59 protein-coding genes, 1 pseudogene and 1 riboswitch are annotated in these 56550 nt (G+C 44.1%); of the genes and pseudogenes, 14 read left to right on the top strand and 46 right to left on the bottom strand.

Annotated elements, in window-relative coordinates; genetic code table 11:
* Window positions 1-799 precede the first annotated feature (799 nt).
* Together ACQCVE_RS17770 and ACQCVE_RS17765 are read right to left on the bottom strand one after the other, a co-directional pair.
* Entirely contained in the window at window positions 800-1561 is a 762-nt protein-coding gene (locus ACQCVE_RS17770) for a sugar phosphate isomerase/epimerase family protein (RefSeq protein ID WP_426842521.1), read from the bottom strand.
* Window positions 1562-1721: 160 nt separating this feature from the next.
* Window positions 1722-2597, bottom strand: coding sequence for an SMP-30/gluconolactonase/LRE family protein (locus tag ACQCVE_RS17765; RefSeq protein ID WP_426842522.1), 876 nt, complete (start codon window positions 2595-2597; stop codon window positions 1722-1724).
* Between the two features lie 157 nt (window positions 2598-2754).
* Between ACQCVE_RS17765 and ACQCVE_RS17760 the strand changes: the two genes are divergently transcribed.
* Window positions 2755-3954 (top strand): PP2C family protein-serine/threonine phosphatase, encoded by a 1200-nt coding sequence (locus tag ACQCVE_RS17760; RefSeq protein ID WP_426842523.1) that lies wholly within the window; start codon window positions 2755-2757, stop codon window positions 3952-3954.
* A 75-nt stretch (window positions 3955-4029) separates the two neighbouring features.
* Here the strand turns inward: ACQCVE_RS17760 and ACQCVE_RS17755 are convergent, their stop codons facing one another.
* Together ACQCVE_RS17755 and ACQCVE_RS17750 are read right to left on the bottom strand one after the other, a co-directional pair.
* Window positions 4030-4887 carry a CheR family methyltransferase gene (locus tag ACQCVE_RS17755; protein WP_426842524.1) on the bottom strand — a complete coding sequence of 286 codons (858 nt, stop codon included), beginning with the start codon at window positions 4885-4887 and terminating at the stop codon, window positions 4030-4032.
* Between the two features lie 15 nt (window positions 4888-4902).
* Window positions 4903-7557, bottom strand: a complete 2655-nt coding sequence (locus ACQCVE_RS17750) for an ATP-binding protein (protein WP_426842525.1) — start codon at window positions 7555-7557, stop codon at window positions 4903-4905.
* Window positions 7558-8101: 544 nt separating this feature from the next.
* On the opposite strand from ACQCVE_RS17750, the gene ACQCVE_RS17745 reads away from it, so the two are divergent.
* From ACQCVE_RS17745 to ACQCVE_RS17735, 3 genes are all read left to right on the top strand, one after another.
* A complete protein-coding gene (locus ACQCVE_RS17745) occupies window positions 8102-9469 on the top strand; it encodes a L,D-transpeptidase family protein (protein WP_426842526.1) in 1368 nt (455 codons plus the stop codon).
* 213 nt (window positions 9470-9682) lie between these two features.
* Window positions 9683-10909, top strand: coding sequence for an ammonium transporter (locus ACQCVE_RS17740; protein WP_426863553.1), 1227 nt, complete (start codon window positions 9683-9685; stop codon window positions 10907-10909).
* A gap of 20 nt (window positions 10910-10929) precedes the next feature.
* Window positions 10930-11292, top strand: coding sequence for a P-II family nitrogen regulator (locus tag ACQCVE_RS17735; protein WP_426842528.1), 363 nt, complete (start codon window positions 10930-10932; stop codon window positions 11290-11292).
* A gap of 59 nt (window positions 11293-11351) precedes the next feature.
* On the opposite strand, the gene gvpU is transcribed toward ACQCVE_RS17735, so the two are convergent.
* From gvpU to ACQCVE_RS17665, 14 genes are all read right to left on the bottom strand, one after another.
* Complete coding sequence (gvpU, locus tag ACQCVE_RS17730) at window positions 11352-11732, bottom strand: gas vesicle accessory protein GvpU (RefSeq protein ID WP_426842529.1); 381 nt, start codon at window positions 11730-11732, stop codon at window positions 11352-11354.
* A 27-nt stretch (window positions 11733-11759) separates the two neighbouring features.
* Entirely contained in the window at window positions 11760-12542 is a 783-nt protein-coding gene (locus tag ACQCVE_RS17725; RefSeq protein ID WP_426863552.1) for a YtxH domain-containing protein, read from the bottom strand.
* 37 nt (window positions 12543-12579) lie between these two features.
* Window positions 12580-12888 carry a gas vesicle protein GvpJ gene (gene gvpJ, locus ACQCVE_RS17720; protein WP_426843332.1) on the bottom strand — a complete coding sequence of 103 codons (309 nt, stop codon included), beginning with the start codon at window positions 12886-12888 and terminating at the stop codon, window positions 12580-12582.
* Between the two features lie 41 nt (window positions 12889-12929).
* A complete protein-coding gene (locus ACQCVE_RS17715; RefSeq protein ID WP_426842531.1) occupies window positions 12930-13238 on the bottom strand; it encodes a gas vesicle protein K in 309 nt (102 codons plus the stop codon).
* Complete coding sequence (locus ACQCVE_RS17710) at window positions 13213-13473, bottom strand: gas vesicle protein (RefSeq protein ID WP_426842532.1); 261 nt, start codon at window positions 13471-13473, stop codon at window positions 13213-13215. The genes ACQCVE_RS17715 and ACQCVE_RS17710 overlap by 26 nt, the downstream gene beginning before the upstream one ends.
* Window positions 13451-14293, bottom strand: a complete 843-nt coding sequence (locus ACQCVE_RS17705; protein ID WP_426842533.1) for a GvpL/GvpF family gas vesicle protein — start codon at window positions 14291-14293, stop codon at window positions 13451-13453. The genes ACQCVE_RS17710 and ACQCVE_RS17705 overlap by 23 nt, the downstream gene beginning before the upstream one ends.
* 9 nt (window positions 14294-14302) lie before the next feature.
* The gene (locus ACQCVE_RS17700) at window positions 14303-14560 is read right to left on the bottom strand and encodes a gas vesicle protein GvpG (protein WP_426842534.1); all 258 of its coding nucleotides are present in this window, start codon (window positions 14558-14560) and stop codon (window positions 14303-14305) included.
* Entirely contained in the window at window positions 14557-15321 is a 765-nt protein-coding gene (locus ACQCVE_RS17695; RefSeq protein ID WP_426842535.1) for a GvpL/GvpF family gas vesicle protein, read from the bottom strand. Before ACQCVE_RS17695 ends, ACQCVE_RS17700 begins: the two co-directional genes overlap by 4 nt.
* Window positions 15322-15332: 11 nt before the next feature.
* Window positions 15333-16247 (bottom strand): gas vesicle protein GvpN, encoded by a 915-nt coding sequence (gene gvpN, locus ACQCVE_RS17690; RefSeq protein WP_426842536.1) that lies wholly within the window; start codon window positions 16245-16247, stop codon window positions 15333-15335.
* A 27-nt stretch (window positions 16248-16274) separates the two neighbouring features.
* Complete coding sequence (gene gvpO, locus ACQCVE_RS17685) at window positions 16275-16541, bottom strand: gas vesicle protein GvpO (protein ID WP_426842537.1); 267 nt, start codon at window positions 16539-16541, stop codon at window positions 16275-16277.
* A gap of 75 nt (window positions 16542-16616) precedes the next feature.
* Window positions 16617-16880, bottom strand: a complete 264-nt coding sequence (gvpA, locus tag ACQCVE_RS17680) for a gas vesicle structural protein GvpA (protein ID WP_426842538.1) — start codon at window positions 16878-16880, stop codon at window positions 16617-16619.
* Between the two features lie 22 nt (window positions 16881-16902).
* A complete protein-coding gene (gvpQ, locus tag ACQCVE_RS17675; RefSeq protein ID WP_426842539.1) occupies window positions 16903-17481 on the bottom strand; it encodes a gas vesicle protein GvpQ in 579 nt (192 codons plus the stop codon).
* Between the two features lie 311 nt (window positions 17482-17792).
* Window positions 17793-18650, bottom strand: a complete 858-nt coding sequence (locus tag ACQCVE_RS17670; protein WP_426863551.1) for a LysR family transcriptional regulator — start codon at window positions 18648-18650, stop codon at window positions 17793-17795.
* Window positions 18647-19018 carry a winged helix-turn-helix transcriptional regulator gene (locus ACQCVE_RS17665; RefSeq protein ID WP_426863550.1) on the bottom strand — a complete coding sequence of 124 codons (372 nt, stop codon included), beginning with the start codon at window positions 19016-19018 and terminating at the stop codon, window positions 18647-18649. The genes ACQCVE_RS17670 and ACQCVE_RS17665 overlap by 4 nt, the downstream gene beginning before the upstream one ends.
* 129 nt (window positions 19019-19147) lie before the next feature.
* Here ACQCVE_RS17665 and ACQCVE_RS17660 point away from each other — a divergent pair, with 129 nt between their 5' ends.
* Window positions 19148-20125, top strand: coding sequence for a zinc-binding dehydrogenase (locus ACQCVE_RS17660; protein WP_426842542.1), 978 nt, complete (start codon window positions 19148-19150; stop codon window positions 20123-20125).
* Window positions 20126-20492: 367 nt separating this feature from the next.
* Here ACQCVE_RS17660 and ACQCVE_RS17655 read toward each other — a convergent pair whose 3' ends face one another.
* Window positions 20493-20639, bottom strand: a complete 147-nt coding sequence (locus tag ACQCVE_RS17655; protein WP_426863549.1) for a hypothetical protein — start codon at window positions 20637-20639, stop codon at window positions 20493-20495.
* A 188-nt stretch (window positions 20640-20827) separates the two neighbouring features.
* Between ACQCVE_RS17655 and ACQCVE_RS17650 the strand changes: the two genes are divergently transcribed.
* Together ACQCVE_RS17650 and ACQCVE_RS17645 are read left to right on the top strand one after the other, a co-directional pair.
* Complete coding sequence (locus ACQCVE_RS17650) at window positions 20828-21358, top strand: DUF420 domain-containing protein (protein WP_426842543.1); 531 nt, start codon at window positions 20828-20830, stop codon at window positions 21356-21358.
* 402 nt (window positions 21359-21760) lie between these two features.
* The gene (locus ACQCVE_RS17645; protein ID WP_426842544.1) at window positions 21761-22591 is read left to right on the top strand and encodes an undecaprenyl-diphosphate phosphatase; all 831 of its coding nucleotides are present in this window, start codon (window positions 21761-21763) and stop codon (window positions 22589-22591) included.
* Window positions 22592-22685: 94 nt separating this feature from the next.
* Here the strand turns inward: ACQCVE_RS17645 and ACQCVE_RS17640 are convergent, their stop codons facing one another.
* The 14 genes and pseudogenes from ACQCVE_RS17640 to gnd form a co-directional block, all read right to left on the bottom strand.
* Entirely contained in the window at window positions 22686-23270 is a 585-nt protein-coding gene (locus ACQCVE_RS17640; RefSeq protein WP_426842545.1) for a nucleotidyltransferase family protein, read from the bottom strand.
* Window positions 23263-24432 carry an AI-2E family transporter gene (locus ACQCVE_RS17635; RefSeq protein WP_426863548.1) on the bottom strand — a complete coding sequence of 390 codons (1170 nt, stop codon included), beginning with the start codon at window positions 24430-24432 and terminating at the stop codon, window positions 23263-23265. The genes ACQCVE_RS17640 and ACQCVE_RS17635 overlap by 8 nt, the downstream gene beginning before the upstream one ends.
* A gap of 87 nt (window positions 24433-24519) precedes the next feature.
* A complete protein-coding gene (locus ACQCVE_RS17630) occupies window positions 24520-24996 on the bottom strand; it encodes a hypothetical protein (protein WP_426842547.1) in 477 nt (158 codons plus the stop codon).
* A gap of 264 nt (window positions 24997-25260) precedes the next feature.
* Window positions 25261-25778, bottom strand: a pseudogene (locus tag ACQCVE_RS17625) (alpha-amylase domain-containing protein); the annotation flags it as partial.
* A 218-nt stretch (window positions 25779-25996) separates the two neighbouring features.
* Window positions 25997-27517: an osmoprotectant update ABC transporter permease/substrate-binding subunit OpuFB gene (opuFB, locus tag ACQCVE_RS17620; protein ID WP_426842548.1), complete on the bottom strand. Its 1521-nt coding sequence runs from the start codon at window positions 27515-27517 to the stop codon at window positions 25997-25999.
* Window positions 27514-28479: an ABC transporter ATP-binding protein gene (locus tag ACQCVE_RS17615; RefSeq protein WP_426842549.1), complete on the bottom strand. Its 966-nt coding sequence runs from the start codon at window positions 28477-28479 to the stop codon at window positions 27514-27516. Before ACQCVE_RS17615 ends, opuFB begins: the two co-directional genes overlap by 4 nt.
* A gap of 347 nt (window positions 28480-28826) precedes the next feature.
* A complete protein-coding gene (locus tag ACQCVE_RS17610) occupies window positions 28827-29846 on the bottom strand; it encodes a ThiF family adenylyltransferase (protein ID WP_426842550.1) in 1020 nt (339 codons plus the stop codon).
* Complete coding sequence (locus ACQCVE_RS17605) at window positions 29839-30609, bottom strand: thiazole synthase (protein WP_426842551.1); 771 nt, start codon at window positions 30607-30609, stop codon at window positions 29839-29841. The genes ACQCVE_RS17610 and ACQCVE_RS17605 overlap by 8 nt, the downstream gene beginning before the upstream one ends.
* Window position 30610: 1 nt before the next feature.
* The gene (gene thiS, locus ACQCVE_RS17600; RefSeq protein WP_426842552.1) at window positions 30611-30814 is read right to left on the bottom strand and encodes a sulfur carrier protein ThiS; all 204 of its coding nucleotides are present in this window, start codon (window positions 30812-30814) and stop codon (window positions 30611-30613) included.
* A 4-nt stretch (window positions 30815-30818) separates the two neighbouring features.
* Window positions 30819-31904: a glycine oxidase ThiO gene (gene thiO, locus ACQCVE_RS17595; protein WP_426842553.1), complete on the bottom strand. Its 1086-nt coding sequence runs from the start codon at window positions 31902-31904 to the stop codon at window positions 30819-30821.
* Between the two features lie 14 nt (window positions 31905-31918).
* On the bottom strand, window positions 31919-32515 hold the full coding sequence (locus tag ACQCVE_RS17590) for a thiamine phosphate synthase (protein WP_426842554.1): 597 nt from the start codon (window positions 32513-32515) through the stop codon (window positions 31919-31921).
* A 155-nt stretch (window positions 32516-32670) separates the two neighbouring features.
* A riboswitch (TPP riboswitch) is annotated at window positions 32671-32779 on the bottom strand.
* Window positions 32780-32828: 49 nt separating this feature from the next.
* Entirely contained in the window at window positions 32829-33161 is a 333-nt protein-coding gene (locus tag ACQCVE_RS17585; protein ID WP_426863547.1) for a CHY zinc finger protein, read from the bottom strand.
* A 296-nt stretch (window positions 33162-33457) separates the two neighbouring features.
* Window positions 33458-33748 (bottom strand): hypothetical protein, encoded by a 291-nt coding sequence (locus ACQCVE_RS17580; RefSeq protein WP_426842555.1) that lies wholly within the window; start codon window positions 33746-33748, stop codon window positions 33458-33460.
* A 207-nt stretch (window positions 33749-33955) separates the two neighbouring features.
* Window positions 33956-34858, bottom strand: a complete 903-nt coding sequence (gnd, locus tag ACQCVE_RS17575; protein WP_426842556.1) for a phosphogluconate dehydrogenase (NAD(+)-dependent, decarboxylating) — start codon at window positions 34856-34858, stop codon at window positions 33956-33958.
* A 234-nt stretch (window positions 34859-35092) separates the two neighbouring features.
* Here gnd and ACQCVE_RS17570 point away from each other — a divergent pair, with 234 nt between their 5' ends.
* From ACQCVE_RS17570 to ACQCVE_RS17560, 3 genes are all read left to right on the top strand, one after another.
* Window positions 35093-36283 (top strand): glycosyl hydrolase family 18 protein, encoded by a 1191-nt coding sequence (locus ACQCVE_RS17570; RefSeq protein ID WP_426842557.1) that lies wholly within the window; start codon window positions 35093-35095, stop codon window positions 36281-36283.
* A 14-nt stretch (window positions 36284-36297) separates the two neighbouring features.
* Window positions 36298-36846: a DUF3231 family protein gene (locus ACQCVE_RS17565; RefSeq protein WP_426842558.1), complete on the top strand. Its 549-nt coding sequence runs from the start codon at window positions 36298-36300 to the stop codon at window positions 36844-36846.
* A gap of 435 nt (window positions 36847-37281) precedes the next feature.
* Complete coding sequence (locus ACQCVE_RS17560) at window positions 37282-37569, top strand: DUF3817 domain-containing protein (RefSeq protein WP_426842559.1); 288 nt, start codon at window positions 37282-37284, stop codon at window positions 37567-37569.
* Between the two features lie 43 nt (window positions 37570-37612).
* Here the strand turns inward: ACQCVE_RS17560 and sspJ are convergent, their stop codons facing one another.
* Both sspJ and ACQCVE_RS17550 read right to left on the bottom strand, forming a co-directional pair.
* Window positions 37613-37771 carry a small acid-soluble spore protein SspJ gene (gene sspJ, locus ACQCVE_RS17555; protein WP_426842560.1) on the bottom strand — a complete coding sequence of 53 codons (159 nt, stop codon included), beginning with the start codon at window positions 37769-37771 and terminating at the stop codon, window positions 37613-37615.
* Between the two features lie 321 nt (window positions 37772-38092).
* Window positions 38093-38839 carry an alpha/beta hydrolase gene (locus ACQCVE_RS17550; RefSeq protein WP_426863546.1) on the bottom strand — a complete coding sequence of 249 codons (747 nt, stop codon included), beginning with the start codon at window positions 38837-38839 and terminating at the stop codon, window positions 38093-38095.
* 141 nt (window positions 38840-38980) lie between these two features.
* On the opposite strand from ACQCVE_RS17550, the gene ACQCVE_RS17545 reads away from it, so the two are divergent.
* Complete coding sequence (locus tag ACQCVE_RS17545) at window positions 38981-39640, top strand: type 1 glutamine amidotransferase domain-containing protein (protein ID WP_426842562.1); 660 nt, start codon at window positions 38981-38983, stop codon at window positions 39638-39640.
* A gap of 999 nt (window positions 39641-40639) precedes the next feature.
* On the opposite strand, the gene ACQCVE_RS17540 is transcribed toward ACQCVE_RS17545, so the two are convergent.
* Window positions 40640-40981, bottom strand: a complete 342-nt coding sequence (locus ACQCVE_RS17540; protein ID WP_426842563.1) for a DUF3243 domain-containing protein — start codon at window positions 40979-40981, stop codon at window positions 40640-40642.
* A 199-nt stretch (window positions 40982-41180) separates the two neighbouring features.
* Entirely contained in the window at window positions 41181-42572 is a 1392-nt protein-coding gene (locus tag ACQCVE_RS17535; RefSeq protein WP_426843333.1) for an L-cystine transporter, read from the bottom strand.
* A 212-nt stretch (window positions 42573-42784) separates the two neighbouring features.
* Between ACQCVE_RS17535 and ACQCVE_RS17530 the strand changes: the two genes are divergently transcribed.
* Complete coding sequence (locus tag ACQCVE_RS17530; protein ID WP_426842564.1) at window positions 42785-43600, top strand: protein-glutamine gamma-glutamyltransferase; 816 nt, start codon at window positions 42785-42787, stop codon at window positions 43598-43600.
* A gap of 2 nt (window positions 43601-43602) precedes the next feature.
* On the opposite strand, the gene ACQCVE_RS17525 is transcribed toward ACQCVE_RS17530, so the two are convergent.
* From ACQCVE_RS17525 to ACQCVE_RS17485, 9 genes are all read right to left on the bottom strand, one after another.
* Window positions 43603-43857, bottom strand: a complete 255-nt coding sequence (locus ACQCVE_RS17525) for a hypothetical protein (RefSeq protein WP_426842565.1) — start codon at window positions 43855-43857, stop codon at window positions 43603-43605.
* Window positions 43858-43923: 66 nt separating this feature from the next.
* Window positions 43924-44325, bottom strand: coding sequence for a secondary thiamine-phosphate synthase enzyme YjbQ (locus ACQCVE_RS17520; protein WP_426842566.1), 402 nt, complete (start codon window positions 44323-44325; stop codon window positions 43924-43926).
* A gap of 194 nt (window positions 44326-44519) precedes the next feature.
* Window positions 44520-47399 carry an ATP-binding protein gene (locus ACQCVE_RS17515; protein WP_426863545.1) on the bottom strand — a complete coding sequence of 960 codons (2880 nt, stop codon included), beginning with the start codon at window positions 47397-47399 and terminating at the stop codon, window positions 44520-44522.
* Window positions 47389-47763: a response regulator gene (locus tag ACQCVE_RS17510; protein WP_426863544.1), complete on the bottom strand. Its 375-nt coding sequence runs from the start codon at window positions 47761-47763 to the stop codon at window positions 47389-47391. Before ACQCVE_RS17510 ends, ACQCVE_RS17515 begins: the two co-directional genes overlap by 11 nt.
* A 74-nt stretch (window positions 47764-47837) precedes the next feature.
* On the bottom strand, window positions 47838-49460 hold the full coding sequence (locus ACQCVE_RS17505) for a response regulator (protein ID WP_426863543.1): 1623 nt from the start codon (window positions 49458-49460) through the stop codon (window positions 47838-47840).
* Window positions 49461-49635: 175 nt separating this feature from the next.
* Window positions 49636-51303 carry a glycoside hydrolase family 13 protein gene (locus tag ACQCVE_RS17500; RefSeq protein ID WP_426863542.1) on the bottom strand — a complete coding sequence of 556 codons (1668 nt, stop codon included), beginning with the start codon at window positions 51301-51303 and terminating at the stop codon, window positions 49636-49638.
* Window positions 51304-51536: 233 nt separating this feature from the next.
* The gene (locus ACQCVE_RS17495; RefSeq protein ID WP_426842571.1) at window positions 51537-52772 is read right to left on the bottom strand and encodes a dicarboxylate/amino acid:cation symporter; all 1236 of its coding nucleotides are present in this window, start codon (window positions 52770-52772) and stop codon (window positions 51537-51539) included.
* Window positions 52773-52864: 92 nt separating this feature from the next.
* Complete coding sequence (locus ACQCVE_RS17490; RefSeq protein ID WP_426863541.1) at window positions 52865-54193, bottom strand: hemolysin family protein; 1329 nt, start codon at window positions 54191-54193, stop codon at window positions 52865-52867.
* A 17-nt stretch (window positions 54194-54210) separates the two neighbouring features.
* Window positions 54211-54897 carry a zinc metallopeptidase gene (locus ACQCVE_RS17485; protein WP_426863540.1) on the bottom strand — a complete coding sequence of 229 codons (687 nt, stop codon included), beginning with the start codon at window positions 54895-54897 and terminating at the stop codon, window positions 54211-54213.
* Window positions 54898-55036: 139 nt separating this feature from the next.
* Here ACQCVE_RS17485 and ACQCVE_RS17480 point away from each other — a divergent pair, with 139 nt between their 5' ends.
* Complete coding sequence (locus ACQCVE_RS17480) at window positions 55037-55294, top strand: protein mistic (protein WP_426863539.1); 258 nt, start codon at window positions 55037-55039, stop codon at window positions 55292-55294.
* On the top strand, window positions 55291-56277 hold the full coding sequence (locus ACQCVE_RS17475) for a potassium channel family protein (protein ID WP_426863538.1): 987 nt from the start codon (window positions 55291-55293) through the stop codon (window positions 56275-56277). Before ACQCVE_RS17480 ends, ACQCVE_RS17475 begins: the two co-directional genes overlap by 4 nt.
* The last annotated feature ends 273 nt before the right edge of the window (window positions 56278-56550 follow it).

The following is a 56550-nucleotide window of genomic DNA, read 5'->3' as shown; positions in this document are numbered from 1 at the left end:
AGATCGAAAGTACATGTATGACGGGCAAGAGAACTAAGTTCTCTCCCTTTATAAATTAATACCCTATCCAATTTATAAACTTGAAAACATTGTAATGAACTTTTACACAGAAAAATGGACTTGACCCCTGGCAGGAGGCCGGGTTATGCTTTTACCGACGGGTTTTTCTGGTTTATTGTCCGTACTTTTATTTTATTGTCCGTATTCTGGTTTTATTGTCCGTACTTTTATTTTATTGTCCGTATTCTAGTTTTATTGTCCGTACTTTTAATATAAAGACTTTTCGACAAAAAATTTACGGTACTCGGCTCTGGCAGGAGGCCGGGTTATGCTTTTACCGACTGGTTTTTCTGTTTTATTGTCCGTGCTTTTATTTTATTGTCCGTACTTTCGTTTTATTGTCCGTATTCTAGTTTTATTGTCCGTACTTTTAATATAAAGACTTTTTGACAAAAAATTTACGGTACTCGGCCCTGGCAGGAGGCCGGGTTATGCTTTTACCGACGGGTTTTTCTGGTTTATTGTCCGTACTCTGGTTTTATTGTCCGTACTCTGGTTTTATTGTCTGTATTCTGGTTTTATTGTCCGTATTCTATTTTTATTGTCCGTACTTCAGTTTTATTGTCCGTACTTTTGATATAAAGACTTTTCGACAAAAAATTTACGGTACTCGGCTCTTTAAGTAGATGATTAAAAGGGTCGGAGCATCGCCCCGACCCTAAGATTTTCCGCCTCTTCACCTTCTTCGAACTCCTTAAGCCAGGTGTGATCAGCGCCCCCTGTCAAATAGGTGCTCTTATTATGCTTCTACCAGCAGATCCTTTAAGTAGTTATAGCTGATCTCAATACTTTCCAGAGGCGGCCTCTTGCAGACATCCTGCTCTACTACAAGCCATTCTGCTTTTGTCTGCAGCGCTTTTTCCGTAATGGACTTGATATCGATGACGCCAGTCCCAAGCTCTGCAAAAGCCTTGTCCGCACTCTTTTCCATGTCTTTCATATGAACGAGCGGCAAGCGGTTTTTGTAGCGCTCCATCCATTCCAAAGGATTCTTCCCGGCATGTGTCAGCCAGTACACATCCAGCTCGGTCTGAACCCATTCGGGATTGGTCTCTTCTAATACTATCCCAAGACCTGTTTTGCCGTCTTCGTAATCCATCAGCTCAAATTCATGGTGATGGTAGCTTAAGGTCAGACCGGCATTATGGACTTTTTCCCCGATTGTATTCAGTTTTTTTGCCAGTTCGTGGTATTCGGCTTCTTTTTCCATCCGTTCGTACGGATATGCAATGATCAGATGCTTGCTTCCCAGAATCTGCTGTGTCTCGATGTGTTTTTCCAGGTTTGCCTCCATTTCTTTTAAAACGAAATGGCTGCCTGAGGCGCGAAGATTGATTTCATCAAGGTATTTACGGAGTTCTACTGGGTTCACGCCATGGTACCCGGCGAATTCCACTCCATTAAAACCAATCTCAGCTGTTCTTTTAAGCGTTTTCAAAAAATCATTTGAGCATTCATCTCTTAAGGTGTACAGTTGTACAGAAACAGGAATTTGATTCATTCCACGAGCCCCCTCTATCAATTTACTCTCTCATTCTAGCATAATTCTGGAAGCTTCACCCTTTACCTTGGAAAGACCTAAAAAAGCCACTCAGCAAAAGGAGGGCGGAATTCCCGCCTTCCCTGAATTGAGTGTCTTTTGCAGGCAGAAAAGAAATGGTTTACCCCTTATATCTGAAGGTTTTTCTTCCCTTTGTATTGGTTTTCACTTTAAAGATCGAGCCGGCCAGCGGCTGCTTTGCGAGCTCTTCATCCTCCAGGTTCTCGCGGCCGGTTGTTATATACAATTCATCAAGATCTGTCCCGCCGAATGTGCAGCATGTAACCTGTGTCACCGGCAAATGAACTTCTTCAAGCTTATTCCCTGTTTCGGGATTCCATCTCGATACTCTCGACCCATTATAATGAGCGATCCAAAGCATATTCTCTTCATCAATTGTCATCCCATCAGGATGCCCTTCTTCTTCCGGAACTTCAATAACCACCCTTTTGTTAGAAAGAGTTCCAGTTTCCAGATTGTAGTCATAGGACACAACCTTCTGTGTAGGTGTATCAATATAATAGAACGTTTCACCGCTTTTGCTCCAGGCAAGCCCGTTTGATATTCCTGCTTCTTCTATCAGCTTTTGCACCTGATGGTCCTCGCCAATGCTGTATAGGGCACCTTTATTACCCTGTCCTTCTTTTTGCATGGTGCCGGCAACAAATCTTCCTCTCGGGTCGCACTTTCCATCGTTAAAACGGTTATCCGGCTTGTCTTCCTCCGGGTTGATAATAAAGGTTTTTTCTCCCGAGTTCGGATCAATAAAATAGAGGCCTTCTTCTAATGCGGCAATAAAACCGCCTTTTTCAGCAATGGAAATAGCTCCAATTTTCTGTCCGATTTTCACTAATTGATCGTTTTTGGTTTCCGGGTTAAATATATGTATTGCTTCACCGTGAATATCCACCCAGTATAAGAGATTCTCACGGTCATCCCATACAGGTCCTTCAGCCAGAATTGCTTTTGCATCATACACCAGTTCAGCCTGCCCCATTCTAAACCCTCCCTTTCCTCTTATATTTTTTCATTCCCTATAAGCTGTGAAAATATGCTTGCTGGTGAAATTTCAGTCATTCCATAAACACCTTGACTCCCGCTTTTGATCATCTTTTAGTATACTATTAGTATTAAATCTAAGTATGGAGCCGGAAATGAAAATACTAATTGTAGATGATCACCCAGTTAATCTTTTTGTAGTAGAGAAAATCCTGAAAAATGCAGGGTACGAAGACAATGTATCTCTTCCATCTGCCCGGGCATTATTTGACTATTTGAAAATAGACTCACCCGGTTCTGCTCCTCCGAAAGCTGATCTGATCCTGCTCGACATTATGATGCCGGATATGGACGGCATCGAAACATGCAGAAGAATCCAGCAGGTTGAGCAGTTGAAAGAAATCCCCATTATATTTGTCACCGCCCTGGAAGACTCGAACAAGCTGGCAGAAGCTCTTGATGTAGGGGGACATGACTACATTACGAAGCCGATTAATAAGGTGGAGCTTCTTGCCAGAATCCGGGTGGCTTTAAGGTTAAAACAGGAGAAGGACTGGCATGCGGAACAGGAGCAAAAGCTCTCGCACGAACTGGATTTAGCCATGCAGATTCAAAAAAGCCTCTTAAATCCACCGCTTAATGAAAAAAACATCCAAATCCATGTTTCTCACCTGCCTTCAAATAAATTGGCAGGAGATATGTATTATTGGCATCGTTTCAGCGACCACAAATATGGTGTAATCCTGCTTGACATGATGGGACATGGTATCTCTTCGTCTCTAATCTGCATGTACATTTCGTCTGTACTGAGGGATTCCATCAAGCAGCTGGCCGATCCTGTCCTGGTGATTGAGGAACTAAACCGGTACATGGCACTTCTGGCCAATCAGACAAAGGAACATAATTATTATTTTACAGCCATCTACCTTGTGATTGATACAGAATCAAAGACTGTGGAATACGTGAATGCCGGTCATCCGCCCGGCTATGCCTTAGTTGACAGCTCTGAAGTGATCTCTTTGGATAAAGGATGCTGCGCGGTCGGTTTTTTTGAAGAAATTCAAATTACAAGTACAGTTTTATCCTATGATGAGGATATCCAGCTTCTGCTGTTCACAGATGGGGTTTATGAGAATTCCGGCAAAGATGAAGCGGCCGTGCTTGAAAAACTGAAATTCATGGCCAGTCAGAAATGGTCTGGAACTGGCCATTCCCCTATCCACATGCTTGGTTTCCAGGATCAGGAACGCCCTCAGAAGGATGACATGTGCCTGTTAATGATTCAAGGGAGCAGCGATCGTACACCCGGGCCTTCATTGCCCAATGTTAATAAAGGGGAAATGTCCTTCATCTAAAAACAAAAACCCAGGAATGCTCTGCAGAGAGCGTTCCTGGGTTTTTCATTTGTATGCTTAGCTGCCAGAAGCCTGTTATTTTATTTTCCGGTAGATTTTTTCAGCAGGATCAAATTCCTGATAATCGTAAGCTACTTCTGTAAATTTAAGTGATTCTTTATCACCGAGCCCTATGAATCCACCCTCGCACAAGCTTTCATGGAAGAGTCGGTGGACCTGATTTTGCAGGGTTCCTGTAAAGTATATCAGTACGTTCCGGCAAATGATGACATGAAACTCGTTAAACGATTGATCCGTCACCAGATTGTGCTGGGCAAAACTGATATTCTTCATCAGCTCGGGGCGAAAATAGGCAAATCGCTCGTCCGCAGAGTAGAATTCTGAAAATGAGCGGGTTCCCCCTGATAAGAGGTAGTTCTTAGTATAATTTTGCATTTTGGTTAACGCGAACTTTCCTTTTTTCGCCTGATCCAATACCCGTTCATTCATATCTGTCGCATAAATATGGGTTCGTTCAGAAAGGCCTTCTTCTTCAAGGAGGATGGCCATAGAATACACTTCTTCTCCTGTGGAACAGCCGGCATGCCAGATTCTGACTGCAGGCAGTTCACGCAGCCGCGGAACGACTTTTTCCCTGAAAGAACGGAAGAAGCTAGGATTCCGGAACATCTCCGTCACATTGATGGAAAAATCGTTTAACAGGGTATTTAGCATTTCAGGTTCATGGATCGCCCTGTCCAACAGGCTCGAAATGCGGTTGATTTGTTCCATTCTCATCCGGTTTTGAATTCTTCTTCCAATCGAGGATCTCATATAGCCTCTAAAGTCATATCCTGAAAGCCTGTAGATGCCTTCGAGCAGCAAGTCCATTTCTATTTCTTCACGCAAACCCGATGAGGACTCTTCCAGATAATTTAGATCTTTCTCTTCCATTTGCTTCAACCTCTTTTACTTTGTTAGCCAGACCCTCATAGCAGAAAGAAGCTGCTCAATTTTAAGCGGTTTGCTGATATAATCCGAGGCTCCTGCTTCAAGACATTTTTCCCTGTCGTTTTTCATCGCCTTTGCTGTAAGGGCAATAATCGGCACATCCGTCATGCTATACTCCTGGCGAATCATTTTCATTGTCTCATAGCCATCCATTACCGGCATCATGATATCCATCAAGATTAAATCGACCGATTCTTGCCCGGTTTCGAGAAGCTCCAGGCACTTCAGGCCGTTTTCAGCTGTGATGACGTTCATGCCCTCACTCTTTAGGGCTGCTTCAAGAACATAAATATTCCGATAATCATCATCCACAATCAAAACGTTCTTTCCTGCAAATACATCTTCATTTTCTGGAGTATTCGGTGCCGGCATTTCCTGGACTGCAATGGTTTCGGCTCCGACAGCCGCTTCATATTGAGACCGCTGTTCCTCAGATATTTCTGCCAGATCCGGATGGGCAGGAAACGTGAGAGTAAATATACTGCCTTTTCCTTCTTCACTTTCCAGGGTAATCCCTCCGCCAAGAAGCTTGGCGAGTTCACGGCAGATGGAAAGACCGAGCCCCGTGCCTCCATACTTTCTGACAGTCGCACCATCGCCCTGCTGGAATGCCTCAAAAATTACGTCCTGCTTCTCAGGGGGGATTCCAATTCCTGTGTCTTTTACGGCAATCAGGATCTGACCTTCTCCATTTTGATTGATCGAAACCGTAATACCGCCTTCGGTTGTAAATTTAAACGCGTTGGACAGAAGATTTTTAATAATTTGATTCAAGCGCTTTTCGTCCGTATAAACCAAGTCCGGCACGTCGGTGGAATACTCAATATTCAAATACAGTCCTTTTTGGGCTGCTATGTGATCAAAGTTCCGTTCGATATACTCTGGAATTCCTGCCGCATTCACTTCACTGAAATGAATTTCCAGCTTGCCAGACTCAACTTTGGATAAATCCAGAATTTCATCAATCAGGTTAAGCAGGTCCTGGCCTGAAGAGTGAATGATCTCTGCAAATTCCTGCTCTTCAGAAGCAAGTTTTTTCCCTGTATTCTCAGCAAGCATCTCAGAGAGGATCAGGATACTGTTGAGCGGTGTTCTAAGCTCGTGGGACATATTGGCCAGGAACTCGGATTTGTATTTAGAGCCAGCGATCAGCTGCTTCGCCTGTGCTTCGAGCTCTTCTTTTGCCTGTTCAAGCTCTTTGGATTTATCCTCAGCATCTTCGCTTCTCGATTCAAGCTGTTCGTTGATCATCTGCAGCTCCTCTGACTGCATTTGAAGTTCCTCTGATTGAGTCTGCAATTCTTCCGATTGAGTTTGAAGCTCTTCAGTCATGGCCTGGGATTCAGCGAGAAGACGTTTGATTTCCATTTGGCCGAGTACACTGTTGACCGTCAGCCCCATTGACTCGACGAGTGCTTCGAGCAGCTGAATGTGCTTCGGCAAGTATTCAGAAACACTTGCAAGTTCAATGACCGCTACTGCATCCCCTTTGTATAATACTGGAGCAATTAACAGACTGTTTGGCTTGATCTGCCCCAAAGAGGATGAAATTGGCTGATAGTCTTTGCCGATTTCATTGACAGCCATTACTTTTCTATCCAGTGCTGCCTGTCCGGCAAGACCTTCTCCAAGACCGAATGAAGTCTTTCCCAGCTCTTCGTCAAATGCATATCCAGCCTTTTTAACAAACACTTTGCGATCTTTCACGTAAAAGACACCCATTGCCGAACCTGTCATTTCTGCAATATTTTTAAGGAATGTTTCTCCCAAAGGCTCGAGAGAAGAGATCCCTTGATTGTCTGTATTCACTTTATTAATGCCTGTCTGAATCCAGCTTCGTTCTTCCATAACATCCAGAAGACCGTTTGTAGCTACCGCTAAATCCTTGATCTCATCGTTTGTCTTTACCTTCAGACGAGTGGATAGGCTGCCTCCGACTGTCATTGCTTTAATATTGTTGATTACCTGCTGCACGGTGGAAACAACGGATCTGGAAATGGCCAATCCAGTAACAATTGAAATAATAATTGTCACTAGCATAAGGCCGTACATCGTCAGCCGGAGTCCCTGGTTCTGGGCATCCAATTGCTCTGCCCTTTGTTTCGTTAAGCTGAGTTCCGTGCTCCGAAATGATTCAAATTGACCGCGGACCGCCTGAATCTCACCGGAATCGGGACTTTGTTCATAAATTGAGGTGATTTCCTCTTCCTTTCCTTGTTTTTTTAAAGTTATGAGGAGTTCACCTCTTTCTGAAATCCATTCATTGATATTCCCTTTTATCGTTTCCAGCTTTTCCTGCTGGGAAGGGTTATCGCTCAAAAGCACGCCAAGATCCTTGAAGTTTTCTTCTAATTCATCATTGGCAGTCTCAAAGGAATTTGCATAGTCCTCATCCCCTGTTAAGACAAAACCTCTTTGGCCGGTCTGCATTTCAAGCAAATTTGTTTCTGCCTGACCCGTCAGGTTAAAAATCTGCAAATCGTGATTTATAATAAAATTTCTCTGTTTCTGCATTTGGGATATCTGGCTGTTTATCAGCAAAATCGACCCAATTAAACAAATAAGAATGACTGCATAGCCGAATAGGATTTTATTCCTAATTCCGATTTTCATGATTTTCATTCGTCCCCTTCGATAATCTCTTTAAAATTATATACCAATTCCGTCAAACTGCCTATCCTGAAAGCACACTTCCCAATTTTAAAAAACAGGGGAAATTCCACCTGCTCCTGAAGCCTGAGGGTTCCCTTTCACGCAGTCCTTCCCGGCTTGTCATACGCCTGTTAATCATCCTGCCCCCCTTGCATCCCTCTTTAAATCGTGATATAGTACTAGGGCGATGAGCTGAGTTGCATAAGACGGGGGACGCACCTTTAAGGTACAAACGATGTGGCGTTTGGTCCCCCGCCGCAATACGCAGAGGCACCTGATTATTCAGGTGCCTTTTTTATTTCCACTTTTCACGACAGTCGCAATGCCCCATTAAATCCCCCTTGCCGTCTCTTTAATGAACTCGGCACCTTTTTATCCCCTTCAATTAAACACAGCGTTTGCAAAATTTATAGTAAGCTTAATTTCCTTACAAGGTTCTACAATTTTCTATTTTTTCCTGAATTATAATATATTGGTAGTTTCAGATAATCCAAGGGGGAGAAATATGAAAAAGCTCATGTGTCTGATTGTGCTGGCGTTCAGTCTGGTATTGGCAGGGAATGTTCCTGCTGCTTCTGCTGCAGGGGATCAATTGATTATTATAAACAAATCGATTAACAAGCTTGCCTTCTTTGATCACGGCAAACTCATACGGACATTCCGCATTGCTACAGGACGGAACGACAGCCTGACACCGGAAGGGACGTTTAAAATTGTTTCAAAGATTGTGAACCGGCCTTATTATACAAATAGCATCCCCGGAGGCGATCCCCGCAACCCACTCGGTGACAGATGGCTTGGGCTTGACGCAAGAGGTACATACGGGACTACCTATGCCATCCACGGCAATAACAATGAAAGCTCAATCGGAAAATACGTAAGCTCCGGCTGTGTAAGGATGCACAACAGCGATGTAAGGTGGCTATACCCGCAAGTGGAGAAAATGACAAAGGTGATCATTTTGAAATCCGGAGATTCCTTCGAAACGATTGCCCGGAAAAAAGGGTATTCATTAAAATCCCAGTACTCCGCCTATTCAGCAGCCGGCAATCAAGGAAAAAAATTGATGCAGGCCACCGCTAAATACAAAAGCATTATCAGCAGCGGAAGCATAACGAGAATGCATACTCTATATGATGGGGTAACCTCAGAGCTGAGGGCAACAGAAAAAGCCATCGGAAAAGTTCCGGGCAAAAGCAAAAGAAACGATCTTTTGAAAAAATATGTGACACCTGCCAAAATCACGATTGCAGGCAGTATGTACGAAATGTCCCAGCATAGATTGATGCTTTCAATAAAACAAAGCATCTCTTCCGGGCAGATTTCAAAGGCTCAGTCACAGCTTGCCGCACTGGACAGGCTTCAAGCTAAAACCATTCAGTTCAAAAAATCCGGAAGCTACCCGCGCCTGCCTGCCTCGATCTCTGCAAGCCTCGAAGGCCAGGAAGCTGATTTATACGGGATGATTCTTCAAATCAGAACTAGAGATTACAATAAAGCCATAGCTGGATCAAGCATCACTTCTCTTGACAGGCAATACGGAACATTGGTTTCAGCGATTTCCGCAACGGAAAGAGAAATCGGCCAGGTGCCTGGAGCCTCTATTCGCCAGGCTAAGCTAACACAGTATATCAAACCTGCTAAAATATCCCGTGAACGAACGATGAACCAGGTATCTATGCACCGTCTGCTCAATTATATGGATCGGAGCATAAAATCCGGAGCCACTTCAAGAGCAAGACAGAAGATCGCGGCATACGAACAGCTAAGAACACAATCAGCCGCCATTCAAAAAGCACATGGCTACCCATTCCTTCAAAATCTTGAAGATGGATTGAACAAGCGATTTGCAGATTTAAAAACGAAACTCTAAGAGATTTTATCCGATGCTGGTCTTCTCAGAAGATCAGCATTTTTTATGTTAGATTTTCTAACAAAATGTATCTGCTTACATATAAAAATATTGATTTATTTGAAAATTCTTATTGATATTATTTGTTCTTTCACATATGATACTTTATATAACAACCAATGTCATATAAGCTAACATGAAGAAAAACAATGAATATTGAAGGAGGAATTAGCAATGCAGATGGGCGACTCGTTACTTATGTTCGTAGCAACCTTGCTGGTGTGGATTATGACTCCGGGTATTGCCTTATTTTACGGAGGAATGGTCCGGAGCAAAAATGTTCTCAGTACTGCGATGTACAGTTTAAGTTCCATTGCCATCATTTCAGTCCTTTGGATTATTGCAGGCTATTCACTGGCTTTTTCAACAACAGGAAACGCGTTTATTGGAGGGCTTGACTGGATTGGCCTTCAGGGGGTCACCTTTGAGCCTAATCCTGATTACAGCGCCACAATTCCCCACAGCTTATATATGATGTTTCAGCTGACGTTCGCCGTTCTAACATGTGCGATTATATCAGGAGCTTTCGCAGAGCGAATGAGGTTTTCAGCTTTTGTGCTGTTCAGTGTTTTATGGACTTTTCTCGTATATGCTCCCGTAGCCCACTGGGTTTGGGGCGTAGGGGGATGGCTCAGGGAACTTGGTGCTTTGGACTTTGCGGGAGGGAATGTTGTTCATATTTCATCCGGTGTAGCCGGACTGGTGCTGGCGGTTGTCATCGGTACGAGAAAAAGCAAAAATTCTGTTTCCCCGCATAATCTCCCGCTAACTCTGCTTGGAGGCATGCTGATTTGGTTTGGGTGGTTCGGGTTCAATGTCGGGAGTGCCCTTACATTGAATGATGTCGCAATGACCGCTTTCATTAACACCAATACAGCTGCTGCTACAGGTATTATTGGGTGGATCCTCGTTGAATGGCTTATTAATAAAAAACCAACTATGCTCGGGGCTATTTCCGGGGCAATAGCCGGACTTGTTGCCATTACCCCTGCTTGCGGATTTGTTACACCGGCAGCATCGATCGTCATTGGACTCATCGGAGGAGCCGTTTGCTTCTGGGGAGTATTCTTTCTAAAAGAAAAGCTTGGCTATGATGATGCATTGGATGCATTCGGATTGCACGGAATCGGCGGTACATGGGGAGGAATTGCAACCGGTTTGTTCGCGACAACTTCCGTAAACACTGCCGGGGCTGACGGACTCTTCTATGGAAACGCTGTGCTATTGCTAAAGCAGCTGATAGCCATTGGTACCACTTACGTGTTCGTAGGAGCCGCAACCTTCATTCTTATAAAAGCGGTAAGTTTTATTGTCAGCATCCGAGCAAGCGAAGAAGAGGAATCCATGGGACTCGACCTTACATTGCACGGTGAAAAAGCATACCAGGAGTCTAACCTTTAAAAAGCAGGGGGGCAGCATAAATGAGTGAAAAATTAACGAAAATAGAAATCATATCCCGTCCGGACCGATTTGAAGAGTTCAAGCAGGAAATGGGTAAAATAGGCGTCAGCGGGATAACTGTTTCAACTGTGAGAGGATGCGGGCTTCAAAAGGGCTTTACGGAGTTTTACCGGGGGGCTAAAAGAGAAATCAATATGTACGAACGATTGAAGATCGAAATTGTTGTCTGCAAAGTTCCAGTCCAGGATGTAGTGGATCTGGCCTGCAGGATTCTTAAGACCGGCAAACCGGGAGACGGGAAAATTTTCACCTATGAATTATCAAATGCCTACAAAATCAGAACAGGTGATGAAGGCTGCGAGGCGCTGCAAAACAAAGATTAATAATACCGATAAGTAAAAGAAGACCAACCGGGACTCCCGATTGGTCTTCTTTTACTGTATCATGCATCTTCTGAAATCTTGCCGAGGAAAAACCCATCGGTCTGATCCAGTTTTCCTCTCCATAAAAATTCACTTTTTGAAGGAGTAGGCTTGCTGTCTCCACAGTAAATTTTCGTATCCTTTAAATGGATGTACAGGACATCCTCTGCGCTTTCAACATCTTGGCTGCTCGCGTCCATCAGCTTGCCGCTGATGGCTTTTGAAAGCTCACTGCCTCCCTCAAACTTTTCACTCATGTTTCCGAAGTACTCTTTTGCTGAGATGAGGGTCCCGGTAATGAGAGATCCTTTCATGTTTAGCGTAATATCCAGTGAAAAATTATGTTTGTTTGCTGCATGTACAAACATTTCTAATATGCTGTCCTTTGAACTGGCACTCATATCAGGCCCTCCTTGGCTTCCAGATTGTTATTTTGAAGATTGCATCGTATCATCTTCACTCTTGATAACAGTTCCGCTGCCATTGTCTGCTTCTTTTTTAGCCGAAGACGCTGTTTTTCTCGCCTTTGCTGTCCTGGTTCGTGCAGCAGTCTGGGCTGGAGCCGGTTTGGGCTTTTCGGTATCCAATTGTACGGAAGCTGCTGCTTCATTTTCTGCCGGGCTATTAGAAGACGGCTCATTTTCTGTCCCTTCATCATCTGCTTGCTGAGATTGAGAAGATGATGCAGCGCTTTTGGATTCTTCCAGACCCGCTTCATTTTTGCCGGAAGAGGACTCTTCCTGAGCTATACTGTTTGCTTGCTGATCAGAGGAATTTCCACTGCCTGTTTCCTGGCTTTCTGTTTCTGCCTTTGCTTGTTCCTGGTTATTTTCTTGATTCTTTTGATTATCAGATTTAGGCTTCTCATCTCTTTTTACAATGTACAGAGTGGATTTTTTGATTTTTTCAGCAGCTTCCTGAGTTTTGGAAGTTCCTTTATCTTTAAGGGAGTTCAGTTTTTCCTTAGTACTTCCTCCAAATTGCTTGCAGCTGTCCATAACAGAAGCAGATTGCTTTCCGATGGAGTCTCTAACTTCCTTTCCGGATTTTGGAGCTAAAAGCAAGGTTGCTCCAACTCCTGCCAGCACGCCTGCAATAGAGCCTGTTAGAAAGTTTTTGTCAATGGATGGCCGTTTCATTCTGGACTGCTTCTTTCCCTCATTGTTCCCGCTGGCATTCGTACCTGATTGGTTCTGATTATTTTTTTCCATTTTCATTCCTCCTAAGATTCTAATCGTACAGTTTTTGTTATACGAGTCTTTGATTCTCCATTTTTTCTTCAAGCAGCTTGATCCGGTCATTGAGACGTTTGTTTTCTTCCTCGAGCGCCTCGCTGTTTCCGGCTGCCGCTTTTGAGCTTAAATAAGGGTCGTTTTCCCACCAGTCCATGCCAATTTCTTTTGCCTTATCTACTGATGCAACAATCAGCCTGATTTTGATGGTCAGGAGTTCAACATCCGCTAACCCGATTTTAATATCACCGGCTATCACGACTCCTTTATCCAAAACCTTTTCAAGGACATCTACAATAGAACTGGACTGGCTGTTATGCTGGATTTCATTCACCTTTATTCCTCCTCGATTCTTTGGCGGTCCCTTTAGATCAGATTCCCGAGAGGGCCAAGGTCAATATTCAAGTCTTCATCCTTTAAATCAAAGATGTCTTTCATCTCTTCCATCTTGATTTCCAGATTTGCAAGCGCTACTCCTAGATCCTCGATTTGCTGATCCGTTAGAGTGCCGCCGTCTACACGTCGGATGGCGTGCCGTTCAACTAGCTGCCTTAGAAGTTCAATGACTGTTAAGACCAGCTGGGCAAGCCCCTGCTCGGCAGAATCCGGATCAAGATTAATCCTGCCATTGCTGCTTTGCAGCCCTGTTTTAGCGTCTGCGGGATTCTGTGACATGTACAAGCTCCTCTCTTTCCCGATCCATCTCGGTTGATGAAAGGGTTTGGTTTCCACTTGCTTCAACAAGGGTCTCTACTGCTGAAATCAAGACCCTAAGATCTAGATATATTAAATCAATTCCTGCTATTGAGATAATGAGATCCCCTCTCAGCACAACCCCTTTGTCCAGAATGACATCCAGAATATCCAGAAGGGATACATCGCTATTTTCAATTTGCCGGGGCTGATCCATTTTTTATCTCCTCATCTGCTGTCAGACTTGCGAAATGGTACGGAGGCCAGGGACCAGTGGGTTCGAATTTCCATCCCGCTTCGAGATTCGATTCTGCTGCCTCCTGGATTTTCTCTCTGAAAAGAGCGATTTGATCTTTTGGAAGCAGATAAACACTGTTCCAGCACATCTGTTCATCTCTCCCGGTGACGTCCTGGCTCCAAGTCTTCTTGACGGTGCTGTCAGCAGAAAATGGAATCAGTTCTTCGTGAATTTGTTCGCAGATTCTATTTTTTTCAAGTTCCATTTCCCGGTCAACAAGCTGTTCCAGTTTTCTTTTTTCAAAGTATTGTCTGCCTGGAGGAAGCTGGGCCATTTCCTCTTTCTTAGCAAGAACAGTCGGATTGCTATCTCCAAATGTTTCTCTCATTTCCTTATCATTGCTGTATATCTTAACATTCCACTCTTCTTTGCCTTCCAGGTAGCTGAATAAGTCAGCCATTCGGTCCTGATATTGCACAACAGTTTCTTCCAGGCTTTCCATGGAAGAATAGATCGTACAGAATTTAGTCGGAATCAGTGTATATTCCTTCTCAAGCATCATCAGGATTTCATGGTGATGAAAGGCTTTTTCATGAAGCCATTCCACTTCATTCACTTTTTCTTTAATTTGATCCTCCGAATATTCAGCCGGATCAAGTTCACATACAACAGCGTTAACTTTACCGAACTGTGCAGAGAAGCTGTCGCTGGTTTGATCAAACCCTTTAAAGGAGGGCAAAGTCCTTTCAGCCGCTTCTTCTGCAGGTATGAGCCCGTAAAGATAAATCAGGTTCCTCATTTAAATCCCTCACTTCTCCTGGTTCAGCATCTCTTCGTACTCTTTCATTTCAAGGCGCTTTGCCGTTTCGTACCGAAGCAGAAGCTGCTCTTCCTGTTCCTTATATGCCTGCTCTTCAATTTCATCCAGTTCATACATCATTTGAAGCTGGATCAGCTTTTGCTGAATCGTCGGAATATCAAACAATTCCTTATCCGCCTCTTCTTTGATCTTCTCTCCGACCTTTACCACGAGATTCAATGGTGCGGTAAAGAGCTTATGAATCATGACGTTTCTTCAACCTTCAGCTGGATGTTGATGAAATTGTAAGCAGGCCATGGTCCTGAATAATGGAAATCAACCTTGTTTCCCCAACTTTCGTGGATTTCATTAACTTTGCTGTCAAATAACTCCTCATATTTACGGTCTACAAGAAAAGCCCCATTTAACAGCATTTTTTCGCCGATTGGTTTATTTTGATTGGCTGCTTCAGAAACCTGCTGTAGCGGCTCGAATACTTCTTTGTTAACTTGCCTTTGCAGTTTTCCAAAAAACTCCTGAGCCATTCCTCCAAGCTTGATCCGGTCGTAGTAGCCTGCCTCTTCAGACTTTCCTTTGACGGATTCTTTCATTTTCAGAATATCACTTCGCCCGGAAAGTTCTTTGTTAATCCATTCTTCCTTTGCTACTACTTTTAAACCAAGCTCCATTTTTCCTTTTATCTCTGGAAAAAGCTTAGCAAACTGTGGATAAAGATTTTTCAGCAGCATTTGCACGTCCTCTTTTGTTTTGAAAATGTTTCCAAAGCTAATTGGAATAACCGTGTCATTCTGCTTCATTACTGAGGAGACGACCTGCTGATGTGCCATCACGTTCTCTTTGTTTGGATGATAAATTTTCATTGGCACTTCCGCCGCTGCAATAGCGGAATCTTCATAATGGATTGTAAAAATCGGATAATCCTGGCCTTCCAGTACTACAGTTCCAAATGCAGGCTCTGTTTCAGCTGTTTGAATTCCGCAAAAGATATAGATTCCAGTTTCACTCATAATGGTCACCCCTATATTTTCTTGCATTCCGCCTGAATGATTTGGAGAATTTTAGAATCACTCTCGTTTTCAAGCGATTTTCTTAATTGGTACCAGACAATATCCTGGCAAAGCTGCCGGAATGTCTCGTTTTTACCGTCTATTTTAATCTTCTGATCATTTGATAACTGGGCAATCATAATGGATGCCCGAAGACTCGGACCTTCTTTGCCTTCTTTTCTGGATAAATCCCGCAGGTTATTGATAAAACGCGAAATGCTTTTCGCTTCATCAGACGAGACCCCTGATTTTCTTGCAATAATGTTCGCTTCCGCCTCTGGTTCAATAAACGAGAGCGGCATCGTGATCAGCCGGTCCAGGAGCGCTTCCTGAGTTTGATAGACCCCTGCATATTCATCTGGATTGCTTGTGAAAATCACTGTAAATTCCGGGTGGACCTTAACGAAAGGCTCTGTATGCTTCGTTCCATACAGCGGAAGAACCTTTTCTTCCAATATCGATAAAAATAAATTATTCGTTGACGGCTTCGAACGCGTAAACTCGTCGTAGACAAGGGTATAGCCATTTTGGACGGCTTCCAGGAGCCTCCCGTTTTTCCACATTTCTGTTACGTTTTCTTCTTTTTTGTAGACCGTGCGGATATAATTATCCACTACCTTTGAGCTCGTATACCCTGTGAAGGAGCCAATTAAGTCCGCGTTGGAAAGCTCGTGATTTCCATGCATCAGCATCACAGGCCGCTTCCTGCTCTTAGCCAGATTAAGGGCAAGGGTTGTTTTCCCGACTCCTGATGGCCCTGTGAAATGAACTGGATAACCGGCTTTCATATAGGAAGCAGACCGCTGCAGAATTTCATGGAAGGCCTCTTCATAAAATGAGTCCTGTCTCTTACCCGGTGCTGGTTTTGATTCTTTTAATACGGTCATTCATTCTGCCCCCAATCCTGCTGTTTCCTATTCCGCTTCATCCATCATGGCGCTTCTCGGCCTTAAACTTTTACGGGTATATGAGGTCACATCATATTCTGAATCCAATGTCACATCATACACCCCGAGCATTTCATCTTTTGCATACTTTCTCATATACTCGCGTTCTTCCACGACTTCCACAACAGCTTTGCATCCTTCTTCAACAGGTTCAATGGAAGTTATTTTATGAGGGGGAGCTATATGCTCTGAGAAGAATTCATTTAATGATTGAATAATTTCTTTAATCTTCATAAGATTCACCGCCGCTCTTCTATTTAAAAGGAACCGCCGGGGCTTATGCACCCGGCTGGCTTCCTTCAGGCTTTATTAAATGCTGAATTGCTTATCTCGTTCGTTTGTCTGCTGAGGAAGTGCATTATCCTCTTCAGCGTCATCTCGGAGAAGACCTACTGCGTTTGCATATCTTAACCATGTATCCACACTTGCGATTACGACTCTCGCTTCAATTGTAATCAGTTCAATCCCGACTAATGAAACGCGGGCGAACACATCAATTACGACCCCTTTGTCAAGAATACGGTCAACTACTTCTGCCAGACTGGAACTATCCGTACTTTTTTGAACAGCCATGTTATCTTTCTCCCTTCATTGTTTAAGAGTTTGAGATGGAGCTAATCGTTTTTATATTACTCGCTGACTTGATTTCACTGGGCTTCTTTACGTTCGCTGCACTTTTGACCTGAGAGACGCTTTTAAGCTGATTGACACCTTTTAAATGCCTGGCGCTTCTCATTTTTCCATTGTCATCCGGCTTGATTTTCTCCTGAAAATCTTCTCCGGCTTCCTTGAAATTTTTCAGCTTGGAACGAACCTTCAGAAGTGCTTCCTGAACTTTATCTCTCATTTCTTCAGCTTTGGAGTGAACATTTTCTGCGTTTTCTTCTTTCGCTGTTTCAAGCTTACCCGCAGCCTCTTTTACTTTGGATTGCATTTTTTTCTGGGCATGGTCCTTTAACTCATCCGCCAGCCTTTGCTTGACGTCACCCTCAAGCTCATCTGCTTCTTCTTTTACTTCTTCTTTCACATCATTCTTTTTATCTTCCGTTTTGTGCCTTGCAGCATCAGGAATAACTTTCTTTCGAATACCAGGAATAAACAATAGGCTCATTCCCGCCGCAGCTAAACTGCCGTATCCGATTTTCTTATAGCGGTCATTCTGATCAGAGCTCATTGATTGCGTCCTCCTTTCTAAACTGAAAGGCGGGTTTTGCCGCTTTCAATTCCGTTCTATTGTCGGTGTTACCCGCTGTTGAATGTCTATCAAACTGGGTATTCTTTCTGAAGGCGGGCCTAAAAGCCCAGCATTCAAAAAAAAAGATATATCTGTAATGAATGTTTGCCGTAACAAACGGGTTTATCGAGGGTTCATTAAAAATGTTTCAATTTTATTACATTTAAGATTTTCAGGTATTTGCTTGTCTTCTCCGTCTGCTCAACCTAAAAAAACCCCTTGAAAACGAGTGGTCTCCAAGAGGTTTTACATCACCTTACAAGCTGGTTAATGATTTGCTGATAGAACGGATCCTGTTTATTTTTGCTTTTATAGCCTATGTAAATGTCATTTGATACGGACAGGTGGCGATAGACAATCTTACTTTTATTCTGTTTTACCGATTCTTGAATCAGATAATCGGGCAGCAGGCTGATGCCGATCTTTTTCTCCACTGCAGTAAGGATGGCTCTTAAGTCTGAAATAACGTAATAAGGGTCCATTTCAGGCCGATTTTTAAAATGCTCTCTCCACATTCTTCTTATAATCGGGAGCTCCATACCATAGCTGATCCAATTTTGCTCAAGCAGCCATTCCTCTATTGCGGAGTCAGCAGGAGGAACTTCCATGCTGAATGGAACGGTAATAAAGAATTCCTCTCTTTCAGCCAGTTTGTACTCAATACCCGGTTTGCTGAGACGCTGTGTTGTGACAATCAGATCTGTCCGGTTTTGGTCCAGCATATCGAAGAGGCCCTGCGAATCACCCTGATAATGGATAACCTTTAAGTCACAAGCCTTAAGGCGCTCCAGAATCCTTGAAGAGAAATAGTCAATCGGCGAGCCTATTATGATGGAAGGAGAGGTCTTTAACGTATGGCGAATTTCAAGTGTCGTCTTTTCAAGTGTCTCAATTAACGGAGCAAGCCTAGTGTATAATTCCTTTCCGCGGTTAGTAGGGACGATTTTTCTAGTCGTCCTTGTAAACAGCGGTTCTCCCACTTCGGCTTCAAGGGCTGCAAGATGCTGACTCATGGCAGGCTGAGTGAGAATCCGCGATTTTGCAGCTTCCGATACGGATTGATGCTTATAGATGCTGATAAAACTCCGGTACCATTCAAAATCAATCACCTGACAGCAGCCCCGCTTCCGATCCAGCATTCTTTTCTCTCGATTTGATGGGCATCTGCGGACTGATCTCCCCAAACGCACATCTCATTAAGGGTTCGCTGCAGCTTCTTTCTCAATTCTGCTGTTGAATACTCTACCCTGGCCGGAGCAATTGAATAGGCTTTCCCGATAATCAGGCCATGCTCCTCAAGCTCCTTTAGCTGCTGTGCCAAAACCTTTTGGGTGATTCCAGGAATCGCTCTTTGCAGCTCTGAGAATCGTTTCGTGCTTCTATTCAAATTCCAGAGAATCAGGACTTTCCATTTTCCTCCGATCAAATCAATGACCAGGTTGATCGCACATGGATATTCATTTTCAAGCTGTTTCATACTGTCCCTCCTGAAGCAGTTTCCATTCGGTAACTACCGTACATAAAAGTGCCTTCTTGTACAAATTCTTTTTATAGATCTATTATATACATAGCCATTACTAATACGAAAATGAAGGAGTGGAAATCATTGAAAGCATTACTTCTTGAAGAAAAAGGAAAATGGGATCAAATGAGAGTCGGAGAAGCCGAAACCCCGGTACCGCAAAAAGGAGAAATCCTTATCAGGGTCCGCGCAGTCAGTCTTAATCCTGTAGATTATAAAACCGCATCGAACGGAAACCCTGATTGGAGCTACCCTCACATACTCGGCTTAGATGTCGCAGGTACTGTAGAGGCACTTGGAGACGGAGTTTCCGGGTGGTCAAAAGGCGACCGGGTCGTGTATCACGGGGATATGACAAAAGGCGGCGGTTTTGCAGAATTCGCTGTAACAACCGCACACACGGTTTCCCGAATTCCGGATGACATATCATTTGAAGATGCTGCAGCTCTTCCTACTGCCGGTTATACAGCATACGAGGCTTTATTCCGAAAGCTTCCGCTGTACACATTTAATAACATCCTTATTCAAGGCGGAGCAGGAGGAGTAGGAGGCTTTGGCATTCAGCTTGCAAAACAGGCTGGCTTAGAAGTAATTACAACTGCGTCCGCTGCCAACCATGACTACGTGAAGTCATTAGGAGCGGATCATGTCATTGATTACCGCTCGGAAAATGTAACAAAAAGAGTGCTTGAACTTACAAACGGCAGAGGAGTAGACGCCGTTCTTGATACAGTTAGCCGCCAAACTGCTACAGAAGCTTTGGAATACCTTGCCTATCGGGGACAGCTTGCCCACATAGCAGGAGCACCTGACACGTCCGGATTAAAACCTTTCACCAAAGTCCTATCCTTCCATGAGATTGCTCTGGGCGCCATCCATAAAGCAGATTTTGAATCCCAAAAGGATTTAGCTGCAATGGGCGATGAAATGCTTGCCCTGCTGAAGGATGGGAAAATCAATTCTCTCCTCGCAGAAAAAATTACGCTTGAAGAAATTCCCGATGCACTGGTCCGACTATCTGAACGTCATGTGAAAGGAAAAATTGCTGCGATCGTTTCTTAATAAAGGAAACCGGGAGATAGCCCGGGGAGGAAACCGGCTTTGCCTAGATGGGAGCAATGTGCTGAACGGCACCCTGCTCCCATTTTTAGTTGGCAGATTTATGAGGAGTTCGTACGTTCGCAGGTAGGTACTGAAGACCCTTTGGCTGTCTCATTTTGCTGGGATCAATCTCTTCTTGCCTCCGGTGGTTCTACAGGTGATAAGAGATTGATCGAATTTTGTCGAAAAGTCGATATGGAAAAGTCGATATGTAGGTAAAAATGGTTGATCTAATTAAATTTCGGTCGATTTGTGTTCGTTTTCGGTCGATATAATACAGTTTCGATCGATTTATCTTCGTTTTCGGTCGATATCCTGATACTATGCGTTAAAGAAGCAGGAGAAACACATCAAAATCAGGCCGAACCTTGCACCTCAGGTCCAAAATGTTCTGCTGAACGGCCGTTCCAGGCATAAAAACTTGAATCAAAAAGAATTTTAGAGGGTCCACTGTGATGCGCCCCCTTCCATTCATCCTCATCTCCTACTATTCACTATTTCAAGCTGCCGCATTTCACCACCAACCAACCAATTTTCAGACCGGCTGTTCAATCTTTTGTAATAATATGAAAGAAAATTGCCGTTTTTTGCACTCTGTATTTTACTCTGGTGTTGAAAAAATCTATAATAGCTTATTGAGAGCCACTTAAAAGGAGTTAGACTATGAATATAAAAGAACGGAATTATACACCCATTATTGTAACATTGACCATTGCTATAAACGCCCTTGTCGCTGTTTTGTACTTTATGCCAAAGGGAAATGACCTGAGTCACATTGACTTAACCTTTCTTCCATTTTTTAATGCCGTCATGAATAGCTTTACCTTTGTTTTTCTGCTGGCCGCTTTGTATTCGATCATTAAGCAGAAAAATGTGAAACGGCACAGGAATTATATTTTCGGCGCGTTTTCAACGACTGCCTTGTTCCTGATATCCTATGTAACCTATCACGCCCTGGCACCGAATACTCCGTTTGGAGGCGAGGGGATCATCCGTCCAATTTATTATTTCATCCTGATTTCCCACATTCTGCTTTCAGTTGTCATTGTTCCGCTTGCACTTTTAACACTTGCAAGGGGGTTAAATATGAAGGTGGAAAAGCATCGAAAAATCGCCCGGTGGACGATGCCTCTCTGGCTTTATGTCAGTCTGACCGGCGTTGTTGTTTATCTGATGATTTCTCCGTACTACTGAGTGAAAGTCTCCGATCAGGGAGCATTCATTACAATCTGGCAATCTCCTTCAATTTATACTTTGCTTAGATCCAGAAGTCCACGTATTGGATAAAAAGCATGGAAACAGGCTCAGGGCAAACTGCTCTGAGCTTTTCATATATTGGGAGCTGCTTGGCATCCGTCATCCCATGTTATCTGCCCTTCCTTTTAGAATTCCCGGCTGTTGAAATCTCCCTAATAATTGGGCTCCTCAAATGAAACGATCTGTGGTATTTTTGTAAAGACGCTGTTTTTAAGTCATTGCTGGTTCGCAGGCTCTTCAATGCTCAGCCTGAATTGTTGAGCTCACAGCCTCTCAATACAGCAGTGCCCGCAAACACAGTTTGATGAAAAGATTGAAAAGTAGAGGTTGAGACATTATATGAATTTCTGGGATTTATTTGCTGCCGTTATACTCGGCATAGTCGAAGGTTTAACTGAGTTTGCACCTGTATCTTCAACCGGACACATGATTGCGGTGGATGATTTATGGCTCCGGTCATCTGAGCTCTATGGACAGCAAGTGGCCAATACATTTAAAGTGGTAATCCAGCTTGGGTCCATCCTAGCCGTTGTCGTCATCTTCAGACAGAAGTTTATGGACATGCTTGGAATGAAGACAAAGAGCTCATCCGAAAAAGCACCGGGTACTCCTAAGCTTTCATTAATAACCGTTATCATCGGCGTTCTTCCGGCTGCTGTGCTCGGTCTGGCCTTTGAAGACTATATTGATGAATACCTGTTCTCGGTAAATACTGTAGTTATCGGATTGATTGGTGGAGCCTTTCTGATGATAGCTGCGGATCTCATGCAACCGAAGGTCAAAACTGATTCTGTTGACAAAATGACGTACCGGCAGGCACTTTTGATGGGGCTTTTCCAGTGCATCGGTTTGTGGCCGGGATTTTCACGTTCAGGATCTACCATTTCCGGTGGAGTTCTGCTTGGTATTAGCCACCGGGCAGCATCGGATTTTACTTTCATTATGGCTGTTCCTGTGATGGCCGGAGCAAGCGGACTGTCCCTGCTTAAAAACTGGGAATATTTTACGATGGATGCTCTCCCGTTTTTCATCGTCGGATTTATTACAGCTTTCATTTTTGCCCTGATTTCAATTCAATTCTTTTTGAAAATGATTAACCGGGTGAAGCTGATTCCATTTGCAATCTACCGGATTGTAATTGCGATTATCATCATTTTTATGATTATGTAGGTTTGATGCAGGAGGACTGGCTAACGGCAGTCCCCTTTTTTGAATCCAGGTATACATAAAAAACCTTCATAGGGGCAGCCTATGAAGGTTTTTTTTACCAGTCTATGATTTTCAGCCCCGGCCACTTACTTTTCCATTTATATGCCTTTGCTTCATATACTTCTTTTGAAACAAGCAGCTTGTTCGGTCTTACAGTCATCGTAAACAAATCTTCCAGCCCGTATGGAGCATATATTTCATAATTCGATTTGTTTTTTTTGACCCCTATCGCAGAAGCTGTTGTTGGCCAGGTATCGATGGCCTCTTCAAGTGAAGAATACGGTTTAGTCGGGAAGCCAAATTTCTCCTCGTACCATAGATGAACCCTGGCCTGATTTTTAATATCCAATTTAAAAGGGATGGCTGAAAGCTCTCTTCTAAGCTGATTCTCTATCTCCTTCTCGGACTCCGGACTCAGATCATTCTGTTCATAATATATGATGTCTGCGTCCCCAATCCCATATGCGAATTCATTTTCTGCAAGTTCGTTCCATACGGTTTGGGTTACAAAGCCCGCTCCTAAGTAATAATTTTCCCATACTTTGCCGGCAGCACTGAAAATTTCTTCAAAAATCGGGTGTTTTTCTAAGATGCCTGCTAAGCGGTTTTCATATTGACGGCTGCTTTCCAGCCTACTCAATCCGGTCCTCTTTATACCGTTCATCTGCAGGTGAAGCTGCATAGTAACGGTTATACCTTTTCTTGTAAAGCTTGAAGAGCTGAAACACAAATGTGCGTAGGATGGCGTATGCCGGAATTCCGAGAATAACCCCAACTACTCCAAAAAGATGGCCGGCTGTAAGCAAGACAAAGATGATCGTGATCGGGTGAACACGCAGGGATTTCCCCATAATTTGTGGGGAAATGAGCTTTCCCTCCAAAAGCTGCACAACCGTCCATACAAATGCCAATTTTATGAGCATAAATGGAGACGTTACAATCGCGATAATAATTGCAGGCGTAATCGCAATCACAGGTCCTAAGTAAGGGACAACGCTTGTGACACTTGCAATCGCTGCGAGCACAAGGGCATACTCCATTCCGATAATTAAAAATCCAATGTACAGCATAATCCCGATGCATAAACTAACGAGCAGCTGGCCTTGAATGTATGCTCTTACTTGCTCGTCAATTTCGCGGAACACCTTTCTTGTCCCGCCGCGCATTCTGGGAGGAAGAATGCCAATAAAAGCTTTAGGCAGTTTTTCTCCTTCTTTAAGCAAGTAGAATAAAATAAAGGGGGCTGTAACCAATCCAATCGTCACATTGGTCAGCGCACTCAATACTTTTGTAAACCCGTTCAAGGTTTCAGACGCTACATTTGAAGCGTTGCTTCCGAAAGAGCTTAGAATCCCCGAGCTTCTCTCTTTCAGATCCTCATATACCGGAGCCAAATAGGACTGGCTCTCTACATATGCTTCAAATCCGGTTATAAACTCATTCCAATATTCCGGGAATGATACAAAGAGACTTTTCGTTTGATCAATCAAGAATGGCACAACGGACATAATCAGCAAAACGATTAATCCGATAATAAGCAATAGCAGCAGGAAGATAGACACCGTTCTGTCTATTCCCGCTTTCATTAACAGCCGCATAAGCGGCCGGAGCAGATAATAGGCTACTGTTGCAAGAATCACTGGAAGAGCAACTGTTCCCACAAAAACAGCAGCAGGTTCAAAAATAAATGATACATTTGAAAAAAGGAAAATGTTTAATCCAAGTAACAGCAATATACCTAACACATATACTGTTTTTCTGCCCCCAAGGAAATCAATAATTGGGTTCTTTCTCTTATCCAAGGTCCATGAGCTCCTTCTCTGATTAAAAATTCACTTTAAAGAGTGATGATAGCCTTTACCCTATACCAATTCCCGTCAATCCTCTGGTTATTGGTTAATTTCTCTATTGGCTACATATTTTAACGCCAGTAATTCATCATCTGAGAGGTTCTCCTCAGCCATTTTCAAAATCGCCTGCTGCTCGGCAGCATCAACGCCGTCCTCGGACATCGACTGGATTTTCTGCAAATTCCCCGGACCTACTTTCGTCATCACGACTCGGGTAGCCTCTTCTTTTGTTGTAAAAGGAAGAGAATCAGGATCTGCATTGGCCCCTTCTTCTAAAAAATCCCTCACTTCGGGATTGGAATTAGCTGCTGATCTTACATTCTCGTAACCGCCATTTTTTTCAATTTCATTATCCAAATATCCGGAAAGCTGATCCGCGGCAATCTTCGGAAGAAGATACCAGGCTGCACCTCCCAGGAGTGTCAGAATAATCACAGTCCCTGTAATGCGCTTAAGCCATTTAGGACGATTTTTAGATTTACTGTTAGATAGACGCGTTTCATATCTGGAATTCATCGCTGGATCCCTCCAATTCTTAAAGCTGCATGTCATATTAAGGATAATCGAACTTTGAACACCTGTAAATGGCATGAATTTTCAGTTAAGAGGAAAAGAGGAAGGCCAGTGCAAAGGCAAAGGGTGTTTTCATCATGAAAGGGACGTCCTATATCTGCCTTTGACCGCCGATTTACTCTGTTTTCCGCAGGGCCTTATACTTAAACAGGGAAACGCTGAATGAGTCTCCCTGTTTTAAATATAGCAGCTTTTAAAGCCAGCCTCCTACTTTATACATCGGATAATCAAATGTAGCCATTCATTCTTATACTGCTGAACATAGACGGAAACAGATCCTCCATTCACGCTAAAATTCGCCCAGCCATCTGTTTCAATTGTTACTTTTTCTGTTCGGTTGCCGGTGATGTCATTTTCAACCGCATTTCGGCTTCCAACGAACATTCTTTTCGTTCCTCCTGGACCATCTGTAATAAGTGTAGCCAAGCGGGAATTTATTTTTGTTGAATTCCCTTCTCTTGTCCAGCCAATTACATCCTGGTTATCGATATAATCGCGCTGTGTCCCATACGCAAAGTCTTTTCAGGCTTTTAGCAAGGGTTCAATTTTTGTCTTTAAAGCGGGAATTTCCCTCCCAGTCGAACCCTTCGTTCCGTATAGGTCCCCGTAAAAAACGTTAGGGTATCCTGATCCTATTGTAAGGATAAAAGCATACGCCAGAGGCTTAAACCAGCTTTGAACAGTGGATTCCAGCGCTGGCCTGGCTGAGTATCATAGTTTGACAGAACATGAGGAAAAATACCATTAAATAAATCCTGAAACGATTTGTTTAGGTATGGTTTTGATCGTACTATAGGAGGATAACAGGGATTTGCATTAGACAGAACTGGTTAATTGGAAGGAAAATCCAGTTTGTGAGCCATTTCCATATATTTTCCTGGGTCCAACTCCTTTGCTGGCGGTCCGCACCAAAAACAAAACCGCGCACTTGCGCGGTTTTGTCTTATTCTTCAATTAGATTTTCTTTAACAAGAAAGTCTTTCGCTGTTTTTTCCGGTGATTCACCTTCAACATTCACGAGGTAGTTCATATTTCTCATTTCATCGTCTGTAATTTTTCCTGCCAGCTTGTTTAGTGTTTCTTCAAGCTCCGGATATTCATCCAATGTTTCCTGCTTCATCAGCGGAGCTCCCTGGTACGGAGGAAACAGGCCTTTGTCATCTTCAAGTGTCAGCAGATCATATTGTTCGAGTTCGCTGTCTGTGGAATACGCATCAATCAGGTTGACTTCCCCGGATTCAATCGCCGCATAGCGAAGCTTAGGTTCCATCGTCGTGACGGAAGGAAATTTAATTTCGTACAGCTCCTGAATCCCTTTGTATCCGTCCTGGCGGTCCGAGAATTCGAGCGTAAAGCCTACTTTCATATTTTGTTCCACTTGTTTAAGGTCAGAAATGGCTTTCAAATCATATTGTTCAGCTGTATCTTTAGGTACAGCCAGTGTATACGTATTATTGAATGCCATAGGCTCTAGATAAGCCATACCGTATTGCTGCTCCATACCATTTTTAGCCTGCTCGTATACGGATTTTTCATCTCCGCCTTCAGGTTGTTCCTTTAGAAAAGTGGAGAGGGCTGTGCCTGTGAACTCAGGATAAATATCAATTTCACCCGTTTCAAGCGCGTTAAAAAGGAAGGATGTTTTTCCAAGGCTTGGCTTCAGCCCGACTTCCAGATCTGTATCCTGCTCAATGAGCAGCTTATACATATTAATAAGAATTTCCGGTTCCGATCCAAGCTTTCCGGCAATGACGAGATCTTTTTTCCCTGATCCAAATGCTAAGGGAACAGCAATAATCAAGACAACAATAAGAGCGATGATGCCGCCTTTTTTGGCCATGCCTTTTGTTGAAGCTTTTTCAGCAACGCGAAGCAGGACATCAAAAAGGATGGCCAGCAAAGCTGCCGGTATAGCACCGAGGATAATCAGCATATTGTCATTTCTGTCTATTCCAAGCAAAATCAGTTTCCCCAGTCCTCCGGCTCCTATAAGGGCTGCGAGGGTAGTGGTTCCTACGATAAGCACCATCGCTGTCCGGATTCCAGCCATAATCACAGGGAGTGCAAGGGGAAGCTCGACCTTAAATAACCGTTTACGGTTGTTCATTCCCATCCCTCTTGCTGCTTCCACAAGTGAAGGATCTACTTCTTTGATTCCTGTATAGGTGTTCCTGAGAATTGGAAGCAGGGCGTAAATAACAAGAGCAATTACAGCCGGAACCACCCCAATTCCTACTAATGGTATCAATAAACCAAGCAATGCAAGTGAAGGAATGGTCTGCAATACAGCTGTAACACCAATAACTCCTTCAGCAAGCTTTGTTCTGCGGGTTAGAAAAATGCCAAGCGGAATGGTGATGACAACCGCAATAAGAAGGGCAATAAAAGAAATTTGAATGTGTTCAAGCAGAGCAGTCCAAAGCTGATCCTGTCTTTCCAGGAAGGTGGTGATCAATGCGTTCATCGGACACCCTCCATTCCCAGCTTCTCAGCCAGGTATTCCATCACGATTTCAGGAGTCACAATTCCGATAATGGTACCGTCTTTTTCAACCGACAGCGCTTGTTTTCCCCTAAGCTGTTCTACTGCTTCTATTACAGGAGCGTAGTAGGATATAGGGGGATGTGGAAATTCTTCTGGAGCAGGCTGGAAGGAAGCATGCAAATCGCCGACTTTTGCTTGGCGGACCTTCTGTTCAGGGACGGCACGAGAGCCGATAAATTCCCTTACAAAGTCATTTGCTGGCTGTTCAATCAGCTTTTGAGGTGTGTCGGCTTGAATGACTTGTCCATCTTTCATGATGGCGATTCTGTCCCCAAGCGCAAGGGCCTCCTGCATATCATGGGTGACAAAGACAATGGTCTTTTTAATGCGTTTTTGCAAGTCTGCAATATCTGTTTGCAGCTTTTCCCTGCTGATGGGATCAAGAGCGCTAAACGGTTCATCCATTAAAATAATATCAGGGTCTGCCGCCAGAGCCCGTACAACCCCAATTCTTTGCTGCTGGCCTCCGGAGAGCTCACTCGGCTTGCGGCTTCTGTATGTTTCAGGCTCTAAGCCAACCATATCAAGCAGTTCATCCACACGTTTATTAATTTGGTCAGGTGTCCATTTTTTCAACTCCGGGACAATAGCGATGTTCTCTTCAATGGTCATATGCGGAAATAACGCAATTTGCTGAAGGACATATCCAATGTTCCAGCGGAGCTCGTGTATTTCGTATTCCTGTACATTTTTATCCTGAATAAAAACCTTTCCGTCCGATGGGTCAATCAGACGGTTAATCATTTTCATCGTTGTCGTTTTTCCACACCCGCTCGGACCGATAAAAACAAAGAATTCTCCCTTTTTAATTTCTAAATCCATTGATTGTACCGCTCTAGTTCCGTCCGGATATACTTTAGCAGCTTTTTCAAACCTGATCATTTTCTCACCTGTTTCTATGTATAATTTCTAAAACACCTTACTTATTACCCGTTTCCTTGATCCGCTAAGCTGCAATTTAATTTAACGGCTTTGTTACATTTGGCAGTTGATTCCCGCTGCAGGCGTTCGCTTATCCAAGGGCGGGCGGTAAGCTTCCCCGCCGCTTTGAACATGCATGCGGGATCTTACTTGTCCCGCTGCTCCCGCAGGAGTCTCACGCCTTCCGCTCCAATCAACAGGTGTTAATAATCAACACCATGCTTTAGCATAGCCAATTTCATTATGTCTTTAAGCACATTGTATCATTACAGGCAAAAAAGGAACCAGCAATAAGCTGGTTCCTTAACCTATCCGAAATACTGGCTGTATAATGATCTCGCCTCATCTGGATTTTTTGTTCCGTGAACGAGAACTCTCCCATCTTTAAAAGCCACCAGCCTGACTGGTCCTTTTGAAAAGGATAGCAGAAACTCATTGGATGAAAGGTTTTCAACTTTGCCGGCCAGCCTGTCTGCCGTCTGATTTAAACTAAGCTTCATATCTTTTGGAGGCCTTATCTGGACGGTATCCCTTCCGCAGAGTACAGCTGTGCGAGCCATGTTCTCATCTTTAAGATAGGGGAAGTGAGGAGACCTGCCGCATGTAGGACAATCTGCTTTCTTCATTTTTTCTATCTTCAGAGCTGAATAACTGTTATTCCATACATCAAAGGAATAGAGCTCAGTTTTTACGGCCCTGCTGTTTCCAGTTAGAATTTTGAGTGCCTGGGCTGTTTGATGAGAAACGGTCATCCCTACGGCCGGGGCAATGATACCGGAAGTATCACACGTTTCTCCGCCCATCGGCATTGCGCCCATTAAACAGGCAAGACATGGGCCATTCCCCGGGATAAACGTACAGGACAGACCGTAGCTGCCTACACATGCTCCGTAAATCCAGGGGATTCTATGCAAATGGGAAAGATCATTTATCACCCATCTTGTTTCAAAGTTGTCGGTACCATCCATAATGAGATGAGCATCTGACATCAGCTGCTCAACAGAAGCAGGACTTGCGTGCATGACATGGGCTGAAATTTCAGGAAGATGGTTGATCTGCTGCAGCCTGGACTTTGCCGCTTCCGCCTTAGGGAGCTGTTTTCGCACATCCTCTTCGGTAAAAAGCTGCTGGCGCTGTAAATTGCTTTCATCCACATAATCCCTGTCTATTATTGTAAGCTTGCCTATTCCTGCCCTTACTAAAGTTTCAGCAATCCCGCTTCCTAAGGCTCCGCAGCCAATTAAAACGGCATGTTTGGATGAAAGCTTTTTCTGATCTTCCTCTCCATTGGGGAAGAATAAAGTTTGTCTTGAATACCGGTCAGTCAACAGGGCTCATTCCTTCACTCGGACTGCTTGCGGATGCATACCTTTTTTTAGGGATTCTTCCGGCTTCATAGCCCAGACGCCCTGCTTCAATGCCGAGCTTCATAGCCTCAGCCATTTTAACAGGATCCTCAGCGCCAGAGACTGCTGTATTCAGCAGAACTCCATCTGCACCCATTTCCATAGCAAGTGCCGCATCAGCAGGGCTGCCTACTCCGGCGTCTACAATGACCGGAACGACGGCTTGTTCAATGATTAGACTTAGGTTTAGAGGATTGACGATTCCCATTCCGGATCCGATCGGTGATGCTCCCGGCATAACCGCGTGCACTCCGATCTCCTGAAGCCGTTTAGCTAAAATGACATCATCCGAAATATAGGGCAGAACGATAAACCCTTCTTCCAGCAAAGTCTCACATGCCTTCATCGTTTCAAACGGATCCGGAAGCAGCGTCTTAAAGTCCCCAATGACCTCGACCTTGATCATCGTACACAGCCCTGATGCTTTTGCGAGCCGGGCAATTCTAACGGCTTCTTCAGCCGTTTTTGCTCCGGCCGTATTTGGGAGAAGGGAAAAACGGCTAAGGTCCAACTTTTCCAAAAGATTTGGCTGGGAGCTTTCAAAGATATCCATTCTTCTAACCGCAAAGGTCAGGATTTCAGATTCTGACACTTCAATGGCTTTTCTCTGCATATCGAAATCAGGGTATTTCCCAGTCCCGAGCAGCAGTCTGGATGAGAATGACAACGGTCCGATTTTCAGCATATTATCCGCCTCCTACAAATGTAACGATTTCATAATGGTCTTCATGTGCAACTGCTTCTTTTTTATACCCGCTGCGCTGAAGGATTTCGGTGTTTTTTTCAATCACAATGGTTTTTTGATCGATGCCAAGATGCTTTGTTAAATCCTCAACATTTCTGATTGATTCCGGTACTTCTGTCCAGCTTCCATTTACTTTGACCTTCATTTACTTACCTCCCGGTTGTTGAAGCCGTTTTTGTGCGGATAAGCTCCGCCATTCTTTTTCCAGCTGCAGGACTGAGTAAAATTCCGTTCCGGTAATGGCCTGTACAGGCGAAAAGCCCTTTGATTTCGGGATGTTCTTCCATGCAGGGAGCCCCTTTCGCACTTTGTGGCCGCAGTCCGCTCCATGCCTGTTCAAAGCTCGCATGGACAATCGCCGGCAGCAGCCTTTCCGCTGTCTTCAGGAGATGCAGGATGCCGGATGCAGATACTTCCTTTGAGTAATCCCTTTCCAAGACAGTCGCTCCAATTAAATAACGCCCGCCCCGTTTGGGAACAATATAAAATCCATTTTTATACAAAGGGGTCTGAAGAAGCTTTTTCTTGCTTAAAACACTGATCATTTCTCCCTTTACCGGATATGTTCCTTCTAATGAAGGAAAGAGGGTAAGAAATGGAGCACTCCACGCGCCTGCAGCAATCACAACCTGTTCAGCATGAAAAGTGCGTCCATTAGCTTTTACACCCGCGACCCTCCCGTTTTCAATCAGAATCTCATCAGCTTGTGTATGTTCATAGATATCCGTGCCATTCTGCAAAGCACCCTGTTCAAATGCTTTCGCAAGCGAAGGCGCGATCACATGGCCGTCCTTAGGGTAATAGACACCGCCTTCGACAGAATCAGATAGAAGCGGCTCCCTCTTTTTCATTTCTTCTTTTGACAGCAGCTCACATGGCTCCCCTGTTTCCGTTTGCCAAATGGCTGTTTTTTTAAGCTGGTCGAGTTCCTGCTCCGTTTCCGCAACCTTGCAGATTCCCTTTTCCTCATAGCCAATATCAATACCTGTTGCTGATCTTAATTCCTCGGCCAGCTCAGGAAACATCGCTCTGCTCTGCCGCGCCATATCAAATAGAGGATCATATTCATCCCACTCAGCTTGAACACCAAGCAGTCCTGCGGCTGCCCGCGAACTTTCCTGCCCAGCTTTCCCCTTTTCCAAAATCAAGGGTAAAAGGCCTTTTTTGGATAGCTCATAAGCAATGGAACAGCCAATCACCCCTCCGCCGATGATGCATACATCATAATGTTTCATGCCAGCGCCTCCTTTCAAAGGTTGTTCGCCTCTCTGTATTCGCAGGCGGCCTGAACTGGATCATCACGGTCCCAGATTCCAGACATCACCAAAAACCCTTTCACCTTTGCATCGGACAGCAATGGAAGGTGGGCAGGCTCAATCCCTCCAATAACCAGAACGTCTATGCTGAGGAGCTCTGAAAGCTCCCTCGCTTTCCCGATTCCTTGAGGAGGCAGGCCTTTCTTGCTGTCTGTAGGAAACAAATGCCCAAACAAAACCGAGTCCGCTCCTTCATTTTGCGCCTCTAAGGCTTCATCAAGAGAATGAACAGACCGTCCGGCATGTATAGAAGGAAATGTTCTCTTTACAATGGAAGGGGACAGATTCCTGTATCCGAGCTGCACTCTTCTTACCCCTGCAGCCGCGGCGATATCCGGGCGGCCGTTTACTATTAATTTTTCAGAGGGCACACCATTCCGGATAAGCTCCGCTGTTCCTTCATAGATTTCCATTTCCGTTTTTTCCTTCTCCCTTATATGAAGAAAATCGATGACGGAACCCGCTTCCTTCATGAATTGAGCAATAGCCGGAAAAGGCATCCTTCCATTCGTTACTGCATGAAATTCCATGTGCTCCCCTCCTTCTCCCAATACAAACTGCGGCTTGCTTCGCCAGATCAGCTTAAGGGTTCACGCACACCGCTTCTCTCAGACGTAAAGCTCGCTCGTCCCGTAAAATAAGAAAAGCCCATTCCGCGCAGGGAAATGGACTGAAACATACAGCAATATGTACAGAGCCGCTTCCCTCCGCTAGTACGAACTAGATCAGGTATAAGGGTCAAAAACTTCTGCGTTTTTCTCTCAGCCGGCTCACCGGCTCCCCTAGCAAACTTTCATTTAATATTGGTAATATTCTATTATTATACCATTACAGGGAAAAATATCAAACCGTGCCGAAATACAAATGTGCATGAAGACTGCAGCCCGGATTAAATCCTGCTTTGCAGGATGGGCAGTGTGAGCCGCAATTCATGTATTCGTCCACCGTCAGCTCCAATCCGCATTTTCCGCACAATACCGCGTGCTGATCAAACTTTTCTGCAGGCCAAACTTCCGGTGAATGGTCCGCATGCTCTGAATGGCACAAGTGGCAAGGGTAATACTCCTTGCAGCAGTAAAACTTGATGGCTATAACATCGAGCTCGCTATTGTAATGCGTGCAGCGAGTCTCCCCGTCTATTATTGAACCTTTAACCTGAACATGTTCATCCTGCATTCCTGTGATCCCTCCGCTCCTTGACATGTATTTTACCATACAGCAAGGGGCAGTCCGGTAATCTCCTTTTTAAAATGAGTTTCCCGTGGCTGCCTTCACTCCAAGGATAAGGGGAGCAGCGGTGCGGACGGTGTAAACTCCTCCTCTTTTCATGACAGGGCGGTCTCACCTGAGCAGCTTCCCCACCGACTCTTTATAGCGTAAATTTCCCCGCACAGAAAACCCCCGATAAGCTCTAGAGCTTATCGGGGGCTTCCCGCTATCTACTGCAAGCAGTTCTTATAAGACGGTTCGAACTACTGCTGTTTAGAGTCATTGTAATACTGCACACTGTATTGCGCACCTTCAGAAACCATTTTGTTGTCTTCTACATCCTGAGGATCCGGGTTTCCCGCTTTATCAACCGGAAATTTTTCATCTTCTTTATTTTTATCCTTTGAGAACATAGACACAACCTTGCCTTGAGCTTGCTTCACTCCGTAAGAAAGCTTCGCACGTCTAGATTTATCCTTAAGATAGACGGTAGCTGCAACTCCTGCTGTTGATAGGGCAACTCCTGAAATGATTAATCCATTGCGTTTATTCATGGGTGATTCTCCTTTCAAGGCATTTTTTATATGGTAATTAGTAATTAAAGTACCCCGCTTCCATTTAGTTAAACATCCGGTTTTAGTATAATTCACGTATTTTTTAAGAGTCTGCCTGTACCATTCATGGCTGCAGACAGTCCTAAAGCTGCCATCAGCAGATCGGCGGTCAAAAAAAGCTGACCCGGATTAGGGCCAGCTTCTTTTTTATTCTTCCGCTTTTACTACGGCATGTCCTCCAAATTCATTCCTTAAAGCAGATACGACTTTACCGTGGAATGTATCGTTCTCCTGAGAGCGGTATCTCATGAAGAGGGACATGGCTATCACCGGTGCAGAGGCCTGAAAGTCGAGTGCGGCTTCCACAGTCCATTTCCCTTCGCCTGAAGAATTCATGACGCCCCTGATACCCGAAAGCTCTGGATCTTTTGAAAATGCATTTTCCATGAGTTCCATCAGCCATGAACGAATGACAGATCCGTTGTTCCAAACTCGGGAAACTTCTTTATAGTCATAATCAAAATCACTTTTATCAAGAATTTCAAAGCCTTCCGCTATTGATTGCATCATGCCGTATTCCACGCCGTTGTGCACCATTTTAAGGAAATGGCCGCTCCCCGGCTTGCCCGCATGAAGATAGCCGTTTTCAACAGAAAGGTCGCGGAACAGACCTTCCACTTGAGCAAACGCTTTCGTTTCGGCGCCAATCATCGTACAAATTCCGTTTCTGGCTCCTTCGGTTCCGCCGCTCGTTCCACAATCCACGAAATAGACACCTTTTTCCTTCAGTTCCGTCCCCCGTCTGATTGTATCTTTGTAATTTGAGTTTCCGCCATCGATTACAATATCTCCGTCCCCTAAGTAACCGGATACCTCAGCCAAAACCTGTTCTGTAATCTCGCCTGCCGGAACCATCATCCAGATAATTCTAGGAGATGGAAGTTTTTCTGCAAGCATTTGAATGCTGTCCGCCGTTTCTACCCCTTCGGCCCGGATACTTTGAAGCGCTTCTGAGCTAACGTCGTTCGCAACAACTCCATACCCGTGTTCCTTCATATTTAGAGCGAGATTATAGCCCATTTTTCCAAGTCCGATTAAACCAATTTTCATGATGCTGCCTCCTTCAATCTGTAAACCACTAATATGTAAAGCTCCTTTACTACTATACCATTTTTCCTCAATTATGAACGGGAAACTTATGGAAAAGAAATCTAATGCTCTTTCCCAAAAATGTATAAATAAACATGTGAAAGACAATCTAATAAAAAGGATCTTCAGATGAAGCAAAGGGTTGGTCCGGAGCGTTTTAAAGCTTTCACCACAAAGAAAACTGGAGGGATTCGAATGAAAAAGATAGCCTTTTTCCTTCTTGCACTGATTATGGTTTTATCCGGGTGCACGGGCAATGGCGAAAATGCCGGCGATAACAATCAAGCTCAAAATAAAATGATGCGTTCAGGAAATGAAGTGAATGAAAAGCCGCGTGTGGATCAAATCAGTACAGCCAACAAAAAAACAAAAGACATCAACCAGTCTGAAACGGAATTTAAGAAACGGCAAATTGAGACCATCGGGTTTCTGGAACCGGTCGATGCAAATGCTGCGGCGCAAGAAGTTCGAAATACAGGAAATCTTCTATCATATACCGCCTTTTTCAGCTATCGCGTAAAGGAAGACGGCAGCTTAATCCCCTTAAACGATAAAAAGCCGCTTACTGCCGTTAAAAATTCTAAAACTGTTCCGATGCTCGTCCTGACAAATTTCATGGACGGAAACTTTTCACCGGATATCGCCCATAAGATTTTCACAAATAAAAAGGCCTCTGAAAAATTAATGTCCAGCCTTATTGCCACGATGAAAGCTAAAGGATACAAAGCATTGAATATTGATTTTGAACACATTCGTGAAAAGGACAGGGAGCTTTATAACGGTTTTCTTGAAACGATCATTCCCCGTGTGCAAAAAGAGGGCTATCTTGTTTCTACTGCACTCGCTCCTAAAACTAGCGATGATCAGGCAGGTCCGTGGCACGGAGCCCATGACTATAAACGGCACGGGGAGCTTGCGGATTTTGTGATATTAATGACGTATGAATGGGGATGGTCAGGCGGCCCTCCAATGGCGGTATCTCCCATTCATCAAGTGAAAAAAGTCATCGATTATGCTTTGACCGAAATACCGAAGGAAAAAATTGTAATGGGCGCTCCTCTTTACGGCTATGACTGGGTTTTGCCTTATAAAAAAGGAAATCCCTATGCAAAGCGGGTAGCTCCTCAGGAAGCAGCGGATCTGGCTGTAGCGAAGGGCGCGCAGGTTCAGTTTGATAACAAAAGCCAATCTCCTTATTTTCATTACAAAGGCGATGACGGAAAAAAACATGTAGTATGGTTTGAAAATGAGCAAAGTGCACGGGCAAAATTCAAGCTGGTCCACGACTATAAACTCCGAGGAGTTGCTTATTGGGTGCTCGGAGAACCCTTCCCCGAGAATTGGGAATTACTAACCGAGTTATTTACTATTAAGACACCTAAATAAGGGGATATAAACATATGGCAGGAATCTTTGAATTTATCAGCAGTATTCTTAAACCTGAATTGGATGGAGAGCCAAAACCACCTTTGCACGTTGGCGAGGTTATGACTTTGTGGACCCTTTATACGATGTACGAAGAGGCAAAATCCTTTTATGGCGTTTTCCTGAATATTACGACGGATAAACAGCTCATCCATTCCATCGAGACTGCTAAGAAGGATACGCTGAACGGCTTGGAGCAGATTAAGGAGTTTTTGAAGAAGGAAGGGGTCCCCCTTCCTCAGGCAGGACAGGAGGATAAACCAAATTCGGAGACTTCAGCTGTTCCTGCAGGTGTCCGGTTTACAGACAGTGAAATGGCTAATTTTATCAGTGTCAAAACTGCAGCTTACGTCTCATTTATGGCCACCTCTCTCGCACAATCGATCCGGACGGATGCGGCAATGATTTTTGCTGCGCATTTAATGGCGGTTATTAAATACGATGCCGCTTTAAAGTCGATGATGATTCAAAAAGGGTGGCTCAGAGTTCCTCCCTATTTTGAACCTCCCGGCCTGCCTAAATAGCTGATAAACTGGAAAGCTTACGCCTTCCAGTTTTTTTCTATCGCTGACTTCTCCCGGCTGCTTTTGGTTTAATAACATATACGTGAGCAGCAGCGTAGCAGAGGTTACTCCATATACCTTCTCTAAAGCACCATCAATCAATTGGGCGAAAAGACTCACAAAATAAAAAAAAGGTCCTGAACGGGGTGTGCATTCAGGACCTTCGGCTGACCGGTCAGTCTTAAAAGTTTTTATAAAACAATACTAACCATACCGGAACCTTTGAGGATTGATCATTGGGATAAGATTAGTTTATTCAAACAATTACGATAATTCAACTGAGTTTTAACGACAGTGTTTTCTGTGTACGTATTGTGACAAATGGACAAATTGAACATAATTTGTCCTCATGATTGTATATAATGTAGCTAGCTGATAATGAAAGGAGCCTGTCAAATGATATCCACCCCTATTAAAAGACTTCGTGTAATCGGTACAATAGAAGGATTATCCTTTATCATCCTGTTAGCGATCGCCATGCCTCTAAAGTATATGGCTGATATCGCTATGGCTGTTACCATCGTTGGATCCCTCCACGGACTGTTTTTCGTTTTATTCATACTGGCTGTTGCCAATGCCGCATGGAGCCACCGGTGGGGACTTATCAAAATTGGAGGAGCACTGATTGCTTCCATCATCCCTTTTGGAACGTTCTTCTTGAACAAAAAACTTCCTGAAAAATAAGAAGAACGGGTCTGTGGAAGCCCGTTCTTTTTTACGCCATCCTTTAGCGATGGTTATTCTTTTTCTTTTCAACCGCCTCTTTCAACGGATCTCCCTGCAATGCCTGTTCTGCATCTGAAAGAGCAGACTGAAGAGCCTGGCTGTCATTGTGGCTTTGGTGTGCTTGTTTTTCTGATTTGTTCTCTTTGCCGAATAAACCCATATCGCTCACCTCCCTGTCTGTTGAATCTTTATTAATATGAGGAAATGAGGCTGTAATTATACAGGGCAGCGCGGGAAAGGCAATTTTCGGCAGGAAGAAGTATAAGGGAGGAGCCTTAATCAAAGGTTCAACCATATTGCAAGGAAAGGATCGGGTTTATAAGAATGGCTTAGCTGGAAATGGATTCCTCTCTGTTTCGTTTTAAGAGCTTCGAGAGCCCGGGGTGTGATTTACCATTCGTCTCACCAGGGTGTGCATTGAACCCTGCCCATCCTGTCAGGCACTCTGTCAATTATTTCAGAGGGCCCCTCATAACCAGTTCTATTTCTCCCCGATGCTGTCTTTACTGATCCATTCCTCTAAATACCGGACAATTTGATTCTGCTGTTCAATAGCTGGTATATTCGCTTCCATATCCCCTTTTTGCGGTCCATAAAGACCAAATTGAGCATGGTTCCCTCCCCTGATTTCCTTAAAAATTGCATCCTTAGGAGTATATGCTTTTGAGTTTTCAATGTCCTGCAGGGAGGTAAGACCATCATTCGTTCCGTAAATGGACAAGACGTCAAGCCCGGTCTTTTTTAAATTGGCAGACTCGGCAGGGTAGGAGGCAAGGAAAAATACCCCTTTTACACTTTCTTCGTTTTCTTTAGCGTAATTTGCTGCTGCCACTCCCCCAAGAGAATGTCCGCCAACATACCAATTTTGCACGTTCGGACGGGCCCTTCGAACATCATCTGCTTTTCCGGTTCCGAAAATGGAAAAATGAAAAGGCATTTCTGGGACAGCAGCGGCTATGCCTCTATCAGCAAGCTCCTGAGCTATGTACGCGTAAGCTTCAGGCTCTACTTTTGCTCCCGGGTATAGAATCACTCCAGCAGAAGGTTTTGAATCGAAAGGGTCAGCGAACAAGATTTGATTTTGCTCTTGAATCCGGTTCTCATCTACTGCTTTCAACAGTTCATCTGAAGGGGTGTAGGTAAATCTCGACCAGATATAAAATCCTGCTGCCAGCATTACACCAGCAGACAGCAATAGGATAAGGAAAACCTTTGCATATTTTTTCATCATGCATCTCATTTCCGGCTTTTTCTTCTTATTCTAACCAAGTTTCAGGCATTCAGGAATTGAAATGCAAAAAGTACGGTTAAAAAGAGAGCTTTGAGGTTAAATATACTATGTAACCAAAACCCTAGGAGGGATTTTGAGATGAAAAAGATATTAATGGTTTTAACAAACTCAAGCAAAATTGATGAAGAACATGAAACAGGCCTATGGCTCGGTGAATTTGCAGAGCCATATATTGAATTTGTAAACAGCGGATTCCAGGTTAGCGCCGCAAGTCCAAATGGGGGAAGAATTCCGATCGACCCGAACAGTGTTCAGGAAACTCCTCCGGATGAGTGGGAGGAAGCCATCTCGATGCTGCAAAATACGGAAGTACTCTCTGCACTAAACCCGCAGGACTTTAATGGAATCTTCCTGCCTGGCGGACATGGGACGATGTTTGATCTTCCCGATGATCCTTCCCTTCAAAAAGCCCTTGCACACTTTGCTGAAAACAATAAAGTGATTGGTGCAGTATGCCATGGCCCGGCTGGATTTGTCGGAACTAAGCTTTCCAATGGAAAATTCCTGGTAGACGGTGTCAGCCTGACGGGGTTTACAAACGAGGAAGAACAGCAGACCGGTTTAGATTCACTTATGCCGTTCCTACTTGAGTCGAAACTGAGGGAGCAGGGTGCCCAGTTTGAAGGGGCTGCAGCCTATTCCGATCATGTTGTCACAGATACACGATTCGTAACCGGCCAAAATCCTCAAAGCAGCAAATCAGCAGCCAAAGCTTTTGTAGAAGCACTGAATACTTGATTCTTTATATCTTGACTGAGAGCCGAACGTTCGGCTCTCAGTTTTTTTATGATGGCGGGATTAGCATGGGTCCTGACTATTCAGTGTGTTCGGACAGAAGCGGGTTTTGGTGAATTTTATCGTAAAGAAGGCAGATCCAGGTTACCATTTGAGCTGACCGGCCTAACATGAACGGAGTCTGTCGGATTTTGTCGAAAAGTCTTTATATTGAAAGTACGGACAATAAAATGAAAGTTGAGACAATAAAACCAAAGTACGGACAATAAATTTTGAGTTCGGACAATAAAATCCAAGTTCGGACAATAAAAGCAAAAATTACGGAATATCTGCGGCCCGGTGCTGCTTATATACATAAACAGAGGCGGAATATGGGAACATAGCTCTCCTTGGAGTGAGTCTGCGCACTCATCTGAAGCAATGATAAAAATGCAACTATTCGATAAGAACCTCTCAAGCTTTTCTAGAAGCACTGAATCCCTGATCATCCACCTGTTAACTGAGAGCCGAACATTCGGTCTTCAGTTTTTTTGTGAAGGGGAGGTCATCCGTACGTTAAAGAAGGCAGATCCAGGTCAGCATATGAGCTGACCGGCCTGACAGAAGCGGAATCTATCGGATTTTGTCGAAAAGTCTTTATATTGAAAGTACGGACAATAAAATGAAAGTTGAGACAATATACTCCAAATACGGACAATAAAATCCAAGTTCGGACAATAAAAGCAAAAATTAGGGAATATCTGCGGCCCGGTGCTGCTCAAAAATATAAAAAGAGGCGAAACAAGACCTCGTTATCTACCTAATTTCTCCCTGGAATGAGCCTGCCGTCACATCTGATGCAGGAAAACCTGTAATCCGCCTTCATTTTTCCGCAGCAGCTTGCTCCAGGTGTAAAAACCCCCCATTTCCTGTGGGGAGCTCACCATCCACACGCTTTCAGCAGAATTGTCTCCTCAAAAAAAACGGCTGACCGTACTCATTTTTACGGTCAGCTGGAATACTCTATTCTTCTTCCACCATAGTCAAAAGCATGTGGGCCAGTGCATGCTGCTGGTCTTTGTCTCCGGATTTCCATAGTTCTTTAAGAAGATATTCTTCTCTGTTTTTCGGTTGCACGTGTTCTGCCAGATATCCTGCGACCCGTTCTGTTGTTTTGGCCAGCTGTTCTTCGCTAAGACCGATTTTCTTCCCTACCTCGACCTTTTCACGCAAGTATGTTTTAAAGCCTTCAAAGCTCTTTAAAATTTCTTCCTGCTTATCTTCTCCGATCCGGCTGACGACATCTTCGATTTCACCTGGATTTACTTCCCCTGTTCGATCAATCATATGATTTTTTTCAGACATAATGAATCATTCCTCCTTTGATATGCTATATATCATTTCCCTTAGATAGACGGTTGAAACACCTATTTAAACACTTTGACGGCCCGGGTGCCTTAGCGTATCCTGCTTAATATCCACTGCTGCTTTCCGTTTCCGCAAAAAAAGATGACCGATAGGAATTGTAATCCTGATCGGTCATCTCCGTCTGCAGTTCTATGAATCAGTAAACTTCTGATCCTTTTGCATGAACGTCATTGTATGTGTCTGTATCCAAATCCTTTGTAACGCGGCTCGTGACGATACCTGCGGTCATGCTCCCGCTGACATTCAATGCGGTTCTTCCCATATCAATCAGCGGCTCGACCGAGATTAAAAGTCCGGCAAGAGCAACTGGAAGGTTCATTGTAGAAAGAACCAGGATGGCAGCAAACGTCGCTCCTCCTCCAACACCTGCCACACCAAATGAACTGATGACAACAACAGCAATCAATGTAAGAATGAAGGTTGGATCCAGAGGATTGATCCCCTGTGTCGGCGCAATCATGACAGCCAGCATGGCAGGGTATATTCCTGCGCATCCATTTTGGCCAATAGTAAGACCAAATGAACCGGCAAAATTTGCAATGCCTTCCGGGACGCCCAGTTTTTTCGTTTGTGTATTCACATTAAGCGGCAGGGTTCCTGCACTCGATCTCGATGTAAATGCAAAGGTAAGGACCGGAATGATTTTTTTAATATACAGGATAGGGTTGAGTCCTGAAATCGTAATAATGATCAGATGGATGATAAACATAACAGCAAGGGCTGCATAAGAAGCAAGAACGAATTTACCCAGTTTTAAGATGGAGTCGAAGTTACTCAACGCTACAGTTGACGTCATGATGGCCAATACTCCATATGGGGTTAGCCGCAGGATCAGAGTGACAATCCGCATTACGATTGCGTAAAGTGAATCGATAATCTTAGCAAACATCTCTGCCTGTTCCGGCTGCTTTCTTTTCACTCCAAGGAACGCCATCCCGATAAACGCGGCAAAAATTACGACAGCAATCGTTGAAGTTGGACGCTCTCCCGTCAAATCCATAAACGGGTTACCAGGAAGAAGCTCGACAACCTTTTGCGGAAATGTCTGTCCTTCAATTTCTGTAAACTTCTCTTCAAGCTGCACTGCTCTTTCAGTTTCTGCCTGCCCTTGTTCAATTTGAATCGCCTCTAAGCCAAAACCGCTTGCAGAAGCGATTCCAACTGCAGCAGAAATAGCGGTCGTGCCAAGTAGCACAGCTAAAATCAGTCCGCTGATTTTACCGATATTAGAGGACAGTTTCAGCCGTGTAAATGCAGCCACGATTGAAATAAACACAAGCGGCATAACAATCATTTGCAGCAGTTTTACATATCCGTCTCCAACTATTCCAAACCAGTCGATTGATGAAACGAGAACGGCGGATTCAGCGCCGTATGCAAACTGCAGGGCATATCCGAACACAATCCCGACTCCAAGTGCGCTAAAGACTCTTTTTGAAAAAGAAATATGCTTTTTTTGCATGTAAAAAAGCCCTGCTATTAACAGCAGCAGTAATGAAATATTTAGAATAATAAGACCCACATTGATTTCCTCCTCTTTCTTCAGGTCAAACAAACCTGATCTATAACTACATAATTCCCATCAGTTAAGTTGGTATTATAATCAGTCTTCATTATCTTATACGAATTTCTTATTTTTGTCATGCAGAAAGTTTAAATAATATTCAGCGTACCCGTACATGATGCAATTTCAGCACAACCTGCATAAACTGGGATATCTGCCTGCAGGGGGGAAATCTCTTGATTATTATTCAGAACAAAGAACAGTCTTACAGCGATTTGAAAAAAGAGGCTAAAAACAGTGCGCAAAAAGAAATGATTATGAATATGGACAAATATAAGGAAAGATATGTGTTTGTAAGCAGAGAACAGTTTAAATTTGAACTGGACATGAGGAACCTCATAATCGAAGCGGCAAAATCTCTTGCCTACGGAGGAGCCCAGTTTGCAACGTTTGAAACCTCGTATTGCAATCCGGCCTTTTGGATTTTAACGGAAAGGGGAGCCTTTATACAGCGGCAAGGGATTCCTGCGTCAGCGGGAATTCAGGACATATTTACTAATGGAAGGCTTTACGCCTTTGAATGTGCCACCGCCATAGTCATTCTCTTTTACAAAGCGGCACTGGACAGCATAGGAGCGAGGGCCTTTGACAGGATTTTTAGAAGCATTACTTTGCGGGATTGGCGTCATGACGAGGATTTAAACATTCGGACGGCCAGAGGAAATGACTTCATACCAGGGGATTGCCTCTATTTTAATAATCCGGATTTTGATGACCAGTTTCCTCAGTGGCGGGGAGAAAATACAATTATGATGGGGGATAAACAATATTTCGGTCATGGAATGGGAATCAAGGATGCAGACGGTGTTATTAAAAGCCTTAATCAATACCGATATCCCGGTTCGACACGTTCCGCCTATCTTCTATCCCAAACCACAAGGCCGGACTTCAAATACTTGTACTTTTTCAGTCCGGCAAACAGCGGCCTGCCTGTTTATTACCAAAACCGCACAATCGTCAGCAGAATCGGCAGCTCAACTGCCGGATTGTAGCCTTATTCCGGTTCCGCAGGAAGCTTAAATGCTCTTCGTCTCCTGTACCAGGCTTCGAGCCCGAAATGCTTATTTACGAGCCATTCCATGTACTCTAAATCTGCCCGTTCCACAATGGGATCCCGATCATCCCATTTTACATAGCGGACAAAAAAATAATTTTTAATCGGCGAGAGAAGGACTCTTGAATGCGGAAACGGAGAAAAAACAAATTCTACATTTCCTCTTTTTTTATATGAATAGTCCACAATTTCCAAAAAACATCACCCTCTTCAGTGTAAAACACCATACTATGGATTCAAGTGTGAATGTGCTGGAAATGTTTATCGGTCCGGTGTTATTTTAATCATCAGTTCACGGCTGCGCGGTCCATCAAACTCGCAAAAATAGATTCCCTGCCATCTTCCCAGAACAAGCCGGCCATTTTCAATCATGATTTGCTCGGAAGCTCCAACCGTACTTGCTTTCATATGAGCTGCCGTATTGCCTTCCATATGACGGTCTGATTCGGTTTCCCACGGATACACGTTCTTCCACCTTTCGATCATGTCCCTTTTTACGTCCGGATCTGCATTTTCATTGATTGTAATTCCAGCTGTCGTATGCGGGCAGTATACAAATACAAAGCCTGATTGTGCTCCAGATTTCGTTACCTCCTCCTGAACAAGCTCCGTGATGTCCTTTAGCTCATCCTGTCCGTCCGTTTGAATAGAATGCTTAATCATGTGTGTCTCCTCCTTTACATAAGAACTGTTTGCTTCTTAATGTGAACCTAAAGCTTTTAATAGCTTTTTAATTACATAGCACAGATTTGAAGCGGCTAAACTTATCAGTGCCATTTAGATAAAAATAAGGACCCCTGCAGCTTTTAGGGGTCCCTGATCAGTTACAGATAGGATAGCATGGCCGCGGCTGACTGTTATTCAGCCGGCACCAAAATCTGGCCGTTTAAATCCCGCTGCCACAGGGTTTGCAGGATAAGCTTGGAGAGGAGGCTCGGCTGGTACGGCTTGATCAGGTAGTCATTGGCTCCAAGCTCAAAGCCTTTTTCTTTTTCCTCTAGAGCGGAGGAAATAAAAATTGGGATCTGCTTTAATTTTTCGCGTGATTTCATTTCTTTGAGCAGGTCCCATCCCGTATAGGCAGGATCGTCCAGCATGATATCAAGGACAACCGCTTCGGGCTGAACCTCAGCCATCTGTTTAAGGGCTTCTTTCCCGTTTGTGGATATTACTACACGAAAATGGCTTTCCTCAAGCTCTGCTTTAAGCAAATGGGCTAAATTCATGTCATCCTCAATAATCATCACATGCGTACCTGTGCGTTTTGCTGTTATCTCTTCATGATCGGAACCGGCCTGTATAACAAGGGGAAGTTTCACTGAAAAGACGCTGCCTTGCCCCAGTTCAGAGCTGACCTTTACCGTCCCCTCATGAGCCTTGACGATTTCTTTTACAATCGCGAGGCCAAGTCCTGTCCCGCCGATTCTTCTGCGGTCTGTGTTATCGACTCTGTAAAATTTATTGAACAGCTTCTCCATTGCTTCCTGAGGGATTCCGAGGCCTTTATCCCGAACAGAGACGTTTAAATGCTTTTCCTCCTCAAACAACAGGATTTCTACAGCACCGCCATTAGGAGAATATTTAACTGCATTGCTGATCAGGTTTCCGAATACTTGAGAGAGCTTGTCTTTATCCCCAAGTACGAGAGTCTGCTCCGTCAGTCTTTCGATGGTGAAAGTGTGCTTCGGAGACTGAATTTGCTGCAGCTCCACGATCTGCTGCAGGAGCGGATAAAGATCGTCATATTTCTTTTCATAGGACTGCTTGCCCACTTCCATGCGCTGGACGTCCAGAAAATCGTTTATAAGGGAGGTCAGCCTTTTTGCTTCCTGGAAAATCGTTGTTAAATATTTTTTTTGCCTTTCGGGCTTCAGCTCTTTATGAAGCATCAGCTCGGTGAATCCAAGAACACTTGCAAGCGGTGTTCTAAGCTCATGGCTGACGGTACTGACAAACTCGGATTTCATTTTGTCCACTTCATATTCGCGGGTAATATCACGGTGAACAATCACCGTTCCCACTCGATGGTCCATCCGGTAAAGGGGCTCCATATACACCTTGATAACCTTTACCCCGCTTTTTCCATGAAGCTGATAGAGAAAAGGTTCCTGATTAAGTACGTTTGCTTCCGTAAAGACAGCCTGCTGGAAAAACTCCCTGAAGTCGGCTTCCTTTTCAACATGAGGCTCAAACATAGCCATCCATTCGGTAAACGAAGAATTTTCTGCAGGCTGGTTCTCCCACCCGCGGATGATTTCGTGCATCGTTTCGTTCATCAACCGGATTGTTCCTCTCGTATCCACAAGCTGAATGCCCTCATGCACCGTGTTCATAATATCGCGGTTAAGCTGCCGTTCTTCCTCAGTCTGTTCATACAGTTTAATCTTTTCAAGGGAAATCGAAATGTTTTTAGCCAAAGCCATATAGTTTTTTGTTTCTTCTGCTGTGAAATCTCCGCTGTATCTTGTGAAAAGAAGAATAGCATCCAGCTGTTCCTGTGAAGAAAAAACAGGAAGGAACAAGTCATAGCACGTTGCTGCCTGATGGTGGAAGCCTTTTTCAGACTCAAGCATCTCTCTTTTTATGGATAACGGCTGACGGCTTTCCTCCAGACTTTGAATAAATCCAGATTGTAGATTTCGAAGGAATTGATTGGCCTCTTCATCTGAAACGCCGATGGAGGCATGCTCTTTATGATGGCTTGTCAGGACGATTAATGCCTTGTCTGCCCCCACAATAGGAGCGAGTGAGGATATAATGCTTTTTAACAGATCCCTCTTATCCAATGTGTTTGAAATGCCATTGATTAGCTCATTTCTTAATTTGAGCTGATTTTCCCTGTCCTTCATTTGCTCGAGTACTTCCTCAAGCTCTGCCTGCTGGGCTTGAAGTTCATCCTGCTGTGCGATTAGCTCCTCGTTTTGAGCGCTTAAATCCTGTTCTTTCTCATGGATGCTGTAGCTCATCCTCTCAAATGCCTGATGAAGGATCCCCAGCTCATCATTCCGGTTTGTCCGGTTTTCAAAGAGCACTTCCTTCCCGGAAGCTATGCTGCTTGCTGCATCTGTCAGCTCAACAAGCGGCCTGCTGATTTTTCGGGTAAGCGAGCGGATCAACGCCGACATGCCTCCGAGCAAAATGACGAGCAGGATTGAAAAGGCTGTTTGTCTTGCTCTCATTCCGTCGGTATAGCTCTTTTCATTCTCTTCGAGTTTTCGGTCAAGATTTAGGCGGTAATTTTTCATACTGCTCTGAAATTCCCTTACACTCTCCGTTCCTCCGCCTGCTGCAAGACTGGCAACTGCACTTGTATCTCCCGATTCGTATAAAGAAATGGCCTTTGGAGCAGTCTCATTAAAATAATAATCGTAAAAGGATCGGGCGGCTTCATAAAATTCGAGGTCCTCCTTCTCCGTTGCGAGCTTTTCAAATTCTTTCAGCTTTAAATTAATTTGATCCTGCTGCTTTAATGCATTGTTTTTGTAAGAAGCCTCCTCTCCATAATTGCCAAATGCAAAGTATGCCCGAAACTCTGAGATTGCCAGATTAAATCCGTAATCCAGTTCAATAGCCATATTCTCTCTTACGTTCAAGGCTTTGTTCTTTGCGCTGAATGAACTGGATGCATTGTTTTGAATCATAAGGAAAACCGCGAATGCTGCGGCAAAAATGATGACAATCGAAATCGTCAGGGCACTGAATTTTCTTGTAATGCTGTTCTTACTATTAGATGCCATTCTGCTCAAGTATCTCCTCAACTTTTTCTGAGAGCTGAATCGGACTGAACGGCTTGGCCATGAAATAATCTGCTCCCGCTGCCAAAGCTGCCTCCTGATCGGAATACTGGCTTTTCGCGCTGAGCATCATGATTTTAACGTGATTATTATCTGGATTTGCCCTTACCTTGGCAATCACCTCAAGACCCGTAAAAACCGGCATCATATAATCAATTAACACGAGGTCGTAATCCGTGCTGCTGATCTTATTCAGCGCTTCTTCCCCATCGCATGCTTCATCCAGTTCATATCCAACATCTTCAAGGGTATCGCAAACAAGCATCCTTAAAACCTCTTCATCTTCTGCAAGTAAAATACGAGCCACTGTGATTCCTCCTAAAACGCTCTCATTCTCCTTCTATTTATCGGCTGGATGGAGCCGTTTATTAACTGTCAGGCTCAGCTGCTCACCTTTTTAATAAGATGGCGGATTCTCAATTCCAGCTCTGCCAGTTTAAAGGGCTTGGTTAAATAATCATCGGCTCCATATTTTAATGCTTGCGCTACGTCCTCTTCACTGGTCCGGTTTGTCAGCATAACGACTGTAAAGCGATCATGATTGCTCAGATTTTTTATTTCCTTAAGGACTTCGATCCCGTCCATGCCGGGCATTATTCCGTCCAAGATGACTATGGATGAGGAATCCCTTTGTTTTTTGTGCCATTGCGAATCAAGAAAGTCCAGTCCATCTGCAAACGTATCAATGTCAAGCTGAAACTTACGATTTAAGCGGCTTTTTTTAAACAAATCCGTTAAAATCGTTCGAATGATAGGATCATCATCTACAATCGCGAACCGGAGGTGTCTCTTGGCAGGAAGCTCAGCCAAGGCGGACACTGAACGGGTAATCCTTGCCCTTCCGGCGCTTTTTGACTGATACAATGCAAGATCTGCTGCTGCGATAACTTTTTCCAAGCCTTCAGAACTGCTTGCAGAAGCGATTCCTGCAGAAAAAGACACATTAAAGGATTTCTTTTCCGTTTTAAAAGACTGTTCCATAAATTGTTTAAGTATGCGCTGAAGCACTTGGTCTGCCGTTTCTACATCTGTTCTTGGAAATAGGACAAGGAATTCCTCTCCTCCATAGCGGAAAGGCAAATCCCCGCTCCGAAGATTCTGTTTCACCATTTCAGCAAACCCTATAAGAACTTTGTCTCCAGTCAAATGACCGTAAGTATCGTTCACGGATTTAAAATGATCCAAATCGATCAACGCGGCGGTGAAAGGCTGGCCTTCACGATTCATTTGATCGGCCATCCGCTTAAAGGAAGGAGCCAAATGCTTTCTCGTATAGACTCTCGTCAGCTCGTCCAGCATGATAAGCTCTTTCATATTATTTTTCTTATTCACCAGCCTCCGCACTCTCAAAATAAATTCATCCATATCAAATGGCTTTAGGATGAAATCATCTGCGTCCAATTCATAGCTTTTCATTCTCGTTTCTTTAGAATGATCTACACTGATCATGACGGCCGGAATAAAACGAAAGTTCGTATAGCGCTTGAATTCCTCTAAAATTTCCAGCCCGCTGCTCTCCTGCATATGAACATCGATAATCACGCAGGACGGATCGAGGTCAAAAAATGCTTTCAGTGCTTTATTCGGTTCCGTAAAAGCCATCACAGTAAACATTTCCTTCTCCAGCTCATCTTTTAAATACATAAGCAGAGCAGGATCGTCATCGATCAGCATAATTAAATCTTTTTCTTCTGCGAAAGTCTTTTGGGAATGGGTATTTTCGGTGACATCTGCATAATCTTCATCATACGCAATGGAGAGCAGAGGAAAAAGGAAGGACTTGACCTCAGAAGCGGACCAGCTTTCTTTCCCCTTGTCCTCCAATTTTTTCGTTAGCCCTGTGGCTGCATCGCCGATTTTTTGCAAGCCGATGGTCGGAGCTGTGCCAGCCAGTGAATGCAAAAATTTATACAGTTCCAGAGGTTTTATCTCATCTGTTCCTGTATTCCATAATTTAAGCTGTGTCCGGATATTCTCGAGCAATTTTGCTTTATACTTTTCCATTATCATTTCCCCTACTTTTTAGATCCTCTTCATCTTATCGATTTATCCATATAGAGTCGTGAGCAAAATGTTGAATAAAAAAAGGCCCAAAAAGCAAACAGCAGACTGTTTGCTCAATGAGCCGTATTGACCTAAATCTAGTAAAACGGCACTAAACTAGGTCAAATATACCATTTCATTCCCCAAAAAGATAGACGCGGGTTTCATAAGGTTTCAGTGTTTCTGAAGTTGTGTGCTTGTGCTGGCCGCATTCATAGTTGGAAATTAGTAAGGATTCACTGGACAATGGAAGCTTGCTGTACTGATAGTACGCAGGCTTTGAGCTGATATTGCTGATGACCAGACCTTTTTGGCTGCCAAGTGTTCTAGTGTAGGCATAGATTTGTTTGTCTTCCGGCAAAATCAAATCATAATCTCCGTAAATAAACAGATCGTTCTCTTTCCGGATTTTGATCAGGCTTTTGAAGAAGTGGTAGACGGAATCAGGGTCCCCCATCTGCTTCTCGACATTAATGGTTTCATAGTTTTCATTCACGCCAAACCATGGAGTACCGGTTGTGAAGCCTGCATTCTTCTCATTGTTCCATTGCATCGGCGTCCTTGAATTATCACGGCCCTTGAGCCAGATGATTTCCATGATTTCCTGATGGGGACGTCCTTTCTCTGTTTCAAACCGGTATAGATTTTTCATGGCCACATCATCATAATCGTCAATGGACGGGAAGCGGACATTTGTCATTCCAAGCTCCTGTCCCTGATAAATGAAAGGCGTTCCCTGCATAAAGAAATACATGGCAGCAAGAGCCTTCGCGCTTTCCGTTAAATATTCGCGGTCATTCCCCCAGGTTGAAACAGATCGGGGCTGATCGTGATTTTCAAGGAATAATGCATTCCATCCATTATTCTGAAGGCCCTTTTGCCACTTTGTGAGCGTCTTTTTCAGCTCAACTAAATCAACATGCCCTTCGGTGCCATTATCCCAAAGACTAAGATGCTCAAACTGAAAAATCATGTTGAAGATCCCATTCTCATCTCCAACCCAATCCTCTGCCTGTTCAAGCTTCACACCATTTGCTTCTCCAACCGTCATAATATCGTAACGCGCAAACGTTTGCGCTTTCAGCTCTGTTAAATACTCCATAATTCCCTCAACATTCATGTGATAATCGAAGGATGAAACATAATCAAAGCCGTGTGGATTCGGAAGGTCAGGAAAGTTTTCTTTTTTGTTGATATGAGAAATGGCATCTACGCGGAAGCCGTCGATTCCCTTATCGAGCCACCAGTTGATCATTTCATAGACAGCCTGGCGCATCTCTTTGTTCTTCCAGTTTAAATCCGGCTGTTTGGCAGCAAAGACATGCAAATAATATTGACCGCTGGCTTCATCTAATTCCCACGCGGATCCGCTGAAGATGCTCTCCCAGTTATTCGGCTCTTTTCCGTCCTTGCCATCTCTCCAAATATACCAGTCCCGCTTCGGGTTATCTTTAGATGAACGGGATTCGATAAACCATGGGTGCTCATCGCTGGAGTGGTTAACAACCAGATCCATAATCAGCTTCATGCCCCTCGCATGCACTTCCTCCAGCAGCAAATCGAAATCCTCCATTGATCCGAAGTCTTCCATAATATCCTGATAATCGCTAATATCGTATCCGTTATCTGCATTTGGAGATTTAAATATCGGACAGATCCATATGACATCGATTCCAAGATCCTTTAAATAATCCAGCTTAGAGATGACTCCTCTAATATCGCCGATTCCATCTCCGTTTGAATCCATGAAGCTGCGCGGATAAATCTGATACGCTACCGCTTCTTTCCACCAGATACGTTTCATATGTGCCACTCCTTTTATCGCAAGGGCGAAGGCCCTATAAAGTATTCGCTTACATTTTTTAAAAGATAAAGATAAATTTCTAACCCATATTATACTCTAAAAATGTTAAAGATTGAACATAATTTTCTTTTCCACCAGTAAAAAAAGCCCGGCTGTCTCCTGGGCTTTTTTCTGAATATAGAACTGGTTATCGCATTAGAGCCTTTCCATGACTCCTTTCCTCCCAATCTTGATTAAGCGGATTTAGACATCATCTCCCCGGCTTGCTTCTTAAGCCAGTCCTTTCCTTCCACCAGCCTGGAGACCATCATGCCGGCTGCATTGTCACCCGTCACATTAAGCATGGTTGCAGGCGGATCAATGATTGTTGATATCGCCGCCACAATTGGAAGCGCTTCAGGAGGAAATCCGTAAAGAGTCAGGATGAGCATTTCACCGATCATGCCTCCGCTCGGAATGGCTCCCATTACCGTGCCTACCAGAATGGCTACAAGAACGACACTCGCCATCGTTCCGAATCCGGAAAACTCTTTTCCAAAAATCCCGAAGAGAAATACGATTTTAAGAACCCCGCCTAAAACAGATCCGTCTTTATGAAGGGCGGCACCAAGCGGAATGGTCGTTTCGCTGATATCCGGGGCTACCCCCATTTTCCTCGATGCTTCCAGATTGACCGGAATGGAAGCCGCGCTCGAGCAGGTAGCAAGGGACGTAACGGTCGGGGAAAGCATATTGCCCCAGAATACCTTGACACCTTTCTTTTTCCCTGCCATAAACGCATAAAGTGTGAACGCAGCGAAAAAGTAAACAAAGGCAGAAACATAATATAAAATTCCTGACTTGAAATACGTCCCCAGCAGCATGGGGCCGTATTCACCAACGAGCGCTGCAAAATATGCGCCTAAACCGATTGGAGCGTAATACATAATGTAGGATACAATTTTCATCATCACTTCCGATCCAGAAGCGAGAAAAGCAGAAAAAGGCTTCCCTTTTTCCCCTATGGCTGAAACGGCAATTCCAAGCAATACGGAAAAAACAATCAAAGAAAGCATGTTGCTTCTTGAAAACAAGTCAGCGAAATCCGGGACGGTGAACGTACTTACGATTTGATCAGCAAGGCTGACTTCCTCCACTGCCTCCGGTTTTTCGAGCTTCATGTTCACCCCTTCTGCAGGCGGGATGATCTGTACAATAAGAAGCATATAAAGAGCCGCGATCAACCCTGTGAACAAAAACACCCCAAGCATGCTCCCCATGATTTTGCCAAGGCGCTTTGTTCCGCCCATTTTGGCGATGGAAGAGGCAATGGTAAAAAACACAAGCGGGACAACAACCGTAAACATGGCATTTAAAAAAACATCTCCGAACGGTTTAAGAACGGCTGCTTTTTCTTCAAAAATAAACCCGATCAATCCTCCAATGAGTATGGAAGATAATAGGATGATTGGAAAGCGATAGGCTTTCATAGCTGTACCTCCATCTGCTGTCTCTGATACGTGCAAAATAACAGGATAATGCTATCAGAAATTCAGACAAAATACAATCGGATTTTTGCCAATCAGCAATCCTCTGTTTTCTCTGTAAAGAGTGCTGCATCCGGATTTGGCGATTGCTTTATTTCAATTAGCTTAATATGATGACCATCCATCTCCATGACCAGGAAAGTTAAGGAGTCCTGAGAGATGGAATCTCCCTGCTGAACGTCAATTTTTCTCGTCAAAATCCAGCCTCCGAGCGTATCTACCTCTTCTTCCTCCAATTCTGTTCCAAGCAGATCATTCATTTCTTCAAGCAAAATTTTCCCATCTGCAATGTAATGCCCTGCCTCCACTTTACGGATATAAGGCTGCTCCTCCGCATCAAACTCATCTCTGATGTCTCCTACAATTTCCTCTACAATATCTTCTACCGTAACTAGACCGGCCGTTCCTCCATACTCATCCACAAGAATGGCCAAATGAATGCGGTCCTTTTGCATCCGGATCAGCAAATCCTGAATCGGTATGGTTTCAATCACTTTGATTACGGGGCGGATCATGTCCTCCATCCTAACTTCTTTGCTTACATAAAGGGCATGAAAAGCTTCTTTAATATTAATGATGCCAACGATATTATCTTTATCCTCTGCCTGGACAGGGTATCTCGTGAACCGTTCTTTTCTCATAATTTCCATGTTTTCACGGACACTTGCACCCCGCTCCACCGTCACCATTTCGGTGCGGGGTACCATAATTTCCCTCGCCAGCCGGTTATCAAATTCAAAGATTTTGTTAACGTACTTAAATTCTGACTGGTTGATTTCCCCTTTTTCAAAGCTCTCTGACAAAATAATTCTCAGCTCTTCTTCACTATGGGCGACTTCATGCTCTGAGGCTTGTTCAAAACCGAAGAACCGGACAATGGCCCTTGCGGAACCATTCAGCGTTTTAATAAATGGAAACATTATTTTGTAAAAGATCAAAAGAGGCCGTGCAAACAGCAGGGTAACAGCTTCAGCCTTCTGAATGGCAATGGTCTTAGGCGCGAGCTCCCCTATGACTACATGAAGAAACGTGACAACGGCAAAGGCAACAGCAAAAGATAAAATAGATGCAACGGGTTCCTGTACGGCAAGCCTGTCAAAAAGCGGATGGAGAAGCTTTTCAACCGTAGGCTCTCCAAGCCACCCCAAACCGAGAGCCGTAATTGTAATGCCCAGCTGGCAGGCTGAGAGGGCTTCATCAAGATTGGTTAACGCCTTTTCAGCATAAACAGCCTTCTTGCTGCCTTCTGCGATCAGCTGATCGATCCTTGATTTTCTAACCTTGACCACTGCAAACTCAGTTGCAACAAAAAAAGCAGTGGCTGCAATTAGCAGAAAGACTAATAAAAGATTAAGCGCAATCATTTTTTCCCTCCTATCCCTTATTCCCGGCTGCTTCCCTGAGAAAATACAAGGATAAATTTCAGAAGCTGCAAAAGCGAAATCAACGCAGCCGCAACATAGGTCAGCGCAGCCGCATTCAGTACACGGCTCGCCTGCTTTTCCTCTGAACTGGCCACGATTCCTTCCACAACCATGAAGTCCCTGGCTCTGCTGCTTGCATTAAATTCAACCGGAAGTGTAATCAGCTGGAAGAAGACCGCGGCACTGAATAATATAATGCCAAGCCCCATCAAGTTAAAGCTCTGCAGAAAAAAACCGGCAAGCAGGAGAAAAGGAGCTGTTCCTGAGGCAAAGCTGACCATAGGAAACATTTTATGGCGGATCATAAGAAACCGGTAGGCTTCCTTATGCTGCAAGGCATGCCCTGCTTCATGGCAGGCAACCGCTGCAGCAGAAATAGACCGTCTGCCGTAAACAGGCTCCGATAAACGGATGACCTTGTGAACAGGATCATAATGATCTGTCAATACCCCCCGTGCCTGCTCAATCTTTATCTGATGTAAATCTTCCCTGTCTAAAAATTTCCGCGCCGCTTCCATCCCAGTCAAACCCGATGAAACCGGGACTTCTGAATACTTGGTAAAGGTACTCTTCACTCTATATTGAGCCCACATTGCTGCACCAAAAGCGGCAAAAATCAAAAAGTCGAGCGGATGAAAAAGCATAATGACCTCCTGCTTATCATGTTCATTCCATTTGGGTGTCCTGCTGCTAGTTTTTGCATTTTTTTCTCTTCTATCCAGAAAGAAGCGGCCGGAAGAAGTGCATACTATCCGGTAAAGGCTCCGCGGGAAGGTGAACCCCATGAAAATATCCGGAAAAGAAAGACAGCAGCTTAGTGACGCGATCGATCAAATGAACGAAGCTTTGGATATATTTATTCAAACGTACAACCATTCAGAGGAAGATAAGCCGCTGATCACATATTCACAGGAAACGGAACAAGCCATTAAAAGAGCTATTGAGCTGTACGGGGAGAAGCAGATCGAAAGCAAAATCAATTTGCTGATTAAGGAATTTCTTTCATTTCCCCAACATGAAAAGAAGGCTGGACAAAAATGAAGCACGTGTTCATCTCAGTATGGCAAAAATTGCCGGTATATCTGAGAATCTCGCTTTTTGTTTTCCTGCTGATTTTTATATTCGGGTACATAATGACGGTGATTGAACCCCAGACTTTCCCTCATCTTTTCGACGGCTTATGGTGGACGGTCGTGACGATTTCAACCGTCGGATTTGGTGACCTCGTACCTAACACAATCGCAGGCAAGGCAGCCGGGATGCTCATCATTCTGCTCGGAGCGGCCTTTGCTACAGCTTTTTTTGCTACCTTTGCAGCTGCTGCCGTGGAACTGCAGCATGCATTCAAAAGGGGGAGACTAATGTATAAAAAAAATGGCCATGTCATCATTGTCGGCTGGAATGCCAAGGCAAGCGAAATCATCCGTTCTATGAAAAAGGCAGATCCATCACAGGAAATCGTCCTGATTGATCAAACATTAGAAGAATCCCCACTGGACATAATCCATTTTATAAAAGGCCCTCCTATTCAGGATCAGACACTCAAGAAAGCAAACATATCTTCTGCGAAAAGTATCGTCATCACATCAGATCAGCATAAAAATGAAACGGAAGCCGATATGCAGACGATTCTTGTTATCCTGGCCGTTAAAGGACTGGCACCGGAAACGTACACGATTGCAGAGTTACAAACGGCTCATCAAGCCCTCAATGCAGAGAGAGCAGGAGCCGACGAAATTGTAAAGGCCTACGAGCTTTCAAGCCATATTATGGTCAACGGTGTACTTCACCATCATTCCATTAAAGAGAGCACCGAAATAGTGAACCCCGCTGAAGGAAAGCACATCGAGGTTAAGGATATCCCGCCTGAACTCCTTCAGCAGACCTTTAAAGAAGCAAGTCAGTATTTCCTGGGACATAGAAGCATTTTATTGGGCGTAAAAAGAGGTGAGCGGCTAGTATATAACCCGGACCTTGGATTTAAATTGATTACCGGGGACCAGGCGATTTTATTTGTTTGCTGAAAGCGTGCGTTGTCTGGCAAGAATGTCTGACATCGCGTGAATTCTGCCCGTTGTCTCACAAGAATGTCTGACATCGCATGAATTAGCCCCCGTTGTCTGACAAGAATGTCTGACATCGCGGGGAATGCTTCTGTTGTCTGACAAGAATGTCTGACATCGCGGGGAAAAGCGCCCGTTGTCTGACAAGAATGTCTGACATCGCGTGAATTCCGCCCGTTGTCTGACAAGAATGTCTGACATCGCGTGAATTCCGCCCGTTGTCTGACAAGAATG

It is taken from the genome of Metabacillus sp. 113a (assembly GCF_050107635.1).
Taxonomy (GTDB): domain Bacteria; phylum Bacillota; class Bacilli; order Bacillales; family Bacillaceae; genus Metabacillus_B.
This window is presented reverse-complemented; position numbering and strand designations above follow the sequence as displayed.

Coding starts and splice junctions, on each gene's coding strand:
- ACQCVE_RS17770 (WP_426842521.1), bottom strand. CDS start 1,561: ATGAATCAAATTCCTGTTTCTGTACAACTGTACACCTTAAGAGATGAA.
- ACQCVE_RS17765 (WP_426842522.1), bottom strand. CDS start 2,597: ATGGGGCAGGCTGAACTGGTGTATGATGCAAAAGCAATTCTGGCTGAA.
- ACQCVE_RS17760 (WP_426842523.1), top strand. CDS start 2,755: ATGAAAATACTAATTGTAGATGATCACCCAGTTAATCTTTTTGTAGTA.
- ACQCVE_RS17755 (WP_426842524.1), bottom strand. CDS start 4,887: ATGGAAGAGAAAGATCTAAATTATCTGGAAGAGTCCTCATCGGGTTTG.
- ACQCVE_RS17750 (WP_426842525.1), bottom strand. CDS start 7,557: ATGAAAATCGGAATTAGGAATAAAATCCTATTCGGCTATGCAGTCATT.
- ACQCVE_RS17745 (WP_426842526.1), top strand. CDS start 8,102: ATGAAAAAGCTCATGTGTCTGATTGTGCTGGCGTTCAGTCTGGTATTG.
- ACQCVE_RS17740 (WP_426863553.1), top strand. CDS start 9,683: ATGCAGATGGGCGACTCGTTACTTATGTTCGTAGCAACCTTGCTGGTG.
- ACQCVE_RS17735 (WP_426842528.1), top strand. CDS start 10,930: ATGAGTGAAAAATTAACGAAAATAGAAATCATATCCCGTCCGGACCGA.
- gvpU (WP_426842529.1), bottom strand. CDS start 11,732: ATGAGTGCCAGTTCAAAGGACAGCATATTAGAAATGTTTGTACATGCA.
- ACQCVE_RS17725 (WP_426863552.1), bottom strand. CDS start 12,542: ATGGAAAAAAATAATCAGAACCAATCAGGTACGAATGCCAGCGGGAAC.
- ACQCVE_RS17715 (WP_426842531.1), bottom strand. CDS start 13,238: ATGTCACAGAATCCCGCAGACGCTAAAACAGGGCTGCAAAGCAGCAAT.
- ACQCVE_RS17710 (WP_426842532.1), bottom strand. CDS start 13,473: ATGGATCAGCCCCGGCAAATTGAAAATAGCGATGTATCCCTTCTGGAT.
- ACQCVE_RS17705 (WP_426842533.1), bottom strand. CDS start 14,293: ATGAGGAACCTGATTTATCTTTACGGGCTCATACCTGCAGAAGAAGCG.
- ACQCVE_RS17700 (WP_426842534.1), bottom strand. CDS start 14,560: ATGATTCATAAGCTCTTTACCGCACCATTGAATCTCGTGGTAAAGGTC.
- ACQCVE_RS17695 (WP_426842535.1), bottom strand. CDS start 15,321: ATGAGTGAAACTGGAATCTATATCTTTTGCGGAATTCAAACAGCTGAA.
- gvpN (WP_426842536.1), bottom strand. CDS start 16,247: ATGACCGTATTAAAAGAATCAAAACCAGCACCGGGTAAGAGACAGGAC.
- gvpO (WP_426842537.1), bottom strand. CDS start 16,541: ATGAAGATTAAAGAAATTATTCAATCATTAAATGAATTCTTCTCAGAG.
- gvpA (WP_426842538.1), bottom strand. CDS start 16,880: ATGGCTGTTCAAAAAAGTACGGATAGTTCCAGTCTGGCAGAAGTAGTT.
- gvpQ (WP_426842539.1), bottom strand. CDS start 17,481: ATGAGCTCTGATCAGAATGACCGCTATAAGAAAATCGGATACGGCAGT.
- ACQCVE_RS17665 (WP_426863550.1), bottom strand. CDS start 19,018: ATGAAACAGCTTGAAAATGAATATCCATGTGCGATCAACCTGGTCATT.
- ACQCVE_RS17655 (WP_426863549.1), bottom strand. CDS start 20,639: ATGAATGGAAGGGGGCGCATCACAGTGGACCCTCTAAAATTCTTTTTG.
- ACQCVE_RS17650 (WP_426842543.1), top strand. CDS start 20,828: ATGAATATAAAAGAACGGAATTATACACCCATTATTGTAACATTGACC.
- ACQCVE_RS17645 (WP_426842544.1), top strand. CDS start 21,761: ATGAATTTCTGGGATTTATTTGCTGCCGTTATACTCGGCATAGTCGAA.
- ACQCVE_RS17630 (WP_426842547.1), bottom strand. CDS start 24,996: ATGAATTCCAGATATGAAACGCGTCTATCTAACAGTAAATCTAAAAAT.
- opuFB (WP_426842548.1), bottom strand. CDS start 27,517: ATGAACGCATTGATCACCACCTTCCTGGAAAGACAGGATCAGCTTTGG.
- ACQCVE_RS17615 (WP_426842549.1), bottom strand. CDS start 28,479: ATGATCAGGTTTGAAAAAGCTGCTAAAGTATATCCGGACGGAACTAGA.
- ACQCVE_RS17605 (WP_426842551.1), bottom strand. CDS start 30,609: ATGCTGAAAATCGGACCGTTGTCATTCTCATCCAGACTGCTGCTCGGG.
- thiS (WP_426842552.1), bottom strand. CDS start 30,814: ATGAAGGTCAAAGTAAATGGAAGCTGGACAGAAGTACCGGAATCAATC.
- thiO (WP_426842553.1), bottom strand. CDS start 31,904: ATGAAACATTATGATGTATGCATCATCGGCGGAGGGGTGATTGGCTGT.
- ACQCVE_RS17590 (WP_426842554.1), bottom strand. CDS start 32,515: ATGGAATTTCATGCAGTAACGAATGGAAGGATGCCTTTTCCGGCTATT.
- ACQCVE_RS17585 (WP_426863547.1), bottom strand. CDS start 33,161: ATGCAGGATGAACATGTTCAGGTTAAAGGTTCAATAATAGACGGGGAG.
- ACQCVE_RS17580 (WP_426842555.1), bottom strand. CDS start 33,748: ATGAATAAACGCAATGGATTAATCATTTCAGGAGTTGCCCTATCAACA.
- gnd (WP_426842556.1), bottom strand. CDS start 34,858: ATGAAAATTGGTTTAATCGGACTTGGAAAAATGGGCTATAATCTCGCT.
- ACQCVE_RS17570 (WP_426842557.1), top strand. CDS start 35,093: ATGAAAAAGATAGCCTTTTTCCTTCTTGCACTGATTATGGTTTTATCC.
- ACQCVE_RS17565 (WP_426842558.1), top strand. CDS start 36,298: ATGGCAGGAATCTTTGAATTTATCAGCAGTATTCTTAAACCTGAATTG.
- ACQCVE_RS17560 (WP_426842559.1), top strand. CDS start 37,282: ATGATATCCACCCCTATTAAAAGACTTCGTGTAATCGGTACAATAGAA.
- sspJ (WP_426842560.1), bottom strand. CDS start 37,771: ATGGGTTTATTCGGCAAAGAGAACAAATCAGAAAAACAAGCACACCAA.
- ACQCVE_RS17550 (WP_426863546.1), bottom strand. CDS start 38,839: ATGAAAAAATATGCAAAGGTTTTCCTTATCCTATTGCTGTCTGCTGGT.
- ACQCVE_RS17545 (WP_426842562.1), top strand. CDS start 38,981: ATGAAAAAGATATTAATGGTTTTAACAAACTCAAGCAAAATTGATGAA.
- ACQCVE_RS17540 (WP_426842563.1), bottom strand. CDS start 40,981: ATGTCTGAAAAAAATCATATGATTGATCGAACAGGGGAAGTAAATCCA.
- ACQCVE_RS17520 (WP_426842566.1), bottom strand. CDS start 44,325: ATGATTAAGCATTCTATTCAAACGGACGGACAGGATGAGCTAAAGGAC.
- ACQCVE_RS17515 (WP_426863545.1), bottom strand. CDS start 47,399: ATGGCATCTAATAGTAAGAACAGCATTACAAGAAAATTCAGTGCCCTG.
- ACQCVE_RS17505 (WP_426863543.1), bottom strand. CDS start 49,460: ATGGAAAAGTATAAAGCAAAATTGCTCGAGAATATCCGGACACAGCTT.
- ACQCVE_RS17500 (WP_426863542.1), bottom strand. CDS start 51,303: ATGAAACGTATCTGGTGGAAAGAAGCGGTAGCGTATCAGATTTATCCG.
- ACQCVE_RS17495 (WP_426842571.1), bottom strand. CDS start 52,772: ATGAAAGCCTATCGCTTTCCAATCATCCTATTATCTTCCATACTCATT.
- ACQCVE_RS17490 (WP_426863541.1), bottom strand. CDS start 54,193: ATGATTGCGCTTAATCTTTTATTAGTCTTTCTGCTAATTGCAGCCACT.
- ACQCVE_RS17485 (WP_426863540.1), bottom strand. CDS start 54,897: ATGCTTTTTCATCCGCTCGACTTTTTGATTTTTGCCGCTTTTGGTGCA.
- ACQCVE_RS17480 (WP_426863539.1), top strand. CDS start 55,037: ATGAAAATATCCGGAAAAGAAAGACAGCAGCTTAGTGACGCGATCGAT.
- ACQCVE_RS17475 (WP_426863538.1), top strand. CDS start 55,291: ATGAAGCACGTGTTCATCTCAGTATGGCAAAAATTGCCGGTATATCTG.